This is a genomic window from Beijerinckia sp. L45, assembly GCF_009765775.1.
Taxonomy (GTDB): domain Bacteria; phylum Pseudomonadota; class Alphaproteobacteria; order Rhizobiales; family Beijerinckiaceae; genus RH-AL1.
On sequence record NZ_LMUU01000178.1, the window covers coordinates 1 to 49,832 of the forward strand.

A 49,832-nucleotide genomic window follows, 5' to 3' on the forward strand; every position below is an offset into this window, starting at 1 on the left:
TGGCACTGAGGTCGGCCGCGTAACCGCCCTTCGGCTTGTGGCCGATACCAGCGACGGTTTTGGGATCTTCCGGACTGAAGCCGGCGAGAACGTCGAGCGTCAGCGCGGCATCGCGCACGCAGCGGGCGATCGGACCGACGACGTCGCGGGTGCTGCCGGCGAGCGGCATCACACCGGCATTCGGCACCAACGCGAAGGTTGGTTTGATGCCGACCAGATCCTGTGCCGAGGCCGGGTTCTGAATCGAGCCGCCGGTCTCTTCGGCGAGGCCGAGCACGGCCATACTTCCGGCAACAGCCGTCGCGGTCCCGGCGCTGCTGCCGCCGGGAATGCGATCCGGCATCACCGCGTTGAGCCCGACACCGGCCCAGCTGTCGCTGGCGTGGCTGCCGGTGGCGCTCAGCACGGGGACGTTGGTTTTCCCGAGGATGATGCAGCCGGCGGCGCGCATACGCGCAACCACTGGCGAATCCGTCGCCGGGATGAGATCGGTGCCGCCGGCGCGGGCGCTCAGCAGGCGCCAGCCGCCGGTGCTGGGAAGCCCGGCCATGTCCATCGTATCCTTGACGACGACGGGCACGCCGGCGAGCGGCCCTAGAGCCTCGCCAGCGGCACGGCGCTTGTCGATCGCACGGGCGTCGGCCAGCGCATCTTCGTTCATCGTGATCACGGCGACGTAGCGCGAATTATAGAGCGCAATCCTGTCAAGATAGGCCTGCGTCAAGGCTTCGGATGTCAGCGCGCCGGCAGCAAACGCGGCCTGCACGTCTGCGACGGTCATTTCGACGGGATCGACGGCGGAAGATCTTGGGGCGGTGTCGGGGGTCACGGCAACTCCAATCCAGCGTGGGATAGCGCATAATAAAACGGTGCCGGCACGAGATCATCGCGCCGGCACCGATGGTTTACAACAGTTGGAAGACCGACCGCATCAAGAGAGAGAATTGCAACGCTCAGCCGTGAGCGGCAATACCGAGAAGGACGCCGACCGGAACAACGACAGTGCCGCCAAGGTAGAAGCCATCCTTCGGATGGATCGGCGTCACCGGATTGAAGAAGCTGTTCGGGTGGATGATGTACTGGGCGACCGGCTCGAAAGCGAGGCCATAGGGCAGCGCGACATGCGCGTTGAACTCGAAGATGTACTTGTCGCGAGCAATGCCTTGACCGGTCCCGCCTGCTGCCAGGTTGGCCGCACCGAGGTAGGCATCGTAGCTCTTATTCAGGCGTTCCCAGTTGAACTTGACGCCGAACTGCGTGCCCGGGTTGTTCTGGAACGGCGCCAAAAGCTTGGCGCCGATGTAGACATCGGACTCGATCGGGATCGTCGAGTCGATCGCCCCACCGCCGCTGCCGTAGATCGAGATTGCCGTCGGCGTCGCGTTCTTCACCGTGCCGCCGTCAGCGCGCCACACGACCTGCTCGGCCTGGGCCACGACGCCCGACGTGCCCTGCGCATTGCGCGTCGGACCGAAGGCCGAGGCTGCGTTGAAGTCGACGTGCGACTGCGTGTTGAAGAAGCCGGTCAGGCTGTAGGTCGCGGGATAGGCCGTCGTGTCGTACTTGGTCTTATAGCCGATCTCGGCCATGCCGATGACGCCGCTCGCCTGCGTCTCGTTGAAGTCGTAGCCGGTCTCCTGGTTGCGGCCTTGATTTTCCGCGAACGCACCGGCTTCGACGTAAACCGGGGAGTTGGTTTGATAGCTGATATTACCACCGAGCACGCCATATTGCGGCGAACTCCAGCCCGCATTCAGGACGAGAATGTCCTGGAAGCAGCTGTTGATCGAGTCGCAGTTCGGGATCGCGTAGAAGCGGTCGGGATGGGTGATGCCGGCCTCGATATCGAGCTTGCCGTCCATCAGCTTCTGCTCGATCGTGGCGCGCGACAGACGCGTGAAGGTCGGGTTGAACGGCGGCTGGTAGCCGACCTGGCTGTCACCGATCTGGCCGGCGAGGTTCAGATTGTGGACGTTGGCGAAAAAGGTGTTCTCATAATGCAGGTACGTGCCCTGCAGGCCCGCCGCCTTGCCGAGATCGATGTCGGTGCCGACGATGATGTAGGTGGAGTTCGAGCCGCGACCACGCTGCAGACCGGCGCTCGGGTTGCCCTGGAAGAAGTCCAGCGCCAGCACATGGAAGGTGAATCCGCGATCGGCGAGCGGCGCGAAGATTGACGACAGCGGGCCGCTGAAGCCTGGCGTTGCGGCGGGAGCGATGAAGTCGGGCGCAGGCGCGCGGGTCGGAAGATCGGCAGCGAAAGCGCCGGATGTTGCGCTGGCGAGGGCCAGAAGCGAGCCGCCGGCAAGGGCGAGAGCACCGGCACGAAAGCCGGACGACGAGCGGGCGGGAGCGAGATCCCGGCACATGGTATCAGACATGAAATACCCCCTGACAAACTCGGTAGCGCCGCTTTTGCGGTCAATGCACCTTTTCTCGCGAGCCCACCCCCCGTTGCGCGACCCCCACCTCGCAACGGAACCGGTGTGGATCCAGACCATCGGTCCGCATCCCCATACGCTCGAATCATGCGCGACTCAGAAACCATTCCTCAGCGCGCACAGGCAAGCTCTTGTTCTTATTCAGCTTCTCATCTGGCATCTTCATGCAGCCGCGTGGTTTTTAGCCCACACTTAGCTGCATGAACATGCGTTTTGCCTAATGGCTGATCATCCACGGCCGTGCGTTCGGGAATGACTTCACGGCCGATGGCGCCTGCGCTGCCGGTTTGCGGGTGTTGCAACATCCGCAACTCGGTCCGTGCGATCCGCTGGAGCGCCGGGGCGCATAAGCGGAGCGCTCGTTAATTGCGATGCTTTTTCGTTTGGTCGCGTCCATGTTCGCCAAGGCGGGCGCCGTGTTGAAAGCGCGCGGCGACGAGTCGCCGCACAGGTCGCACGGATTGGGCTCCGCATACTCCGCCATCGGCCGGAAGGCCGTGAATGGACCGCAGGCTGCGCATTCGTACTCGTAGACCGGCATGGGCAGGCCTCAGAGGTCGGGCGCGAGCGGCATGTCGATGCTGCCATCGAGATGCTTGATCGGGCCATCCGCGCCGGGGTTGATGTCGAATGCGAAGATTTCGGTCGGCAGCCAAAGCGTCGCCGACGCATTGGGGATGTCGACGACGCCGGAGATATGCCCCTGCACCGGCGCGGTCCCGAGGATCGAATAGGCCTGAGCCCCGGAGTATCCGAACTTCTTCAAATATTCGATGGCGTTAAGACAGGCCTGGCGATAGGCGACGCCAACATCGAGATAATGCTGACCGCCGGATTCGTCGACCGAGATCCCCTGGAAGATCAGGTGATCCTTGTAGTTCGGCGTCATCGGGCTCGGCTTGAAGATCGGGTTCTTCACGCCGTATTTGTTCATGCCGTCCTTGATCAGGCCGACCTTGAGATGCAGCCAGCCGGCCATCTCGATGGCGCCGCAGAAGGTGATCTCGCCGTCGCCCTGACTGAAGTGCAGATCGCCCATCGAGAGACCGGCGCCGGGGACGTAGACCGGGAAATAGACCTTGGATCCGCGCGACAGATCCTTGATGTCGGCATTACCGCCATGTTCGCGCGGCGGCACGGTGCGGGCGCCTTCGCCGGCAGCCTTATCGCGGGCTTCGCCCTTGAGACGGCCCATGTGCGCCGTCGGCGCGAAGGGCGCATTGGCAAGCGGCGGCACGCGGTCTGGGTTGGTCGCGATGAAATCGACTTCGCGCTTGTTCCAGGTGTCGAGCAGCTTGGGGTCGGGCAAGCAGCCGATCAGGCCGGGATGGATCAGGCCAGCGAAGCGCACGTCGGGGATATGGCGCGACTTCGTGAACATGCCCTCAAAATCCCAGATGGAGTTTTGGGCCTGGGGAAAGTGGTCAGTGAGAAAACCGCCGCCATTCTGCTTGGAGAAGAAGCCGTTGAAGCCCCACTGGCTCTCGACCTTGGCGCCGATGTCGAGGATCTCGACAACGAGAAGATCGCCCGGCTCAGCGCCCTTGACGTGGATCGGGCCCGACAGAAAGTGGACGATGGAGAGGTCGATGTCGCGGACGTCGGAGGCGTCATCGTTGTTCTTGATGAAGCCGCCGGTCCAATCATAGGTTTCGATGATGAAATCATCGCCGGGGCTAACCGTCGCCACCATCGGAATGTCCGGGTGCCAACGGTTGTGCACCATATCGTTGTCGAAAGCGGACTGCTTCAAGTCGACCTTGATCAGGGTCTCGGCCATGCTTCTCGTTCCCCTTGTGTGGTGGCCTGGCGTGATCCGCCCGGTCCGATGATTAGAGCGCGTTCCGGCGGATTTGGTAGCGTTTTCCGCATGGCAATCGCTCCGCCTTTTGTAAGAGAGCGGCGGTGACGGTCGGATGATGTCCGGCCGCGCGGTCCTCTAGACGGAGAGAAAGCGGGAGATCTTGGCGCCGTCGATTTCAGCACCGCTCTCTTCGTGTACGATCTCGCCGTTCTCGATGACGAGAACACGATCGGCGATATCGAGCGCGAAGCTCAGCACCTGCTCGGACACCAAAATCGACAGGCCTCGCTCGTCGCGAATGCGCTTCAGCGTGCGGGCCATCTCACGGATGATCGAAGGCTGGATGCCCTCGGTCGGCTCGTCGAGCAGAAGCACTTTGGGTTCACTGGCGAGCGCGCGCGCAATCGCCAGCTGCTGCTGCTGGCCGCCGGAGAGATTCCCGCCGCGGCGCTTGCGCATTTCCAGCAGCACCGGAAACAATTCGTAGATGCCGGTCAGGATGCTCGACTTGCTGCTTTTCGCCATGCCGGTTTCGATGTTCTCCTCCACCGTCATCGACGAGAAGATCATTCGACCCTGCGGCACGTAGGCGACGCCGCCAGCGACGCGCTGGTAGCTCTTCAGCTTGGTGATGTCGAGATCGTCAACCTTCATCGTACCGCGCAACGACGGCAACAGGCCGATCAGCGCCTTCATCAGTGTCGTCTTGCCCATGCCGTTGCGGCCCATGAGCGCAATGATCTCGTTTTTGGCGAGCGAGAGATTGAGGCCGTGAAGCACTTCGCTCTTGCCGTAGGCGACATGCAGGTCGTCGATGGTCAACATGGCGTTCGACATAGCAATCAGCCTCAGTGCCCGAGATAGACTTCAATGACCTTGGGGTCATTCTTGACGTGGTCCATGGTGCCTTCAGACAGGATCTTGCCCTGGTGCAGAACGGTGACCGTGCGCGCGATGTCCTCGACAAATTTCATGTCGTGCTCGATCACGATCACCGAACGGTCGCTGGTGATGCGATTCAGCAGTTCCGCCGTCTTCAGGCGTTCGCTGACGCTCATGCCGGCAACCGGCTCGTCGAGCATCAGGAGATCCGGATCCTGGATGAGCAGCATGCCGATCTCAAGCCACTGTTTTTGGCCGTGGCTGAGATATTCGCCGCGCTTGTTGAGCATGTCCTTGAGAAAAATGATCTCAGAGATTTCTTCGACGCGATCGATAACCGCCCGATCGCGAAGGAAGGTCAGCGCGCCGAACACGGTGCGCCCCTTGGGATAGGAGATCTCGAGGTTCTCGAACACGGTGAGATCGTCGTAGATCGACGGCGTCTGGAACTTGCGGCCGACGCCGGCCAGAACGATCTGGCTCTCGCTCATCTTGGTGAGTTCGCGATTGCGGAACTTGATCGAACCTTCGCTCGCTTTGGTCTTGCCGCAGATCAGGTCGAGCAGCGTCGTCTTGCCGGCCCCGTTGGGGCCGATGATGACGCGGATGTCCTTTTCGTCGACGTAAAGATTGAGGTCGCTGACCGCCTTGAACCCGTCGAAGGAGACGGTGAGGTTTTCGACCGCGAGGAGATAATCGGTGTTGCTGCCTTGCATGATATTCTACTCGGCCGGTTGCGACACGGAGGGATCGGCGCTCTTCGGACGCGGGGTCGACCCGAGCAGCCGCTTCACATAGGGGTCGAGCGTGCTGCGGTAGATGCCCGCCAAACCATTGGGGAAGAGCATCACGACGCCGATGAACAAGGCACCGAGACCGAACAGCCAGAGTTCCGGGAAGGATTCCGAGAACGACGTCTTGGCGAAGTTGACCAGAAGCGTGCCGTAGATCGCGCCGAACAGAGAGAAGCGACCCCCGACGGCAGCGTAGATCACCATTTCGATCGACGGCACGATGCCGACGAAGGTGGGCGACATGAAGCCGACCTGCAGGGTGAACATCGCGCCGCCGATCGCGGCGAACACCGCTGCCAGGCAGAAAATGAAGATCTTGAAATTGGCGACGGAGTAGCCGGAGAACCGCACGCGATCCTCTTTCTCGCGCATCGCCACCAGGATGCGGCCGAGCTTGGAGCAGGTGACGTATTGCGCCAACAGCAGGCAGGCGATGAGCAGGATCACACAGACGAAGTAGAGGATCGTATGGGCGTGATCGCTGCGGATGTCCCAGCCGTTCAGCGTGCGTAGATCGGTGATGCCGTTGACGCCGCCGGTATACCCCTGCTGACCGACGATGAGGATCGTCAGGATCGACGAGATCGCCTGGGTGATGATGGCGAAGTACACGCCGCCGACGCGACGCTTGAACATCGCGGCGCCGATGACGAAGGCGAGGATGGTCGGCAGGATGAGGATTGCGATGATCGTCAGCGGGAAGCTCTTGAACGGCACCCAGAAAGCGGGAAGCGCCGTGATCTGGTTCCAGTCCATGAAGTCCGGGATGCCGGGCGTCGACTGGATCTTGGTGTTCTCGATGCTTGAGGCTTCGAGCTTGAGATACATCGCCATGCAGTAGCCGCCGAGGCCGAAGAAGCAGCCCTGCCCCAGGCTCAGAATGCCGCCGTAGCCCCAGCACATGACGAGGCCGAGCGCCACGAAGGCGTAGGTCAGGTATTTGCCGACGAGGTTGAGCCGGAACGGATCAACCACAAGGGGAAGCACCACCAGAAGAAAGATGGCGAGGATCGCGAGGTTGAGCCAGCCGCTGCGCGTGAGGAAAGTGGTTCCGTTGGGCATGATGGAAGCTCCTCAGCGCCGTACTTTGAGAGTGAAGAGACCTTGCGGACGCAGCATCAGCAACCCGACGACCGCGAGGAGCGTGATGACCGCAGCCATCGAACCGGAGAGGAAGAATTCCAGCGTCGACTGCGTCTGCGAGATGGTGAAGGCCGAGGCGATGGTGCCGAGCAGGCTCTGCGCGCCGCCAAATACGACGATGAGGAAGGCATTGACGATGTAGAGCTGGCCGGAGGTTGGGCCGGTCGAGCCGATCATCGTGAACGCAGCGCCGGCAATGCCAGCAATGCCGCAGCCGATGCCGAACGTGTAGCGGTCGACCTTTTCCGTGTCGATGCCGACGGCGCCGGCAATGGCGCGGTTCTGCACGACGGCGCGGACGTTCTTGCCCCAGCGCGACTTGTACATCAGGAAACCGACGCCGATGGTGATGAGGATCGTCAAGGCCATGATGATCATGCCGTTGATCGGGATTTCGATGCTCTCCGTCGCATGCCAGGAGCCGAGCATCCACTGCGGCAGCTCGACGCCGACTTCACGGGCCCCGAAGATCGTGCGGTAGGCCTGCTGCAGGATGAGGCTGAGGCCCCAGGTCGCGAGAAGCGTGTCGAGCGGACGGTTGTAGAGGTGGCGGATCAAAACATATTCGACGATCAGGCCCATGATGCCGGAGGCTATGAAGGCCAATACGATCGCGACGAAGAAGTAGATGCTGAACAGCCCCGGCAAATGCGCCTGAAAGAACGTCGAGGTGAGATAGGTGACGTAGGCCCCCAGAATCATGAACTCGCCGTGGGCCATGTTGATAACGCCCATCTGTCCGAAGATGATCGCAAGACCAAGCGCCATGAGGACGAAGACGGAAAACAGGATCAGGCCCGCGAAGCCTTGCATCACAAAGATGGATCCGAGGTCGGTGAACGTATAGCCGCCTAACATCGCTGAACTCTTCGGTGTGATGTTGCGAAGGGATCGTGGTGGACCGGAAGACCCGATCCACCACGGAGACTTAAGGTTTACTGGTAGCCCTTGGGAAAGGGGTTCGGTTCGATCAGCTCGGAGGTGTAGACGATCTCGAACTGGCCATCGAGCTTGGCGCGGGCGACCCGCGACTTCGACCAAAGGTGATGGTTCGGATGGATCTTCACCTCGCCTTCCGGCGCGGCCATCGTGATGCCCGGCGAGGCCGCGGCGATCTTGTCGATGTCGAAGCTGCCGGCCTTTTCGCAAGCGGCCTTCCACAGGAACGGCGACTCGTAAGCGGCCTGCTGCGGATCACCGATGACGGCATCGGCGCCCCACATTTTCTTGTAAGCGGCGACGAAGGTCTTGTTCTCCGGCGTATCGATCGACTGGAAATACTTCATGCAGGTATAGGCGCCGGCGATGTTTTCCGCGCCGATGCCTTTGGTCTCGTCTTCGGTCACGGCAAGTGCGATGAGCAGCTGCTTCGAGAGGTCGATGCCCGCGGCCTTCATCTGCTTGTAGAGCGAAACGTTGGAACCGCCGACCACCGTCGAGAAGATCACGTCCGGCTTCTTCAGCTTGATCTTGTTGATGACCGACGCGAACTGCGTCGAGCCGAGCGGGAAGTAGTCTTCGCCGACGACACTGCCGCCGAGCGCGGTCTCGATATGCTTGCGGGCGATCTTGTTCGACGTGCGCGGCCAAATGTAGTCCGAGCCGATGAAGTAAAAGGTCTTGGCGTGCTTTTCCTTGCCGAGCCAGTTGAGCACGGCGAGCGTCTGCTGCGTGGCTTCCTGGCCGGTATAGATGACGTTCTTCGACTGTTCGAGGCCCTCGTAGAAGGTCGGGTAGTACAGCATGCCATTGTACTGCTCGAACACAGGCAACACGGCCTTGCGCGACGCGGAGGTGAAGCAGCCATAGACGCTGGCGCACTTGTCGACGACGAGAAGCTTCTTCGCCTTCTCGGCGAAGGTCGGCCAATCGCTGGCGCCGTCTTCCTGGATGATCTTGATCTGACGGCCGAGCACGCCGCCAGCGGCGTTGATCTGCTCGATCGCGAGCTTCTCGCCTTCGACGGCGCCGATCTCGGAGATCGCCATCGTACCGGTGATGGAATGCAGGATGCCGACGGTGACCGTCGTATCCGTCACGGCGAGACCCGTCGTGTTGACGGCACTGGTAGCCGCTGCCGCATACGCCCGGGGCGCCATCAAGCCGACGGCGGGAAGCGCGGCCATGCCCTTCAGGATCTGGCGGCGGCTTGAATTCAAATCGTTTTTGGAATCAGACACGTCTTTTTCTTCCGACAAGAGAGACATCTGGAATGGCGCGCATCGGCTATAAGGAACCGACGCAACAAGCTCGCCGCAGCGACAACTCGGCATCGCATTTTCCGTGCCTAGAAGAGTGGCGCGGCGACAACGCCGCCGCGCCTTTCGCGGACGGGCTTAACGCCCGTTCCTGCGACTACTGGTAGCCCTTGGGGAAGGGGTTCGGTTCGATCAGGTCCGGCGTTTCGTAGACGACATCATACTGGCCATCGAGACGGGCGCGACCGACGCGGGTCTTCGACCAGAGATGATGGTTCGGATGGATACGAACGTAGCCTTCCGGAGCGCCGGTGAACTCGACACCGGCGGACGCCGCCGCGATCTTGTCGACATCGAAGCTGCCGGCCTTTTCGGCGGTCAGCTTCCACAGCCACGGGCCGAGGTAGGCAGCCTGGGTGACGTCACCGATGACCGTCTTCTCGCCCCACATCTTCTTGAAGGCCGGCACGAACTTCTCGTTGTTCGGGTTCTTCAAGGACTGGAAGTACTTCATGCAGGCATAAGCGCCGGCGATGTTCTCGCCACCGATGCCTTCGATCTCGTCCTCGGTGACCGAGATGGTCATCAGGATCTGCTTGTTGAGATCGATACCCGCCGCCTTGAGCTGCTTGTAGAACGCGACGTTCGAGCCGCCGACGATCTCGATGTAGATCACGTCAGGCTTCTTCAGCTTGATCTTGTTGATGACCGAGTTGAACTGCGTGTGGCCGAGCGGGAAATAATCTTCGCCGACGACCGTCTGCTTCAGATGCTCTTCGATGTGCTTGCGCGCGATCTTGTTCGAGGTGCGCGGCCAGATGTAGTCGGAGCCGATGAGATAGTAGGTCTTGGCCTTCTTCTCCTTGTCGACCCAGTTCAGGCCGGCAATGATCTGCTGGGTCGCTTCCTGACCGGTGTAGATCACGTTCTTCGACTGCTCGAGACCTTCGTAGAAGGTTGGGTAGTAAAGCATGCCGTTGTACTGCTCGAACACCGGCAGCACGGCCTTGCGCGACGCCGAGGTCCAGCAGCCGAAGACGGCGGCGCACTTGTCGTTGACGAGAAGCTTCTTGGCCTTCTCGGCAAACGTCGGCCAATCGCTGGCGCCATCTTCCTGGATGATCTTGATCTGCCGGCCAAGAACACCGCCAGCGGCGTTGATCTGCGAGATGGCGAGCTTTTCGGCTTCGACCGAACCGGTTTCCGAGATGGCCATCGTGCCGGTCACGGAGTGCAGAATGCCGACGGTGACGGTGTCATCCGTCACGGCGAGGCCGGTCGTGTCGACGGCGCTGGTCGCTGCGGCTGCGAAGGCGCTCGGCGCCATCATGCCGGCGGCGGGAAGAGCGGCCATGCTCTTGAGAATCTGGCGGCGGAGAAGGTTCTTCGGACCGTCGTGTTCGTCGTTACTGGACATTAAAATCCCCCAGCTGAAGCACCCGTATGGCGTGCTTGGCGTCGCTGCCGGGGCACCATCGCAAGGAATGCGGCAGCGCAATATACGTAGGATTGCGTATAGAAAACGAGGGGTTAGAGCGCGCGCCTGTTATTTAGCGCCAGTGCTCAACATAGCAGCTTTGCCTGCCTTTGACGGGGCACGACCTCCGTTTGATACCCATCAAAACGAGAGATCGCCAAACGGTGCAACACCCCGTTCGCGCGACCCCAGGTTGCAAGCGCCGGCTGTGCAGAGGCTGCAATGCGTTACGGCGGCGTCAAACCTTCAAGGGGCGCTGCGGCCATCGAATGGCGGCTTATGCGTCCTTGGTGCCCTCTTCCGCAACGACTTTGCCGGCGTCGATCAGCCCCTTGAGCCGCGCGTGATAGCTCTCGGCGGGGCCTTCCATCGCGACGAGCAGGGTCGGCCCGTCGAAGCGCACCCGCCAATGCAGATTGCCGGCGCTGTAGCCGAGCTCCACTGCGGCTGCGGCATCGCGTGGCACGAAGCGCAGCCACTTAGGAGTCGTGACGCGCACGACCAGCGCATCGTCGGGTTCGAGCACGAGGACGGCGCCATCAAAGAGGGACTGATCGCGCGGCAGCGCAAGGGCGACATCGGCGCCACGCGTGGTCGTTGCGCGGAAGCGCCGGCGTTCGATCGCCGCGCTCTCGATCACCAGCGTATCAACGGCATCGCGGTGTTCGAGCCGATGCAGGGGCTCTGCGATTCCATCATCGTGACGGCCTCCAAGGACCCGGTCGATGAGGCGCATGTATGGAGGCCTTTCTCAATGCCGATGCCGGCCGGAGGACCCGGCCGGCAATCATACTCAACTATCGGACTTACACCGAGTTCGCCGCGCGGGATCAGCGCGCGGCGGTTTTGGCGGAGCGGGGCGCGGCTTTGGCGGCCTTTTTGGCGCGGGCGTCGTCGAGCTTCACTGGAGCCGCACCGGCGCCGACCAGCGGAATGCCGTCGATCGGGCACTCTTCCGTGCCGACGGTCTGGCGGGTGATGGCCTCGACCTTCAGGCGCATCGCCTCCGGATCGGCGATCCAGTCGCGGTAGAACTCGTAGGGGCAGTCGGCCATGCCGTGCTTTTCCTCCTTCGAGTTGATCATGCCGGTGTAGCCGCGATGCAGCAGCTTGAAGAGGTGGTTCTCCGACTGCTGGTGCTTGCGCGCGTCACGGATCAGGAACTTCGAGAGACCGGCATACTGAATGCCCATCTCCTCGGTGCCGCATTCGCCGAGCGTGCGCCCGTCGAAGCCGATCAGCGCGGAATGGCCGAAGTACGTGTAGACCCCGTCGAAGCCGGCGGCATTGGCCACGGCGACATAGGTGTTGTTGGCGAAGGCCATCGCTTTCGACATCAGGATCTGCTGCTCTTTGGCCGGATACATGTAGCCCTGGCAGCGGATGATCAGCTCGGCGCCGCGCATCGCGCAATCGCGCCAGATTTCGGGATAGTTGCCGTCGTCGCAGATGATCAGGCTGACCTTGAGACCCTTGGGCCCGTCGCTCACATAAGTCTTGTCACCGGGATACCAGCCCTCGATCGGGGTCCACGGCATGATCTTGCGGTATTTTTGGACGATCTCGCCCTGGTCGTTCATCAGGATCAGCGTGTTGTAGGGCGCCTTCTTGGGGTGTTCCTCATGGCGCTCGCCAGTCAGCGAGAACACGCCCCAGACTTTGGCCTGGCGGCAGGCGGCGGCGAAAATCTCGGTCTCGTCGCCAGGCACGATAGAGGCCGTCTCGTACATTTCCGTGGCGTCGTACATGATGCCGTGGGTCGAATATTCCGGGAAGATCACGAGGTCCATGCCCGGCAGGCCGGCCTTCATGCCGACGATCATGTCGCCGATCTTCTTGGCGTTGGCGAGAACCTCGGCTTTGGTGCAGCCGCGGCATCTTGTAATTGACGACGGCGACGCCAACGCTGTCGTTGCTGCTGGAAATGTCACCGTGCATCATTTGTGGGCGCTCCCATGCCTGGTTCGATTGAGCGGCTTACTGCTCGACCGCCTCTAGCAAGGAGGACACCAGGATCAAAAACAACACGCAAGCGTGACTCGTGGCTTCTTGTCATGCAACGCCGCCGGCCTACAGCTTGAGTGCCTCGCGCAGCACCCGCATCATATCGGCGTTGGCAGCCTCACGCGTCCCGGTCTTGCTGGCATACAGGCTAGCGGCTGCGACATGCTGCTCGACGATCAAGACCGCGACCTGTCGCAGGGCCGCGACGGCGGCTTTGATCTGTTGCAGTTCGTCTGCACAATAGCGATCCGCCTCGATCATCGCCTTCAACCCGCGCACCTGACCCTCGACGCGGTTGAGTCGGTGGATCAGCGGCTTCTTCTCCTCGTCGCTGCGATGCAGATAGATCTTGCCGTCTTCAATTTTGGACGTCTTCATTCGCCAGCCTTTTGCCTTGCGGTCCCATCTTCGTACAGAGTGATAAATCGCTTGGCGAGCGGTGAACCGCGGCACGACGGCTTCTCAGAGAGTCGGGCGCGCGGGAATTCGCTGGCCCAGGCCCCGTCTCGGCGAGCCGGCTACGATAGACCGGGGCCGAATTCGTGTTAGGTGGGATCGTGGAATCAGCCACTTAGAAGATGGGCGATGACCTTTTCCAAAACGTTTACCCAATTTGCCAGCTTCGTTGCCAAGACCACGGGCCGTCCCGTCACCTTCGTTCTAAGCGTGACCACGATCGCCGTGTGGGCGCTTTCGGGTCCGATCTTTCACTTTTCCGACACCTGGCAGTTGGTGATCAACACCGGGACGACGATCATCACCTTCCTCCAGGTCTTCCTGATCCAGAATACGCAAAACCGCGACGGCGCTGCGATACAGGCTAAACTCGACGAGCTCATCCGAGTCAGCGCCGCGCAGAACCAATACATCGGGATCGAACAATTGACGGAGGAAGAGATGGTCGCGCTCCGTTCTTGCGAAGGCGACGAAACCCGGGCCGGGCGTCTGGCCGCGGCGCTGGCCGCCGCCGACGAAGCCGAAACCCTCGCAAACAAGCGCGCCACGGAAGCGGCCGCCACAGCGAAAGGCCAGTATTCCTAACCGCGGTCCGACGCCGTCAGACCCGAGCGACGCCTGAACGCAAAAGGCCGGCAGAACGTCTGCCGGCCTTCTTGTGATTCTATTCAGTAGCGCTTAGCGATCCTGGTCGACGGCGGCTTCCCCGCGATCGTGCGCGACCGACCGGCCCTGACGCGGGGCGACACCGAAGGCGTTCAGCTGGTTCGCGGTCACATCGACCGGCGCCTCGAGCGCGCGGATGTCCGTGTTCGGCGGCGTGAAACCCTGCGCGTTGGCTACGCCGGCGCCGAGAGCAAGCAACGCAACGGCGGCAACGGCGACGATTTTCGAATTGGTTTGAAAGGTCTTCATGGCGGCATCCAATGTCTGTGTTTCTTCGATGGACGGAAGATGACCTTTTGCGCGCCCAGGCAACAGACAGAAAAATCGGTTTGTACCTTTCCGATATACGGAATGATCAACAGATTATGAACAAGCTACCTTCCGCCAAAAGGACGATTGCATATGCCAACGGCACCATTCTTGCTTGCCGGAGCGTGATGGAAGACACACGGCACGTGCCCGGTTCACTTTCCGCGTGGCCCGCATGACTGGCGAGGCCGATCCGCTCATCGTTACAGCAGCCTTCGACCACGCTACGGCGACAGAGTTTCAGACACTCCGCGACCGACATTTTCCGCCGCGGATCAATATTGTCCCTGCGCACCTCACCCTGTTCCATTCCTTGCCCGGCGCGGAGCTCGCGGCGGTGACCGCGCGGCTCGCCGCGATGGGCCATACGGAGGGGGAGATCGCCTACAGAGCCGACGGCCTGCGCTTCTCGGGACGTGGCGTCGCCCTATCGATCGCGGCACCGCGACTCGTCCTGCTCCGGAATACGCTGGCCTTCGACTGGCGGGCGTGGCTTACGAATCAGGACCAGCAGCCATTCCGGCCGCACGTCACCATTCAGAACAAGGTCGATCCCGTTGCCGCCCGCGCCCTCCATGCGCGGCTCGATGCGGCGCCACCGGAGATCCGCGGCAGGATCGTAGGCTTGGACCTCTGGCATTACCGCGGCGGACCGTGGGAACGGGTCGCTCGCCACGCCTTCGCAGAAGATGCTTGACGCTGCCACAGAACCTAACGGGACGGTAACACACGCGCCTCAGTCTGGTCTTTCATGCGACGACCAGAGGCATCATGCAGATGACCGCACGAGAACAGAAGGTACTTGACCAAACCATCGAGATTGTTCTCGATCGCGGATCGGCAATCATCGCGGAACGCCATGATATCCTCACGCGCATGATCGAAGATGATATTGCGGAGTCGGAGCGCGAGGCGCTGGCGCAACGCTTCCTTCATCTCGGCATCCAGTGGCATCTGCTGACGGCCACGGGCCAAACCAAGCATTAGGCGGACGCTATGATCCCCTTCACCGATGCGCTGCCGCCGCCTCCCCCGATGGACATCGTGATTCCCTACCACGTATTCCAAGGCTTTCTGGCGCTACAGATGCTGGCGATCCTCATGCTCCTCAGCGTCGCGCTCTATCACAACCACACCGGATTTAGGGGCGACCCGAAACGGAAACCGTAGCCCGCTTCGTCGCAGAACACGGACGAAGGATTTGGCAACGACGTGAGCCTTACGTCCCGCAAAAGGTCTGGAACACGCGCTGGTCGGCAGGCGGCGGCTCGGCAAAGGCCCTCAGTTTCGGTTGATCGTCGAAGGGTCGGGACAAGACCTGCATCAGGGCCTCGAACGGCGCGAAGTCCTGTCGCGTGACGGCGGCCTCGATGGCCGCCTCGACGCGGTGGTTGCGCGGGATGAAAAGCGGATTGACCCGGCGCATCGCCCCGGCGCGCCCAGCATCGTGCTGCGGCTCCTCGGTCAGACGCACGCGCCACGCCTCGGCCCAGCGGTCGAAAGCCTGCGGGTCGATGAACTGGTCGCGCGCCGGAGTGGCGTCGCCGTCAAGCGCATCGCTCAGATGGCGAAACGTCAGCGTGAAGTCCGCCGAATTGGCCGCCATGCAATCGAGAAGATTTTGCACCAGGGCAAGGTCGTTCGGCAACGCCGTCATCAGGCCGAGCTTCGACCGCATTCCCGCGAGAAAGGCCGTCTCGTAGTAATCGGGAAAAGCGCCCAGTGCGGCATTGGCTTGCGCGATGGACGTCTGTTGATCAGCGTCGAGGAGCGGCAGCAGGCTTTCGGCCAGCCTCACCAGGTTCCAATGCGTGATGCCCGGCTGATTCTGGTAGGCGTAGCGTCCCTGGCGGTCGATCGAACTGAACACGGTCGCGGGATCATAAGCGTCCATGAAGGCGCAGGGGCCGTAGTCGATGGTTTCGCCTGACACCGCCGAGTTGTCGGTGTTCATGACGCCGTGGATGAAGCCAACCAGCATCCAACGCGCCACGAGATCCGCCTGCCGCGCGATGACGCCGTCGATCAAAGCGCGATACGGGTTTGAAGCCCCCGCGGCGTCGGGATAATGCCGGGCGATCACGTGGTCCGCCAGCTGCCGCAACGCTTCGACATCGCCGCGCGCGGCCAGAAACTGGAACGTGCCGACGCGGATGTGGCTCGCCGCGACGCGGGTGAGGATGGCGCCAGGCAAGGCCGTCTCGCGCTGGACGCGATCGCCTGTGGTCACCGCCGCCAAGGCCCGCGTCGTCGGGATGCCGAGCGCGGCCATGGCTTCGCTGATGATATATTCCCGCAGCACCGGGCCGAGCGCGGCCCGTCCGTCGCCGCGGCGCGAGAAGACGGTGGGGCCGGAACCCTTCAGCTGGATGTCGCGGCGCGCACCGCTACGATCGACGACTTCGCCGAGCAGGATCGCGCGGCCGTCGCCAAGCTGGGGCGTGAAATTGCCGAACTGGTGCCCGGCATAGGCCGTCGCGATCGGTTCGGCGCCAACCGGCACGCTGTTCCCCGCCAGGACAGCAAGACCATCCGCCGTCGTCAAACTATCGGCATCGATCGCCAGCTCGTAAGCCAAGGCCCGGTTGACGGCGATAAGGTGTGGCGCCGACACCGGAGTCGGCAGCACGCGGTCATGGAAGGGGCCGCGGAGCCTGGCGTAGCTGTTGTCGAACGGAATGTGGATGGCCATGCGGGTTCTGCAACCTTGCCGAATTCGAGGCGCGCCGTAACCTCTCAGGTTCAAAAGGCGCTTGCATCTTTGACAGTCAACGTCGAAGGGATCGCCGAAGCAGGGAACCGCCCTGCCCGATCGAGACACCGGGACCCGGAAAGCATGACGTCAGAGTTAGATAAGGTCGACATTCTGGTTTTAAAGGCAATCGCGCCCGACGCCATGAAAGCTTTGGCTGACCGTTTCACGTTGCACCGCCTCGATCTGGCAGCGGATCGCGACGCCTTTCTGAACGAGGTCGGCCCGCGCATTCGCGGCATGGCGGCGGGCGGCCAGGTGCCGACGGACGGCGCCATGTTCGAAAAGCTGCCCAACCTGGAAGTCATCGCGAATTTTGGCGTCGGCTATGATGCCATCGACGCCGTCGAGGCCCGGCGTCGCGGCATCATCGTCACCAACACGCCCGACGTGCTGACCGACGAAGTCGCTGATCTGGCCGTGGGCCTGCTGCTCGCCACCATCCGGCAGATCCCGCAGACCGACCGTTATCTGCGGGCCGGGCATTGGCCGAACAAGGGGTCCTATCCACTCACCGCCACCTTGCGCGGCCGCACCATCGGCATTCTGGGGCTCGGCCGGATCGGCCGCGCCATCGCGACCCGCCTTGAAGGATTCGGGGTGGCGATCGCCTATCACGGGCGTCGGCCACAGCCCGACGTCGCCTACGCCTATCACCCGACCTTGCTCGCGATGGCGCAGGCCGTCGACGTGCTGATGGTGGTCGCGCCCGGCACTGCCGAGACGCGCAACGTCGTCGACGCGAAGGTGCTGGCCGCGCTTGGACCGGATGGTGTCGTCATCAACGTCGCCCGCGGCAGCCTGATCGACGAGGTCGCGCTCATCGAGGCGCTGGCGTCAGGCACAATCCACAGCGCCGGCCTCGATGTCTTCGCCGAGGAGCCGCATGTGCCCGAAGCCCTCGCCGCGCTCGACCATGTCGTGCTGCTGCCCCACGTCGGCTCCGCCTCGGTCCACACCCGGCGGGTGATGGGGGCACTGGTGGTGGAGAACCTGGAGTCGTGGTTTGCGGGAAACGGCCCGCTCACGCCGGTACCTGAAACGCCGTGGGTCGCAGGTCGGTAAACCTTTTTGGGGGGCGGCTGACCGAGCCTTCCGTGGCTTGGGTCATACTGAATCCACGCCCGCGAACCTCCCGCCGCCGCCTTACGACTGCTCAAGTCGCGAGGGCTGCCGTCACTGATCTCGATCGAGTCTCTACCGGTTTCCAATCAAACAGCGGCGCGCGCCGCGATCGGCCGACGGCGCAGGGCCGCCTGTGTCGTCGCCAGCGGGTCGTAGGCCGCCGCGACCGGTCCGACATCGACGCCTGGCGGCACGATCGTATCGATCCGGTCGAGAACGTCATCTTCCAATACGACCGACGCTCCGGCAAGCAGATCGTCGAGCTGTTCCATGGTTCGCGGTCCAAGGATCGCCGACGTCACCCCGGGGTGTGCGATCACGAAAGCCATTGCCATGTGGGTCAACGACAGGCCGGCCTCTGCGGCGACGGGAATGAGGCGCTCGATGGCGTCCAGATTGCGCGCGTCGGACATTTGATTGCGAAAGAATTTGACGCGCAGACTGTCCGGCAACGGTTGATCCTTGCGGTAGCGACCGATGAGCATCCCTTTCGCCAGCGGACTCCAGACCAGCGCTCCCATTCCATACGTCTGGCAGAGCGGCAGCACCTCGCGTTCGATGCTGCGGTTGAGGATCGAATAGGGCGGCTGCTCGGTGCGGAAGCGGGCGAGGCCGCGGCGCTCCGCCACCCATTGCGCTTCCACGATCTCGGAGGCTGGGAAGGTCGACGAGCCGATAGCGCGCACTTTTCCAGCGCGCATCAGATCGGTGAGCACCGACAGGGTCTCCTCGATATCGGTGTCCGGCGCGGGCCGGTGAATTTGGTAGAGGTCGATGTGATCGGTCTGGAGGCGGCGCAGCGATCCCTCGACCGCTTGCGTGATCCAGCGCCGCGAATTGCCCTGGCAATTCGGATCCTCCCCCATCGGACCGTGGACTTTGGTGGCCAGCACGATGGTATCGCGCCGCCCTTTGAGCGCCTTGCCGACGATCACCTCGGACTCGCCGTTGCTGTAGCGATCGGCGGTGTCGACGAAGTTGATGCCGGCATCCAACGCCTGGTGGATGATGCGGATACAATCGTCGTGGTCAGCGTTGGCGATGCTGCCGAACATCATCGCGCCGAGGCAATAGGGGCTGACCTTGATGCCGGTTTTCCCTAGCGGGCGATACTGCATGGTCATGTCCTTCCAGGCGTAAGTGTTGGATTGCGGCCCGACGATCCCGGTGCCCTCGCTTGATCGGGAGTCACCACGGAATTGGGCCGCTCGCGCTCGAGAAGGTCCCGGTCGGGCCGTTGCGACCAAGCATCGCAAGGCGCACCGGCTCGCGTGCGCCCTCCTCGACGGACTGCGTCCCGGCATAATTGTTGAGGTTCGTTTTGGTGAAGCCGGGACAGGCGGCGTTGACGGCAATGCCGGCCGATTCCAGCTCGATCGCCATGGCGAGCGTCATCGCATTGAGCGCCGTTTTGGATGCGGGATAGACCGGGCCAAAGATGGGGCGATAGGGGAAGGCCGGATCCGCGTTCCGCGTCAGCGAGCCGGCGCCACTCGACACGTTAACGATGCGGGCGTCCGGCGCTTCGAGCAGGAGCGGCAACATCGCTTGCGTCACCGCGAGGACGCCGAACACGTTGGTCTCCCAGACCGTGCGCACCTCGTCGAGCGATACGTTGCTCGGGCGCGTCGACTTCGAATAATTCTCAACCGACATGCCGGGCTTCATCCGCGTATTCGAAATGGCGGCATTGTTGACGAGGACGTCGAGGCGACCGAACTCGTTTCGGATATGCGCAGCCGCAGCGGCGATAGACGCCGCATCCGTCACGTCGAGTTGAAGCGCGTGCGCGTCCGGTCCGACGGCCTTGGCCGCAACTTCGCCGCGGTGAAAATCCCATGATCCCACCAGCACCGTGAAACCGAGCGCCGCGAGATCTTTTGCGATCTGCAGACCGATTCCCTGATTGGCACCTGTGATCAGGACGACTTGTTTGTCCGACATGGCAGATTTTCCCTCGCAGTGACGTGTAGCCAATGCCGATGCGCCGTATTAGGATGACGAAACGGAACAGCATTCCGGTTATATACGGAACATTGTTCCGTTTTGGCAAGCGGAGATTTTGAAATGAGCACCGAGGCGTCCAGCCAGGACGACGATGCCGGACGCACGGTGACAAAACCTCGGCCCGTGCGCGCTGACGCAAAGCGAAGCTTGGACGCGTTGCTTGAAGCGGCGCTGTCGGTGTTCACGACGTCTGGCGTCGATGCGCCGGTGCGGGAGATCGCGGCGAAGGCGGGTGTCGGCGTGGGTACCGTTTATCGCCATTTTCCGCAGCGTGCGGACCTCGTCGCCGCCGTCTTTCGCCGCGAAATCGACGCCTGTGCCGATGCCGCACCGGCGCTGGCAGTCGAGCACAAGCCGGGCGATGCGCTGGCATTGTGGATGCACCGCTACACAGCGTTTCTGGCGACCAAACGCGGTCTCGCGACGGCCCTACATTCCGGGGACCCCGCCTTCGACAGTTTGCCGACTTACTTCATGCAGCGGCTCGAACCGGCGCTCCGAACCCTGCTCGACGCTGCGGCCACCGCCGGCGAAGTCCGCACTGACATCGCGGCAGACGATCTCTTGGGGGCGGTCGCGAACTTGTGCCGACAAGCCTACGAAAAGGGGCCCGACCACGCGCGACGCATGGTGGATTTGCTTGTCGACGGACTGCGCTATGGCGCGAGTACACCGGCAAGCTAACCCGCGACCGTCGCCGCAACGCGCGGTTCGCCGCCTGCCCGGCTAGGCTCATGTGGTGAAACATCGCCATACTCTCGGCGATGGGATCGTTGCCGAGCGGCGCCATGGAACACCGGCGCACGAGGCGGATTGTCGTCCTGCTCAAGCGGGGACATGCCAGATGCCACAGAACTCGAAGATGCTGATCGGCGCCGTCATTGCGGCAGCCTTGGCGTTCGCCGTCTATTATGGCCTCATCAGCCCACAGACCGCCAATACCATACAGACCCAGACCAATCAGACCTTTGGGACAGCACCTGCATCTCAGGCACCGACACCGCAGACGCCAACGACCCAAACCCAAGGTCCGGTGGGACCGAGCCCGCAGAACTCTGCGCCCCCACCACGCAAGTAAGGAACGGGGCACCAAGTTTTAAGATAGTGTGCAGCCGTTGGCCGACGCCCAAGGCAAGCCGCTAAAGCACCGCCTCGATCAGCCCGAGCGCCTTGGCCTCCTCGGCCTCGATGTACCAGTTGCTCGGCGCGCGTTCGAGCACCTCGGCCATCGCCACCTTCGACCCGACGATGAGGCTCTCGAAGCCTTCGTTCTGGATGGCGATGGACGCTTCGATCTCGTGGAGCGTCGCCTTCACGGTGGCGATCAGCGTCGTCAGCGGGCCTTCGAGCGTGAGCTTCTTCGACAGCTTGCGCTCGTGGATCATCAGCCGCGTCCCGCGTGTGAGATAGCGGTTTTGCTTGATGAAGAAGCTCATGAAAGTCGTGCCGGCGGAATAGATCGCCGCCTTGCCCAAAAAGACGAAGCGCCGATCGCTCGAGTGCTCGCTGGCATAGCGGATATCCTCGCCCATCATCCGCGCGACCTCAGGGTCGCCCCCGAGTGTCGACAGCTCGATGACGACGAGAGGCCCTTCCGCGGCATCGAGTTGCCGGCGAAAGTCCTTGTACATCTCGTAGTCGACCGAGCCCGACAGGAGGATGGCGGGATTGTGAAAGTCGGCCGAGGTGAGCTTCTTGGTCATCGATCCTCTTTCGCTTGCGATGCTGGGCAGCGACAGACCTACAGCACGACCGATGCCACGGCGATGACAGGCTCACGCGGAAGCCAGTGCATCCAAGGCCTCGACCAGCAAGGGCCGCGCGGCAGGCAAGGGCTGGACGCAGGCGCGCTGCACTTGCCGTGCCGCCGAATCAGCAGGCTCGCCGTTGGCACAGCGATCGAGCAACTCGCCAAGCAGCAGGCCCCAGGCCAGCACGTCGCAACGAGCCAACGCGCCAGACTGGTGGGTCGGCATGAAGGAGGCCGCGCCGAAATCGCTGAGCACCGCATCGCCGTCGATCCCATTCCACAACGTGTTGTGGGCATAGAGATCGCCGTGCGACAGCCCACGAGCGTGCAGATGCGCCGCCGCCATGCCGACGCCGGCTGCAATGCGGAGGGCAACTTCGCGAGACAATCGCAACGTCGGGTCATAGACATCGCGGCTGCAGCTTTGCAGGCTGGGCGGTCCGGCCAGAATCCGCCAATGCGGCGGCAACAGCGGCATGAGCAGCGCTTCGGCCTGCCCGGGGTGACCGACGACCTGACCAAGACCGCCGATGAGGTTCGGGTGTTCGCCGGCGGCAAGGCACGCCGCCATCTCGCAGGCCGGCAGCCCGTCGCTGGTCATCGTGCCCTTGAACAGTTTTAACGCGACCAACGTCGCGGCTTCGCCACGCCGCCAAGTCGCTTCGTAGATGCGGCCGGACGCCCCTTCCCCGAGCAGCGCGCCGGGCTGCAGATCCGCCCAATCGACGGTGACGGCAGGATGCAAGTCCGTTTCGGCGTCAAGCGGATTGCCGGCCCAGGCCAGCCACGCCAGACGCGGCAGGTCGAAAAGCCAGGACGGCAGAGCCTCGAAGTGATTGGCGGAAAGCCGCAGCAACTCGAGGTTCGGCGCCCCTGCCAGGCTTGCGGGCAGCTGCCGGAGGCGATTGCCGGACAGCATCAGCTTCTGCAGGAGCGGCCGCGCGCCGATGTCCTGCGGCAGCGTCTCCAGCTGATTGTCGGTCAGGGTCAACCAGCGCAGCGACGGCGGCAACGACTCGGCCGGCACCGTCCGCAGGCCGCTACCGCGAAACCCGACCTGTGTCAGGGCTGCGCAGTCGCCTAACGCCGGCGGCAGACAGGTGAACCGATTGCCCGAGCAGAACAGCGCACGAAGATTTTTGAGCCGGCCGAAATCATGGGGCAGCACGGTCAGCGCATTGCCGCTCAGATCCAGAACCTCGAGCGTGTCGGCGAGACCGAAGATCTCTGACGGGACTTCCGCCAGGCCGCAGCCAGCGAGCCGCAGCTCTCGCGCGCCGCTCGCGTCCCCGCGTCGGAGTGCATCGATAGAGGCCAAGACAATCCTCGAATGGTTGGGATGGCGGATCGCGATGGACTCGAAGCCGCCGGTTCACCGGTATCTTGCGCGAGGCGCCCTGGAAAGAGGGCCCGCTTCATTGCGCGGCCCGCGATCGGATCATTCTTGCTGTTTGACGCGTTGTGCGGCGAAGGAACCGTGGGGACCCCTATGCTCATCAGGTTGATCGTCGCTGGCGTGCTGGCAGGCACGACCACGGCCTGGGCCGACGACGGCCCGGATGTAAAATTCTCGGCCAAGGAGCTGGAAAACGTCTACGCGATTTGCGCTGTCCATGGTGCCGGCAGCTACATGATGCCGTGCGTCACCGTGCAAATCGACAAGCTCAAGGCCGGGAAGGAAGCGCAGCTCAACAACAAGAGGATGGAGGCGGTGACCCGCCAGCAGATGACCGGCCATTCCGGGGCTGCGGACGACGCGGACGTGAAGTAAGACTCCGGTATCGACACGGGTCGGAGCGCCCGAAGTCGGTCACCGTTGGGCCTTAAATGACAATTCGACCGCCGCGCGCTGCTTAAAACCCGGAACTCGCGGCATCGAGCGTCTCGTTGGCTATCGTCCGCGCTCTCTCGAAGCTGTCCAGGAGCATCTCCTGGTCTCGTCGCCCTTCATATCGATCATCGTGCACGTCCAGCGCCCGGCTGAAACAGGCCAGGAAAGACTCAATATCGACCCACGACTTGTTCGCTGGCCGCACCACCCAGATGTAAAGATGCCTGTTGCCGACAAGAAAGGTCAGAAGAAACTCTGCGGCAGGGATTTTATAAACGTAGGGCGCATAGGGAATGACCGATTGCATGCCGGCATCGCTGCCGGCCCACTGATCGAATTCCAAGATTGGCACGTTCGCTCCCGCCTTCGCCGTGGCGTAGAGGCATCTATCGGTTTAACGCTAGGCTCAGCTTTGGACGATGTCACCGCAATTCGCGAAGAAGGAGCGGATTTCTTCGAGAAGTCGAAAGCGTCGGATCTATCGGGCAGGTGCCCTCGGCGGCCTTTCATGCTGTGACACATCGATGGCACCCTTGATGGCTTCGCCAATCCGGCGATGCGACGCTTGTCAGACGCTCCCGCTCGTGTCCTGTCTGACACCGGCCAGAGATTTCAGAAAAGGTGATCCCCTATGGACTGGCATGTCATCACCGTCGAAGCCTTCGGCGAGGGCGTTTCAGCCGCCCTGGAGACGAAAGCCGCCGCCCTCGAATTGGCGCGCACTCTGCAGGCGGATGGCATGACCGTCGTACGGCTGGAGGCGACCGACGGCGACGTCGTGTCGATGCAGGCGATCGAGCCCGACCCGCTGGAATCCGCACCGGCCGGACGGCGACGGAAGCGTCAGCCGCCCCAGCAGACGACGCCCGCTGGGCGATGGAATCGGTAAAAGACCGGTCGCTCTGAGGCGTCGGCTCGCGCCATGCCAGCTTTCTTTGGTGGACCAATCTCATTCGCATCCACGCAGTCTTGAGTCACCCGTCAGCCAAGGTGGAAGCGGTTCGCCCTTGACATCGACCCTTGTTCGAGTCGTTTGTGTACTAATGAATTAGCGCAGCTGTCGTCGAGGGATTATCGGCCTTGAGCATGCCGCATGAAACCAGCCAAGCCGCCTCGGACAAGATCCGCTGCGATGCCTGTCCGGTGAACTGCTACATCCGGCCGGGTGCGCGCGGCGCGTGCGATCGCTATGCCAATGCCGACGGCGTGCTGGTGCGGGTCGATCCCCATGTCGTGCTGGATCAGGCGATCGCCGATCGTGCCACGCTGGTCCCGTTCGATGCCGGCACGCTCGATTGGGACGGCACGATCCTGCGCGAGCCGCAGAGCTTCGTCACCGCCATCGGCGCCGGCACCACCTATCCCGACTACAAGCCCGCCCCCTTCATCGTGTCGTCCGAGATCGACGGGATCGACATGGTCACCGTGGTAACCGAGGGCATCTTTTCCTACTGCGGCGTCAAGGTGAAGATCGACACCGATCGGAACCTTGGCGCGGAGCGGGCGCTGGCGCGGGTCGACGGCGAGGCCGTCGGCCACGTCACGACCGGTGAATACGGCTCGCAGATGCTGTCACTCGGCGGCGTCCACCATCTGACCGGCGGATCGAAGAGGGAGGGCCGCGTCACCTGCGACGCTCTGCTGGCGCTGTGCAATGGCGCCGCGGTCGAGCTGACGATCGATGACGGCGCGACGGTTCTGGTTCAGGCCGGCCAGCCGCCACGGGTGAACGGCGCCATCGAGGAGCGCATGCGCGTCGGCTGCGGCTCGGCGACGATCGGCATGTTCGCGAAGCAGTGGGACGGCGTCGTCGACGAGGTGGTCGTCGTCGACGATCACATCACCGGGGTGCTGTCCGAACACCAGGCCGGCAAGCTGCTCGGCATCGCGGACACCGGCATCAAGCTGAAGGGTCGGCGCTCGACACCCGGTCGCTATTTCCAGGTGGCAACACCCGGGACCGGCTGGGGGGGCACGGATATCGTCGATCCCCTCGACGTTTTGGGAGCCTTCGACCCGCGCAAGGCGCGACCCGGCCTGACGATGCTGATGGTGTCGACGACGGGCGAACACGCCGGCTACTACGTTCTCGACGAGGCTTTGCGGCCGATCGAGCGGCAGATGCCCGATCGCATCGCCCGGTCGGTCGCCCTGATCAAAGAAAATTGCGAACCGGCTCTCTGCACCGTCCTCTTCATGGGCGGGGCCGGTGGATCGCTGCGCGCCGGCGTCACTGAAAACCCGGTGCGCCTGACGCGCTCCGTAAAGGACGCTTTGACGCGCGTGACCTGCGGCGGCGCGCCGACCTACATCTGGCCGGGTGGCGGCATCACTTTCATGGTCGATGTGTTGCGCGTCCCTGCCAACGGGTTCGGCTCCGTGCCGACGCCGGCTCTGGTGGCGCCGATCGAATTTACCCTGCGGCTGAGCGACTACGAAAAGCTCGGTGGCCATATGGATCAGGTGCGGCCTCTGTCGGCATTTCGCGGGCCGGCGGAGAACCGCCTGCGGCTTCCTCAGCACGCCGACAACCCCTGGCCCGTCGACCCACGACAGGGCTCGCCGTCATGAACCGCGCGCCGCATATCGAGATGTTGCCCGATGGAAAGCGCCTGCATCTGCAGGACGGCCCCATCGACCTCATCGTCCAGGCGTTTGGATCGCCGAACACTGTTGCCGAGGCGTACCGGATTGCTGCAAGACGTCTGTCCGGCCTGCTCGACGTCCTGTGCGAGGAACTTGTGGCGTTGCGGCAGCAGATCGATCCGCGCGCGGTGCCGAATGGCATCGTCGCGCGACGGATGCACGCGGCAACGTTGCCGTTCGCGGCGGAGATGTTCATCACGCCCATGGCGGCTGTTGCCGGGAGCGTCGCCGACGATATCCTCGCGGCAATCCAGGCCAAGGTCGATCTCGACCGGCTGTATGTCAACAACGGCGGCGACATCGCACTGTATTGCGGATTGGGGCAGCACTTTACCATCGGCATGATCGACCGGCCGGATCAGCCAAGTCTTTTTGGCCGCCTGACGCTGAAAGGCGAAGACGAGATCGGCGGCGTCGCCACCAGCGGCTGGCGCGGGCGCTCTTTTTCACGTGGCATCGCCGACAGCGTCACCGTTCTGGCGCAAGATGCCGCAAGCGCCGACGCCGCGGCGACCGTCATCGCCAACGCGGTTGATCTTCCCGGCCATCCTGCCGTGCATCGCGCGCCAGCGACATCGATCCAGAGCGACAGCGACCTCGGTAGCCGTCTCGTGACGCGCAGGGTCGATCGCCTCGATGATGGCGACCGGGCAACGGCTTTGCGATGTGGAATCGCCCAGGCCGAAAACCTCGTCGGCCGCGGCCTCATCATGGCCGCGGCGTTGCACCTGCAGGGCGAGACCCGCGTCGTCGCGCCCCGGACGCAGGACCGTTTTGCCTTGATACCGCCGCCAGCCCCTATCACGGAAGCTCGAGCCCATGCCTGAGGTCATTATCCGCAAGCGTCTCGTCACCATCGAGGAGATCTTCCACGAAGGGGGGCCGGTCGCCGCCACACCGTCGCGGCGCGGGGCGATCATCGTCGTCATCACGAACCCGTTTGCCGGCCGCTTCGTCGAAGACATCGCGCACTTCATGACGGACCTGGAGCCGCTTGGTCTTGCCATGGCAAAGGCGCTAGTGGCAGCGCTCGGCGGCGACCCGGCTGCCATCCAGGGCTACGGGAAAGGCGCCATCATCGGGCAGGCCGGCGAACTCGAACATGGCGCGCTGTGGCATGCGCCGGGCGGCTACGCGATGCGCGCGGTTTTGGGGGACGCCAAGGCGATCGTGCCCTCCACGAAAAAGGTCGGCGGCCCCGGCACGCGCCTCGACATTCCCGTCGCGCACGTCAACGCCTCCTATGTCCGCAGCCATTTCGACGCGATGGAAATCGGCGTTCCCGATGGCCCGCGCGCAGACGAAATCGCGTTTGTCCTGGTGATGACAACCGGACCGCGCATCCACGAACGCGCCGGCGGCCTCAAGGCGGCCGATATTAAGGGCGAGGACGGGCTGCGATGAGCGCGAAGATCCGCAAGATCGTCACCGTCGTCGAAGAGGTTCTGACCGAAATGGGGCGGCCGGTCGTGCCGCCGACACGCCGCGCAACAGCGATCGCAGTGATCGAAAACCCCTTCGCCGGCACTTATGTCGAGGACCTGACGCCGTTGATCGCCATTGGCGAAGAGCTTGGCGGCCTGCTGACCGACCGCGCCGTCGCAGCCCTTGGTCTGTCCGGCGCTGCGGCGCAAAGCTACGGCAAGGGCGCCATCGTCGGCGAGAACGGCGAGCTGGAACATGCCGCCGCGATCCTGCACCCGAAGATGGGCGCACCCGTCCGCAAGGCGCTCGGCAAAGGCGCTGCGCTGATCCCGTCGTCGAAAAAGCGCGGCGGCCCTGGCACGGTTCTTGATGTTCCGCTTGGGCATAAGGATGCCGCTTTCGTCCGCAGTCACTTCGACGGCATGGAAGTCCGCATCCACGATGCGCCGCGCGCCAACGAAATCCTCGTCGCCATTGTCGTCACCGACAGCGGGCGCCCTCTGCCACGGATCGGCGGACTGACCGTCGGCGAGATCAAGGGCGAAGACGGTTTGCGATAACACCTTTCTTGCACTCTCGGCACCTATTCTACAGCAACCCACGCAATGGAAACGAGCCTCCAATGAAACGGCAGATCGGCGAGATTTTTATTGGTGCGATTTTTCTTGGATGTGTCGCCGCGTCGCCCGCACGGGCCCTGGAGGGTGAGGTCAAGATTGGCGAGGTCAACTCCTACTCCGCGCTTCCCGCGTTTACCGAGCCGTATCGAAAAGGCTGGCAGCTCGCTGTCGAGGACGTGAACGCCCACGGCGGCATCAACGGCAAGACGCTCGTCGTGATCTCCAAGGACGACGCGGGCAAGCCAGCGGGCGCTGTCACGGCCGCCAACGAGCTCGTGTCGCGCGACGGCGTGGTGATGCTGGCCGGTGGTTTCTTCTCCAACATCGGGTTGGCGCTCGCTGACTTCGCCAAGCAGAAGCACGTTCTCTATCTCGCCGGCGAGCCGCTGACCGATGCGATGGTTTGGTCCTCGGGCAACAGGGACACGTTCCGCCTGCGCCCGTCGAATTATATGCAGGCCGCGATGCTCGCCGACGACGCCGCAAAGCTGCCAGCGAAACGTTGGGCGACCGTCGCGCCGAACTACGAGTATGGCCAGTCGGCGGTTGCCGTATTCAAGAAGCTGCTCTCCGCCAAACGCCCCGACATCGAATGGGTAACGTCGCAGTGGCCGCCGCAAGGCAAGATCGACGCGGGACCCGTCGTGCAGGCCATCGCCGCGGCCAAACCCGATGCGATCCTCAACGTCGAGTTCGGTCCCGACCTCGTCAAGCTCGTGCGCGAAGGCAACACGCGTGGGCTGTTCACCGACCGCGCGGTCGTGAGCTTTCTGACCGGCGAGCCGGAATACCTGGACGCGCTAAAGGACGAAGCGCCGGAAGGCTGGATCGTCACCGGCTATCCCTGGTACGGGATCCACACGCCTGAGCACGACGCCTTCCTCAAGGCCTATCAGGACAAATACCACGATCACCCGCGCCTCGGCTCGGTGGTCGGTTACACGCTGATCCATGCGGCGGCGGACATCCTGCGCAAGGCGCCGTCGACCGACACCGACGCGCTCATCGCTGCTGCAGAAGGCATCAGCTTCGATACGCCGTTCGGACCGGCGAGCTTTCGCGCGATCGATCATCAGTCGACGCTCGGCGCCTTCGTCGGAACGACGACGGTGAAGGATGGCGCAGGACAGATGACGAAGTTCGATTATCGCGACGGCGCCAAATACATGCCGTCGGACGACGAGGTGAAGACGCTGCGGATCCAGAAATGATCGCTCCCTTCGTGTCGGAGATCGACGGCGAAAGGCGGATCGTTTGAGCTTCTACGTCGCCCAATTCCTGACCGGCCTGGCGGAAGCGTCGTCGCTGTTCCTTGTGGCCTGCGGTCTATCGATCATTTTCGGCGTCACACGCATCGTCAATTTCGCGCATGGCGCCTTCTACATGCTGGGCGCCTACATCGCCTACACGCTGGCCGAACGCTTCTCCGGCGCCATCGGGTTCTGGGGCAGCCTGCTAACCGCAGCGATCATCGTCGCCATGCTCGGCGCCCTGGTCGAGACGGTGCTCCTACGCCGGATCTATCATGCGCCCGAACTTTTCCAGCTCCTGGCGACTTTCGGCCTGACGCTGATGGTCGAGGATCTGGCCGTCATCATCTGGGGGCCCGAAGACCTCGTCGGGCCGCGCGCGCCCGGCTTCAAGGGCGCGGTCATGATCCTCGGTCAGGCGGTGCCGAGTTACGATCTCCTGCTTATCGTCCTCGGTCCGCTGGTCTTCGGCCTGCTATGGATGCTGTTTCACAAGACGCGCTTCGGCGTGCTCGTGCGCGCCGCGACGCAGGATCGCGAGATGGTGGCGGCACTCGGCGTCAATCAGCGTTGGCTGTTCACCGGTGTGTTCGCCCTCGGCATTTTTCTCGCGGCGCTCGGCGGGGCGCTGCAGATTTCGCGCGACGCGGTCAACCACACGATGGACCTGCGCATCATCGTCGAGACCTTCGTCGTGGTGGTGATCGGCGGTCTCGGCAGCGTCGGCGGCGCGTTTCTCGCGGCGTTGATCGTGGCGGAGTTCAACGCCTTCGGCATCCTGATCTTTCCCGGCATCTCGATGATCCTGATGTTCATCATCATGGCGCTGGTGCTGATCGTTCGCCCCTACGGCCTGCTCGGCCGCCTCGAAGCACCGACGCGCGCGGTGATCGCCGCCGCAATAGTATGGGCGCCGCTTTCGTCGGCCGGCAGGATTGCAGTTGCGGCCATCGTGGTGGCCGTGGCGCTGATGCCTTTTGGCGTCGGCGATTATTGGCTCACGGTCGGCTCGGAGATCCTGATCTTCGTCCTGTTTGCCGCCAGTCTGCAGTTTCTGATGTCGACGGGCGGCCTTGTCAGCTTTGGCCATGCCGCGTTTTTCGGACTTGGCGCCTACGGTGCGGCACTTGCGGTCAAAGATTTGGGGCTCCCGCTGCTGCCGGCCCTGGCTTGCGGGACAACGCTCGGCTGTGCCGGCGCCGTCGTCATCGGCTGGTTCTGCGTGCGGCTCTCCGGCGTCTATTTCGCGATGCTGACCTTGGCCTTCGCCCAGATCGTCTATTCCGTGGCGTTCCAGTGGACCGACGTGACGGGTGGCGACAACGGCATGCTCGGCGTCTGGCCGGATGCCTGGGCGGCCAGCCCGCACACCTTCTTCTGGCTTGCGCTTGCCGTCGCCCTAGGCGGCGTGGTGCTGCTTCGCATGATCGTCTTCTCACCCTTCGGCTATCGGCTGCGTGCGGTTCGCGATTCCGCCTTGCGCGCCGAAGCCACAGGCATCAATCGCATGACGACGCAATGGGCGGCGCTCATCATCGCCGGGACTTTCGCGGGGCTCGCCGGCGCCTTGTTCGCGTTCCTCAAAGGCAGCGTGTTTCCCGATAGCCTCGGCGTCTCGACCTCCGTCGACGGCCTCGTCATGGTGCTGCTCGGCGGCATCGGCACGATCTCCGGAAGCGTTCTGGGCGCGGTGGTCTACAAAGCCTTGTCGATCTTCCTGGTGAGCCAGACGGATTATTCGAAACTCGTGCTCGGGGCGGTGATCGTCGGCCTCGTCGTCGTCTTTCCCGGTGGTCTCGGTGGCATTACCGCGCGGTTCAGCCGGCTGCGACCGGTGCTCGGCCCGGCGCCGCCGGCCCGACCGGAGAGCCTGGGATGAGCGCATCCCCAAATCTTCTTGCGGTCGAAGGCCTGCGCAAGTCCTACGGCGGCGTTCACGCCGTCCAAGGCGTGAGCTTCAGCCTCGAGGCGGGCGAGATCCTCGCCCTCATCGGCCCGAACGGCGCGGGCAAGTCGACCTGCTTCAACATGCTGAACGGTCAGATCAAGCCCGACGGCGGGACCATTCATCTCAAAGGCGAGGCTATCGCCGGCCTGCCGCCGCGGTTGATATGCCGCCGCGGCGTCGGGCGCACGTTCCAGATCACCGCGACCTTCGCATCAATGAGCGTACGGGAAAACGTCCAGACTGCGTTGTCGACCTTTGCCGGACAGGATCGTCGCCTGTTCGGGCTGGCGACGCGGCAGCATCGGCATGAAGCCGACGGTCTGCTGGATCACGTCGGACTTTTAGCCCAGGCCGATCGGCCGTGCGCTGAACTCGCCTACGGCGATCTGAAGCGCCTCGAACTGGCGGTCGCCCTGTCCGGCAAGCCGGCGCTTCTGTTGATGGACGAGCCGACCGCCGGTATGGCGCCGCGAGAGCGCATCGCCCTCATGCGCTTCACCGCCAGTATGGCGCGCGCGCAAGGCATCGGCGTGCTGTTCACCGAGCACGACATGGACATCGTGTTCGAACATGCCGACAGGGTGATGGTGTTGAACCGCGGCGAGGTCATCGCCGTCGGAACGCCGGAAACGGTCAGGCGTGATCCGCGCGTTCGCACGACCTATCTCGGCGAAGGCCTCGTTTACGCCAGACCCGTGGAGGGCGGCGCGCCATGACGCTGACCGTCTCCAATCTGCGCGGCTGGTATGGCGCGGCGCAGATCCTGTTCGGCATCGACCTCGGGGTCGCCGACGGCGAAGTCGTCGCGCTGCTCGGGCGCAACGGCGCCGGCAAGTCGACGACCTTCCGCGCCATCGCCGGCCTATTGGCACGCCGCGATGGGCAGGTGACGTTCGGCGGCACCGACGTTTCGCGCGAACCGGTCTATGCGATCGCACGGCGCGGGCTCGCCTACGTACCCGAAGATCGGCGCATCTTCGCGGACCTTACGGTCGAGGAAAATCTCGAGGTTGGCCGCCAGCCGCAACGCGCCGGTGTGCCGCATTGGACGCCCGAGCGGCTCTACGCGCTGTTCCCGAACCTTGGCACGATGCGCAAACGGCTTGGTGGCGCGATGAGCGGCGGCGAACAGCAGATGCTGACGATCGCGCGTTCGCTGATGGGCAATCCCAGCCTCGTCCTGTTGGACGAGCCGTCCGAAGGGCTGGCGCCAAAGATCGTCGAGGACATGGCGCATGCGATCCGCGCCCTCAAGGCGGAGGGCCTGAGCATCCTCGTCTCGGAGCAGAACCTGCATTTCGCCCGACTGATCTCGGATCGGGCGGTGATCATCGAGCGCGGCCAGGTCCGGTTTGCCGGGACGATTGCCGAGATCGACGCCAACGCGGAAATCTGCGAAGCCTTCCTCACGGTTTGATGAGATGCGGCACGACACGCATAGTGGATTGAGATGGACACGAACGGGCTGCGAAAGCCGGACGCGGCAAGAGCCTATCGGCTCGACGAGCAAGTCGGATTCGTCCTCCGCCAGGTTGCGCAACGGCATGCCTCGATCTTCGCGGCGGGTGTCGACGGCGAAATCACCGCGACGCAGTGGGCGGCCTTGGCAAAACTCGCCGAAATGGGTCCGCTCAGCCAGAACCTGCTGGGCCGCTTGACCGTCATGGATGCGGCGACGATCAAAGGCGTGATCGATCGGATGGTGCTGCGCGGACTGACCGAAACCCGGCCCGATCCGAGCGATGCGCGTCGCCATCTGGTGTCGCTGACCGCGGCGGGCGAGGACCTCGTCGCCCGGCTGATTCCGGCGGCACAGCGCATTACGGACGAGACGCTGGCGCCGTTGACGGGAGCCGAGCGAAAGCTTCTCGCCGCGTTGCTGCTCAAGCTGCGGTGAAGCGGCCTAAGCCGCGACGACTTCGGGAATGTTGACCGCGGGTGGCGTGTTGCGGCTGCGGCCGGTGCGAACGATCCCGTCGATCATCACCATGCCGACGCCGGGCAGATCGCCGAACTGCACGGCTTCGAGCAAGGTGGCCCCTGCGCCGTGCTGCGGCCGGTCGACGAAGACGAAATCCGCCGCGCGGCCTTGTTCGATGAGGCCGCAATCCAGCGTGCGCATGCGCGCGGTGTTACCGGTCCCGAAGCAGAAGGCGATCTCGGCCGGGACGTCGCCGAGCGACGACAGCATTGCGATCATCCGCAGAATGCCCAGCGGCTGCACCCCGGAGCCGGCCGGGCCATCCGTGCCGAGGATCACCCGCTCGAGTTGGCCCATCTCGCGGGCCGTGCGCAGCGTGTACAGCGCGGCGCGTTCGTTGCCGTTGTGGACGATTTCGAGACCGCGGCTGCAGCCTTCGCAGATGCAGCGGATTTCCCGATCGGGCAGCGCCGTATGGCCGCCGTTGATGTGGCCGACCACGTCGGTGTCGGCCTCAAGCACGACGGCAGCATCGATCAGACCCGAGCCCGGAATCGAAGGGCCGCCGGTATGGATCGTCGACTGGATGCCGTATTTTCGCGCCCAGGCCACCATCTGCCGCGCCGTCGTCCCGTCCTTGACGCCGCCAAGCCCGACCTCGCCGAGCAGCGTGATCCCCGCGGCGGCGAGGTCGCGAAAATCGTCCTCGACCATGCCCGGCTCGATCACCGGGGCGCCGGCGTGGATCTTCATGCCGCCCGGCCTGTAGGCCGTGAAACAGCGTTGCGCGGTGATCGCCATCGCCTTGAGCCCGATGATGTCGCGCGGGCGCCCCGGCGTATGCACTTCTCCGGCGGAAATCATCGTGGTGACGCCGCCATGCAGCGTCGAATCGATCCAGTTCAACTGGCTTTGCCGCGGCGTCCAGTCACCGGCGACGGGATGAACATGGCTGTCGATCAGGCCCGGCGCCAAGCCCGATCCATGGGCGTTGATCACGGTGCTTGCCTGGTCGATGTCCAGGTCTTTGAGGCGCCCAACCGCATCGATGCGGCCGCCCCGAACGACAATCGTATCGGCATCGAGGATCGGGTTGCCGATATCGCCACTGAGCAGCAGTCCGATATTTTTTATGACCAATTTGCCCGAGGACACCGTCGTGAGCGCGCCGTGGGCCATCGAGCTTGTCCTTTATCCGACATGAGTGAGCCGTTGTATGTGTACAAACATTCACGGCGAACGTCACCTGTCTTGAACGGCCATCAGGCTCGAGGCGCACCGGCGAGAGGCAGCACGCTCTGCCATCGGCTTCGCCGGTGCCGTTACGCTTCGGACGCTCAGGCGGCCGAGGCTTCCAAACCGATCCGGTCGAGCCCAGCCAAGGCTTCCTTCGAGAGATGGAGATCGCCAGCCGCGAGGTTTTCCCGAAGGTGCTCCACCGAGGACGTGCCGGGGATCAGCAGAATGTTTGGCGCACGCTGCAACAGCCACGCGAGCGCAACCTGCATCGGCGTCACGCCCAGGCTCGAGGCAACGCCGCTCAATGCCGTCGACTGGAGCGGGGTGAATCCGCCGAGCGGAAAAAACGGCACATAGGCAATCCCCGCCTCGGCCAGATCGTCGATCATCGCATCATCGTTGCGGTGAGCGAGGTTGTAGAGGTTCTGCACGCAGACGATCTCTGCAAGGGCCCGTCCCTCGGCGACCTGCTTCGGCGTCACGTTGCTCAGGCCGATGTGCCGGACGAGCCCCTGCCTCTGCAACTCCGCCAACACGGTGAGCGGGGCCGCGATCGATCCTTCAGCCGGACCCATGTCGAACATGATCCGCAGGTTGACGACGTCAAGCGCCTCGAGACCGAGGTTGCGAAGATTGTCGTGCACCGCGTCGGTCAGGTCCTTGGCCGAGAAGGCCGGGTTCCACGAACCGTCAGCGCCTCGCTTCGCACCGATCTTGGTGACGATGACGAGGTCATCGCTGTAGGGATGCAGCGCCTCGCGGATGACCTGGTTGGTGATGTGCGGACCGTAGAAATCGCTGGTGTCGATGTGGTTGACGCCGCTGGCCACGGCCTCGCGCAACACGGCTAGCGCACCATCGCGATCCTTCGGCGGGCCGAATACGTGGGGACCTACGAGTTGCATCGCGCCGTAGCCCAGACGCTTCACGGTATGACTGCCGAGTTTGTAAGTCGCGGCTTTGCTGAGGTCGATCATTGGCTGTGCTCCGGTGTGTCGACCTTCATGTAGCCAGGGCAGGCTGAGGCGATAAGCAAGCTTGATCAACATGGGCTGTTCAGCGCGCTGAACAGTGAGCTGCCAAGGACCCTCCAGTCATGGGCCGTAATCGCCTCCGGTGCCAGGTTCGACGCCCTGGACGATCGGCGTGCGTGCCGTGGCGCGTCCGTTTCAAGCATCAGCGTGATCGTGTTTTGCAAGGCACCGGCGAGCGACCGATCCGCATGCGACCCCGATGCCGCGCACACTTATCTTGACGACAATCGGTCTGGCCTCCGATTTGCTCATGTCATGGTCTGAGGGCCTTTCGGAGCGAGGTTGAACCGCGGCGGAAAGACAAAGACCCGCTAATCGACTGCCGAAGGGTCAATGTTGCCGCCGTCTTGGGCAACCTGCGCTGCTTGGGTGCAATCCTAGGATCTTGTGGTCCCTCGGGATCCGCCACCGTTACGGACTCGAATGGATCAACAGACGCAAAATTGGCACCGAAGCTGTCGCGGTGACCCGCATGGCTAAGAGCAGCGTCAAAAGCGTGTGCCCCTACTGCGGCGTCGGGTGCGGCATAGTGCTTCATGTCGACGATGGGCGCGTCGTCAAGGTCGCCGGGGATAAAAGTCATCCTTCGAACTTTGGACGCCTTTGCACGAAAGGCAGCACCTGCAATCAAGCGATCGCCCAGCCCGGACGCCTCGACAAGGCGCAAATGCGTCACCCTGCCAGCAAGGATCACGTATCGGTCCCGCTCGACCGCGCCATCGCGGAAACCGCCAGACGCCTGAACGCCATCAAAGAGGCCCACGGGCCGGACGCCATCGCCTTCTACGTCTCCGGCCAGATGTCGCTGGAGGCTCAGTATCTGTCCAACAAGCTCGCCAAGGGTTTCATCCAGACGCGGCACATGGAGTCGAATTCGCGGCTGTGCATGGCGAGCGCCGGCTTCGGCTACAAGATGTCGCTTGGCGCCGACGCGCCGCCGGGCTCCTACCAGGACCTCGACCACGCCGACCTGTTCTTCGTCATCGGCGCGAACATGGCGGATTGTCATCCGATCCTGTTCTTGCGGATGATGGATCGCGTCAAAGCCGGCGCCAAACTGATCGTCGTCGACCCGCGCCGGACCGCGACGGCGGACAAGGCCGATCTGTTTCTTCAGATCAGACCCGGGACCGACCTCGCTTTGATGAACGGGCTCCTGCACCTTCTCATCGAGAACGGCCGAACGGATTCGGCCTTCATCGCCGAGTTCACCGAGGGATGGGAGACCATTCCGCCCCTCGTGGCGGATTATCCGCCGGCCGTCGTCGCCGAAATAACGGGTCTTCCCGAGGCGGATCTGCGCAAGGCGGCAGAGCTGATCGGTAACGCTCCGGAATGGATGAGCCTGTGGACCATGGGCCTCAATCAGAGCACCCACGGCACCTGGAACACCAACACGCTCTGCAATCTGCATCTGGCGACGGGCAAGATCTGCCGTCTCGGGAGTGGTCCGTTCTCGCTGACCGGCCAGCCGAACGCGATGGGCGGTCGCGACGTCGGCTATATGGGCGCGGGTCTGCCCGGCCAGCGGTCGCTCTTCGACGCCGCCGATCGGACTTTCGTCGAGGGCCTCTGGGGACTGCCGCAAGGCAACCTGCGCGCTACCGTCGGCGACGGCGCCGTGTCCATGTTCAAGGCGCTGAAAGCCGGCACGGTGAAGGCCGTGTGGATCATCTGCACCAATCCCGTCGCCACGCTTCCCAACCGCCAGAACGTGATCGATGGTTTGAAGGCCGCCGATCTCGTGATCACGCAGGACGCGTTTCTCGATACCGAGACGAACATGTACGCCGACATCATGCTGCCCGGCGCGCTATGGGCGGAGGCCGAAGGCGTCATGGTGAACTCGGAACGCAACATGACGCTGATGCCAAAGGCGGTCGAACCGCCGGGCGATGCCGTCGCCGACTGGGAGATCATCGCGCGCGTCGCGCAAGCGATGGGGTACGGCGACGCATTTGCTTATTCGTCCGCAAGCGAGATCTTCGACGAGTTCAAGCGCGCGTGGAATCCGAAGACCGGCTGGGACATCCGTGGCGCCAGTCACCGGCGCCTCGCGGAGACGCCGCTGCAGTGGCCTATAGCCGCCGCGGATTCAGCCGATCGCAATCCCATCCGCTACACCAACGACGGCATCAGTCAGCCCGTACGAATCCGCGAGGACGGTAGCCGGCCCGCGCTGACCTTCCCGACCCCGTCTGGAAAGGCGGCTTTTCTCGCGCGGCCGCACATGGCGGCCGCCGAATTGCCCGACCCCACATTCCCGTTGGTCTTGAGCTCGGGCCGCCTGCAGCACCAATGGCATACGCTGACCAAGACCGGCAAAATCCCGACGTTGAACAAACTTAATCCCGCGCCCTTTCTGGAAATCCATCCGGCCGATGCACAGGACCGCGGGATTACGGCGAAGGATCGGATTGAGGTTCGCTCCCGGCGCGGACGTATCTTCCTGCCAGCCGTCGTGACGGATCGCGTGCGGCAAGGCACCTGCTTCGCGCCGTTCCACTGGAACGATGTCTACGGCGAGGATATCGCCGTCAACGCGCTCACCAACGACGCCGTCGACCCGCTGTCGTTTCAACCCGAATTCAAGCACTGCGCGATCGAGCTCGAGCGCACCGTAAACCACGAGGTTCGAGCTTCGGATCACCAATTGGAGGTCGCGACCACCGTGGCAGAGTTTTCATCATCACCGGCTGGCGCCGCGCAGCCCTCGCCGGCCGTGCTCGCCTTCTCCCGCCTCGTGGGTATCGAAACCGCCGTGCCTCCGACATTCGACAGTGACGAGCGCCTTTATCTCCAAGGCTTCCTTGCCGGACTCGCTGCCGAGCCGAAGCGCTCCGGCGCCGTTCCGACGGTGCCGACGACCTCGCCGTTCAACATCGAGAAAAGGCTCTATCTGGATGGGATGCTCGCCGGGCTCTTTTCGCGCGGCGCGACGGACGATCGTCACGACGATGCGTCACCAGGACCGCAAAAGAATGCCCCGATCGACGACCGAAAATCCGTCAAACGTGGCGTGACCGTCTTGTGGGCGTCCCAGACCGGCAATGCCGAAGCGTTCGCACAATCCGTCGCGACGCAGCTCGAACGCGAGACGGACAAAGTCCGGCTCTGCGCGATGGACCAGTACGATATCTCGCGCCTCCCCTCCGAGCATTTTTTGTTGGTCGTCACGAGCACCTTTGGCGACGGCGATCCACCGGACAATGGCGTCGAATTCTGGAAGACCTTGAACGGCGCCGTCGTCCCCGCCCTGACGAACCTGAATTACGCCGTCCTGGCGTTCGGCGACAGCAGCTACGACCAGTTCTGCGGATTTGGGCGCAAGCTCGATGCGCGCCTGGACACGCTCGGCGCGCGTCGCCTGATCGACCGCTTGGATTGCGAACCGGATCACGAGGATGAGAGGGCGGAGTGGCGGACGCGCGTCGGCGAAGCGCTCGCGACGGCCTTCGCCGAAGCGGGCCTCGACCGTAACACCGCACAATCCCTTGCCGCACCTGACGTCGCTCAAAGCCCGGGCACGGTCTTCAGCCGCAAAAATCCCTTTGCATCACGCCTGGTCGGCAACCGCATCCTCAACGCGCCCGGAAGCGCCAAGGAAATCCGGCATTTCGCGTTCGATCTCGGCAGCGGTGGTCCGGCCTACGAGCCCGGTGACGCTCTCGGCATCTGGCCGACGAATTGCCCGGATCACGTGGCGGAGATGATCGAGGCGATGAATTTCTCCGCTTCCGATGGTGTGACACTGGACGGTGTCGCCATGACGCTAACCGACGCCCTGACGACAAAGCTCGACATCGCGCGCGTGACGCCCGACCTTCTCAAATGGTGGGCCGCGCGGTCAAATGACGAAGCGCTTCGGGCTTTGCTGGCAGCGGATCGAAACACGCAAAACGAATGGCTTGCCGATCACCACGTCATCGATTTGATCAAGGCGTCGCCGATTTCCGTGTCCCCAAGCGAGCTGATCGGGACCCTGAAAAAGCTGCAGCCGCGCCTTTACTCGATTTCTTCAAGCCCGAGACGTCACGAAAACCAGGTGCATCTGACCGTCTCTGTCGTCCGCTACGATCTTGCCGGCCGGGCCCGAAAAGGTGTGTCATCCACCTACTTAGCCGATCGTGCGCAGGACGGCGCCGTACCCATCTTCATCCAGAAGTCCGCCAACTTTCGTCTTCCCAAGGATCCGAGCGTGCCGATCATCATGGTCGGCCCAGGCACCGGCGTCGCGCCGTTCATCGCCTTTCTTCAGGAGAGGGAAGCCATCGGCGCCAAGGGCCGGAACTGGCTGTTTTTCGGCGAGCAGACATCGGCTTCCGATTTCTACTATCGCGAGGAGCTCGAGGGATGGCAAAGCAGCGGTCATCTCGCCCGGCTGGACACTGCGTTCTCCCGGGACCAGCCGGAGAAGATCTACGTCCAGCACCGCATGCTGTCTGAAGGTGCTGCGTTGTGGAATTGGCTGCAGGATGGCGCCTACTTCTATGTCTGTGGCGACGCGAGCCGCATGGCTAGGGATGTCGATGCCACTTTGAAGCAGGTGATTGCGACGTTTGGTGATTTGGACGAGTCGGAGGCCGATCGCTACGTCGCCAGAATGGCCGCAGAAAAGCGCTATGTCCGCGACGTCTACTGAGGCCAACGGGTCCTGATGCGGATCAGGTGAAAGCCGCCAAGCGTGGTCTTAAAAATAACGTTCTGTCGGCTTGCCTTCGCGGGCTGGCTACTGAGGCCGTCGCCGCTTTGCCCCGACCAGCCTGCTGCGCCGACCAGGCTTCTTCGCGCGGATGTGCAATTGCGAAAATCGACGCAAGCGCTGGATCTTGATGCTCGCGCCCGCAGCGCCCATCCTCACTTTGTCCAAGCGAACGGAATGGTGACGCGTGACGCGTCGTGACGCAAAAATGGTGAGGCCAGCTCCGCGATTCAGATGTGGCGCCCGTGCAACAATGATGCGCATGGCCCTCCTTAGTCCAAGGGGCGGATCGCGTCGCGTTCCTTGTCGCAGACGCTGCACGACGCCATCATGGGGCGCGCGTCAGCGGGCTCAGGATCTCGACGAGCCAATCGACAAAGACGCGCACCCGCGGCGAAAGCTGGCGGCTGGTGGGATAAAGGATCGACAGCGGCGTCGACGTAGGCGGAAAGGCGGAAAGCACCTCGATCAGCGTGCCTGCCGCAAGGTCGCGGGCAACGCGATAGCGTGGCGACTGAAACAGCCCGAGACCAAGCCGTGCGGCGGTCGTATAGGCGTCGGCGCCGTTGACGAGAATGCGCGCCGGCAACACGATCTCGATCGTGGTTCCTCCCCGGGTAAATTCCAGCGGCAAGACTTGGCCGGTGCGCGACGAGACGAAGCCGACCATAGAATGCCCGGCGAGATCGTCGGGGGTGGCGGGCACGCCGTTTTCGGCAAGATACGACGGACTCGCGCAGGTGATCTCGTCCATTGCGCCGAGTTGGCGAACGATCATGTCACTGTCGACGAGCGCGCCACCACGCACCACGCAGTCGAATCCCTCGCGCACCAGATCCACGAAGCGTTCGCCCTCGCTGAGATGCACCGTAAGCCCGGGATGCCGGGCGAGAAATTTGGGAAGAGCAGGCAGCACAGTCGTGCGTGCGAGATTACCCGCCACGTCGACCCTGAGCCGGCCGGCCACCGCCCCTCCGGCGCCGCGATCCGCATCCTCGACATCGGCGAGAATGGCAAGACAGCGCGCGTAGTAAATTTCGCCCTCGACCGTCGGCGTGACGTTTCGGGTCGACCGCTGGAGCAGCCGTGTGCCGAGTCGCCGTTCCAGCGCCTGGATCGCGGCGGTCGCGACGGGACGGGAGACCTTCATGTCCGACGCGCCGGCCGTAAAACTGCGGCGATCGACGATGCGGGTGAAAAGCTCGAGCGTTGTCAGACGGTCCATCCGATTATTTTTTCACGCAAAACAATGATGATCGCAATGCTCGTCTAATCAAACTCTCGTCGTCGAGCTATTTTGCTCTGGTCATCAACGGAGTATTTCCATGACTGAACAATCTCGCATCGCTTTGATCACCGGCGGCAGCCGGGGCCTGGGGCGCGCCACCGTCCTGGCGCTTGCCGCCCGTGGCGTGGATTCGATCTTCACCTACAATTCAAACCACGGCGAGGCAGCGAAAGTCATTGCCGCGGCCGAGGGGCTCGGCGCTCGTGCTACCGCGTTAAAGCTCGATACAGGCGACACCGCTGTTTTCCCCGCCTTCGCGGGCGAAGTGGCAAACGCGCTTGGCCGATGGGGCGTCGAGCGCTTCGACTTTCTCGTCAACAACGCGGGCACCTCGCATCACGCCCCCATCACCCAGGTGACGGAAGAGGATTTCGACGCGCTCTACCGCGTGCACGTCAAGGGCGTGTTCTTCCTCACCCAGACGCTGCTGCCGCTGATGGCGGACGGCGGCCGGATCGTGAACATGTCTTCGGGATTGACCCGCTTCAGCTATCCCGGCAGCGCCGCCTATGCCGCGATGAAGGGCGCGGTCGAGGTGCTCACCCGATACATGGCCAGGGAACTCGGCGACCGCCGGATCACCGCCAACACCGTCGCCCCCGGCGCCATCGCAACCGATTTCAGTGGCGGCATGGTTCGCGACAATCCGGAGGTGAACAAGCTGATCGCGTCGATGACCCCGCTCGGCCGCGTGGGGCAGCCCGATGACGTCGGTCCGATGATCGCGTCCCTGCTGTCCGACGACCACCGCTGGGTCAACGCGCAGCGGGTCGAGATCTCGGGCGGCGTCGCGGGGTAGGTTCGCTTCAGCAGCAGCTGGCTGCCCCGGCAGCAGGGCGCCAGCCCGCTCCCGCCAGAGCTGGGAGCGGGCGGCGCGGGTTGGCCTCTGTGCGGCTGCGACAACGTTTCTTTTGGTTCGACGACTGCGAGACCATCCGTAGCGGCAGACGCCATCGGTCATTGGCGTCTTGATACGGGCAGAAGATACGGCGCCAGATGACTGGAACACTCTTCCGGATCCGACTTCTATGAATGGCGGTGACCCATCGAGATGAAGTGTCTTCAAAACCAGGATCGAGCGATACATAAGATCTTTTGCGTGGCAGCTCTTTGGAATGGACGGAAGGGCAAGAATACAAAAGGATAGGATGCTCGAAGTGACGTCGTGTCACAAAAATTTCGAGGATTAGTCGTGGCATCTTCCCCAGTTTCGAAATCGCGTCGGGGCATGTTGCTTCTTTTAGCGACCGCGGCGGCTTTGGGATTTACGACGGGCGGTGCGGTGCAGGCGGATCCTCTAAAGGAAATCCGTATCGATTACGCGACCTACAATCCGGTGAGCCTCGTTCTCAAAGAGCAAGGTTTGCTGGAAAAAGAGTTTGCCAAGAGTAGCGTCACCATCCGTTGGGTTCAGAGTCTCGGATCCAACAAGGCGCTCGAGTTTCTCAATGCGTCGTCGATCGATTTCGGATCGACGGCCGGCTCGGCCTCTCTCGTAGCGCGGATCAACGGCAACCCGATCAAAGCGGTTTACGTCTATTCCAGTCCGGAATGGACCGCGCTCGTCACGCGGCCTGACAGCGGCATCAAGACCGTCGCCGATCTCAAAGGCAAACGCGTCGCCGTCACCCGCGGCACCGATCCCCACGTATTCCTCGTCCGCGCCTTGGCCAAGGCGGGCCTGAGCGAAAAGGATGTTAAGCTCGTACTGCTCCAGCACGGCGATGGCCGCGCGGCGCTCGATCGCGGCGACGTCGACGCCTGGGCCGGCCTCGATCCGATCATGGCGACAGCCGAGATCGAGCACGGCGACGTGCTGTTCTACCGCGACCGGGCCGCCAACACGCCGGGCATTCTCAATGTCCGCGAAGCCTTCGCGAAAGAGCAGCCCGATGCCGTCCGAAAGGTTCTCACGGCCTATGAGACGGCGCGGGTGTGGTCGCTGGCCCATCCCGACGATTTGAAAGCCATCCTCGCCACCGTGACGAAGCTGCCGCCGCCGGTCATCGCGCGACAGATCGATCAGCGCACCGATTTGACCCAAAGCAAGATCGGCGAAGCGCAGCGGCAATCCATCCTCGCCGCCGGTCTGGCTTTGAAAGACGCCGGTGTTCTACCACCCACGACCGACGTCAAGGCCGCCCTCGACGGGCTCATCGATGCGTCGTTCCAGGCGGCTTCGGCGAAGTAGCCGATGGTCTTGATCGACAGTGTTGCGGGCGACCCATCGCAAGCGAAAGTCCGGCCACCAAGGCGGTTAAGCCGCCGCGGCTTTGGTCTCGGCCTATTATTGCCCCTAGGCATCCTCATCCTCTGGGAGGTCGCGGTTCGCGCCAGTTTGATCGAGGGGCGGCTCATGCCGCCGCCGAGCCGGATCGCCACGGTCTTCGTCGCGCTCGCCCGAAGTGGGGATCTCCTGGCGCATGTCGCGGCAACGCTAGGGCGGGTCGGCATCGGCTTTGCGATTGGCGCGATGACCGGTACGGCGTTCGGCGCGCTGAGCGGCGGAAGCGCTGCGATCAAACGTCTGATCGATCCCACGATCCAGGCGTTGCGCGCGATCCCGTCGATCGCCTGGGTGCCCCTGTTCATCCTGTGGTTCGGCATTTTCGAGGGGTCCAAGATCACGCTGATCGCGGTCGGGGTGTTCTTTCCCGTCTATCTCGGCGTCATGGCCGCGATCGGCTCCGTCGATCGCAAGCTCGTCGAGGTCGGGCGCATCTTTCGCCTGTCGAAGCTGCAGATGGTTCGCCGCATTCTGCTGCCCGCCGTGCTTCCGGCCTGGGTCGTCGCGCTGCGGACCGGGCTCGGGCTCGGCTTCATGTTCGTCGTCGCCGCGGAATTGATGGGCGCGTCGGAGGGCCTCGGCTACCTGCTCGTGGATGGCCAGCAGCTCGGCAAACCGGATCAGATCCTCGTCGCGTTGATTACCTTCGCAATCATCGGCCAGGCCTGCGACTCTCTCCTCCTGGCCGTGACGCGCCCTCTGCTGGTTTGGCAGGACACGGATCGCAGGGGCTCGTGACATGCTGACCGTCGACGCCCTGTCAAAGACATACCCGGACGGGACCCTCGCGCTGTCCCGCGTGTCCATTGCGCTGCGGACCGGCGAGATCGGGATCGTGCTTGGCGCCTCCGGCTGCGGCAAGACGAGCTTGCTGCGTATCGTCGCCGGTCTCGAAACGCCATCGACCGGACAAGTGACCCTCGATGGTCAAGCCATCGTCGCGCCCCACGAGGCGGTCGGGCTGGTGTTCCAGGAACCGCGGTTGCTGCCGTGGCGGAAGATCGAGGACAACATCGGTTTCGGCCTATCCGGCGTCTCAGGCCGCGAGCGTTGGCGGCGCGTCGGCGAGGCGCTGGAGCATGTCGGCCTGTTGGATCAGGCGCGGCGCTGGCCGCGCGACCTCAGCGGCGGCCAGCAGCAGCGCATCGCGCTCGCACGGGCGCTCGTGATGCGCCCAAAGGTGCTGCTGCTCGACGAGCCGTTTTCGGCGCTGGATGCGATGACACGGGAAGGTCTGCAGGATCACCTGCTGGCGTTGTGGGCGCTGTACCGGCCGACGATCCTCATGGTGACCCACGATGTCGAGGAAGCCGTTGTGCTGGCCGACCGCGTCATCGTCATGCAGCCCAAACCCGGCCGCGTCTTCGACGACGTCGTGCCACCGGACGCCAGACCGCGCCTACGGTCGAGCGCGGCGTTCGACGCCACGAAGCGACGGCTGCGCGCGAGCCTCGATCGATCCCTCGGACGTTCGGACGAAGCCAATGCGCGAGACCGCGCGGATCGTGCGGCAGCAATCCAACACCAAGGACAGATGTGGTCATGAACGCTTTGCCGATGATTCGACCGAGCCGACGCGAGCGCGCGGCATGACGATCCTTCTCGCCGATGCGACGCCCGGCCCCGCGGCGCCAGGGGCTGCGGCCCATTTCGATCGGGAACGCCGGCAGGCGCGCCGCGCGGTTCTCGCAGCGACCATCGGCACGACGATCGAATGGTATGATTTCTACCTTTACGGACTGGTGGCTGCCCTCGTTTTCGGCAAGCTGTACTTTCCGGCCTTCGATCCCTTTGCGGCGACGCTGTTATCCTTCTCGACGTTCTTTCTTGGTTTCATCGCCCGGCCGCTCGGCGCCGTCGTTTTTGGGCATTTCGGCGACCGCATCGGGCGCAAGCGCACGCTGGTCGCGACGCTGTTGCTGATGGGCGTCAGTACCGTCCTGATCGGCCTCGTGCCAACCTACGACTCGATCGGGATCCGGGGCGCGGTCGCCCTGACGGCGCTGCGATTGCTCCAAGGCTTTGGCGTCGGCGGCGAATGGGGCGGCGCCGTCGCGACCTCGACGGAATGGTCACGCTTCGCGGGGCGCCGCGGACTCGCCGGCAGCTGGCCGCAGTTCGGCTCGCCGCTCGGCATGCTGCTGGCCGTCGGCGTGCTGACCATCGTCTCGCGCTTTGGATCGCCGGAGTGGTTCGAGCGCGTGGGATGGCGCATTCCGTTTCTTCTCAGCGCCGTGCTCATCGGTGTCGGCATCGCGATCCGCATCGGCTTGACGGAAACGCCGGTCTTCTCCGATCTGCAGGCACGGCACAAACTTTCTGTAGCCCCCGCCCTCGAGGCCATCCGTCACCATGGCCGCGCCATCGTGCTGACCTGCCTGATCCGCTCGGGTCAGACGGCACCCTTCTTCCTGTTCAGCACTTTTCTGCTGTCCTACGGCACGAGCCAACTTCACCTGAGCCGGCCGTTCCTGTTCAACGCCGTATTGGCGGCCTCGGCGGTGTCGCTGGTGACCACGCCGCTCTTCGGCTATCTGTCCGATCGCCTCGGCCGCCGGCGCTTCTACATCGCTGGGGCTGCAGCCATGCTGGCCTTTGCATTTCCATACTACTGGCTGCTGAACACGGCCAGCAGCGGCCTCGTCGTGGTTGCCGTCATCCTCTCCTTCGTGGTGCATGACATGCAGTACGGGCCCCAGGCCGCGTTCATCGCGGAGGCCTTTCCGCCGAACGTTCGCTACACCGGCTCGTCGCTCGGCTACCAGCTGGCCTCCGTCACCTCGGCCGGCCCGGCGCCGCTGGTCGCGACATGGCTGCTGCACCAGTTCGGCACGTCGTTCGCGATCAGCTGCTACATCGCCATCGCGGCAGCGATCAGTTTGGTCGCGGCGTTGTTGATGCGCGATCGCGCCGGCGAGGCGTATGGCGTCGAGGCTGAGAGCAACCGTGACACCGACCCTGTCGCGCCGGTGGATCACGTGACGGTACTGGCATCGTGACAGCGTCATCAACCCAGACGAAAGCATAGCCAGCAATGTCATCCTGGGTCGCGCGCAGCGCGAGCCCGGGATCCATGAAACCGTAGATGCAGATAGGCTGCAAGATGGTGTTTGTTTCTTCGAACCGGTGTGCATGAATCCCGGGTTTGCACCTCCGGTGCGCCCCGGGATGACACTGTAGGAACGACGACGACGCCGAATGCCGGCTTCTTTAAGGTTTCATCCCTAGGCCGTCACCGTCTCCGCATCTTGCTCTTGTTTGATGCCAATCTTATCGCGCCGCACCGCAGGATGCGGCACCTTGAGGCGCGGACCATCTTGGAAAAGCTTGTGGCGCAATGACCCTTCGCGATAGGCACGCTTGTAACGCCCACGCCTCTGCAGTTCCGGCACGAGATAATCGACGATATCCGCGAAGCTTCCGGGCATGATCGTGAACGCCAGATTGAACCCGTCGACATCGGTCTCGTCGACCCAGGCTTCCAACGCATCCGCCACCTGCGACGGCGTTCCGACGATCAGCGGCCCGATGCCGCCCAAGGCGACATGCTGAGCGACCTCGCGGACGGTCCAGGTGCGTCCGGGATCGGCGCGGGTGATGTTGTCCATCGCGGTGCGCCCCGCATCGTTCTCGACGTGCCGCACCTCGTCGTCGAGATCGAACTGCGAAAAATCAACGCCGGTCCAGCCCGACATCAGCACCAGGCCGCCTTCGGGGCTGGCCAGCGCCCGCTGCGCGACGAGTTTCGTCTGCGCCTCGGCCTCCGTCACGCCGATGATCACCGTCATCATCGAGAAGATCTTGATGGCTTCGCGCCCGCGCCCGTAGGGCAACGCGGCCGCCCGGATCGCGGCGACGCGCGGTGCGATGACCTTCGCCGACGGCCCGGACACAAAGACGCATTCCGCATGGCGCGCGGCGAAATCGCGACCTTTGGACGAAGACCCGGCTTGAAACAGGACCGGCGTGCGCTGCGGTGACGGCTCCGCAAGGTGGATGGCATCGACGTCATAATGCGCGCCTCGATGGGTGACGCGATGCACGAGGGCCGGATCGGCATAGACGCCGCGCGCCTTGTCGGCGGCGACGGCATCGTCATCCCAACTCTCCTGCCAGAGTTTGTAGACGACTGCCAGAAATTCGTCCGCGACATCGTAACGGTCGTCGTGACCGCGCTGCCGACTCTCACCCATGCCGCGCGCCGCGCTGTCGAGATAGCCCGTCACGATGTTCCAGCCGATCCGGCCCTTGGTGAGGTGATCGAGGGTGGAAAGCCTGCGGGCGAAGACGTAGGGCGGCTCGTAGGAGAGGTTGGCCGTCACACCGAAGCCGAGGTGGTCGGTCACCAGCGCCATGGCCGAGACGAGCATCATCGGATCGTTGACCGGCACCTGCACGCCGCCGCGCAACGCGGCATCCGGAGTCCCACCATACACATCATAGGCGCCGAGCACGTCGGCGAGAAACAGCGCGTCGAACTTGCCGCGTTCCAGCAGGCGGGCGAGATCGGCCCAATAGGCCAACGACGTGTAGTCGGTCGTGCGATCGTCGGGGTGGCGCCACAGGCCTGGCGACTGATGCCCGACGCAGTTCATCGCGAAGGCGTTGAAGAGGATTTCCCGCGCCATGAGCTAGAGCGTTCCCGTCGATGGCGGCGGCCTGTCGTTGAGCCAGTAGTCACCGACGAAATGATATTTCCAGCGCACCGGATCGTGCAGCGTGTGGGTGCGGGCATTGCGCCAGAAAATGTCGAGGTTCAAGTGCTCGAGGACCGCGCGCGTGCCGGTCAGCTCGAACAGTTTCGAACCCAGCAGCAGCGCCACGTCGTTCGCCACGATCTTGGCTTCGGCGACGGCGATCGAAGCGGCGATGACGGTGTCGTCGCTCGGCTCGCGCCCGGCCCGCTCCACCGCTTCGCCGGCGCGCTCCAGCATCGCATCGGCCGCGGTCATCCGCACCTTGAGGTCGCCCACGCTGGCGATCATATGCGGATCGTCGGTGACCTTGTCGATGCCGCTGGCGCCATATGGCCGCGCATGCTTGCGCAGATGGTCGAGCCCGATGGTGAAGGCGCCCCGCGCGATGCCGACGTCGATGGCGGCATGGATGAGCTGAGCGAAGGAGCCCATCCGCGTGCGGTTCTCGAACGCCGTCTCGTGGTCGAACACGCGATCGGCGGGGACCAGAATGCCGTCAAAAATGGTGGTGCCGCTACCGGTCGTCTTCTGCCCGAAGCCGGACCAGTCGTCGACAAGCGTCAGGCCGGGCGTCGCGTCGCGCGGGAGAAAGCAGATGTGGCGGCGGCGCGGGTCTTGGGTCACCGCAACGCAGGCGACCCAATGCGCGAACAACGCGCCCGTGCAGTAGAACTTGCGGCCGTCGAGGCGCCACTGGTCGCCGTCGCGTCGGACATAGGTCTTGTAGTCCGCGGCATGCTTGCCGCCGATTTCGCTCAGCGCGTTGCCGAGGCGGTCACCCTCCAAAACCCGCTGGAAGAAGAAGCGCTTCATCGCCTCGGGCGCGCCGAGGCGCAGCGCCTCCACCATGTAGAAATGGCTCTGCGGGATCTGGCCGAGGCTGCCATCCGCCGCGGATATGATGGCGATGACTTCGGCCAGCGTCACGGCCGAGACACCGGCACCACCATAGTCCCTGGGCACGGTCATCGCGAGGAGGCCGCTGCCGGAATAGAGCTCGATCTCCGCCCACGGCAGGCGCCGTTCGCGGTCTCGTTCGGACGCGCCTTTCGCGAAGGTGGCTGCGAGCTCGTGGGCCGCGGCAAGCGCCTCGGCGTCGTCGCGCAGACGTCGCGCCGCCTGCTGGCGGACCGGTA

Annotated in this window: 48 protein-coding genes and 1 pseudogene; 24 read left to right on the forward strand and 25 right to left on the reverse strand. The window is 63.6% G+C overall.

Annotated features, from left to right (window positions below; translation table 11 throughout):
• The 9 genes from GSQ79_RS19550 to urtA (GSQ79_RS19590) all read right to left on the reverse strand — a co-directional run.
• The coding region (locus GSQ79_RS19550; protein WP_174243249.1) for an amidase at positions 1-781 on the reverse strand (781 nt) is incomplete at its 3' end.
• A gap of 172 nt (positions 782-953) precedes the next feature.
• Positions 954-2,381, reverse strand: a complete 1,428-nt coding sequence (locus GSQ79_RS19555) for a carbohydrate porin (protein WP_158810342.1) — start codon at positions 2,379-2,381, stop codon at positions 954-956.
• A 277-nt stretch (positions 2,382-2,658) separates the two neighbouring features.
• Positions 2,659-2,982, reverse strand: a complete 324-nt coding sequence (locus GSQ79_RS19560) for an FmdB family zinc ribbon protein (protein ID WP_158810343.1) — start codon at positions 2,980-2,982, stop codon at positions 2,659-2,661.
• A 9-nt stretch (positions 2,983-2,991) separates the two neighbouring features.
• The gene (gene fmdA, locus GSQ79_RS19565; protein ID WP_158810344.1) at positions 2,992-4,221 is read right to left on the reverse strand and encodes a formamidase; all 1,230 of its coding nucleotides are present in this window, start codon (positions 4,219-4,221) and stop codon (positions 2,992-2,994) included.
• A 159-nt stretch (positions 4,222-4,380) separates the two neighbouring features.
• A complete protein-coding gene (gene urtE / locus GSQ79_RS19570; protein WP_158810386.1) occupies positions 4,381-5,070 on the reverse strand; it encodes an urea ABC transporter ATP-binding subunit UrtE in 690 nt (229 codons plus the stop codon).
• A 23-nt stretch (positions 5,071-5,093) separates the two neighbouring features.
• Positions 5,094-5,843, reverse strand: coding sequence for an urea ABC transporter ATP-binding protein UrtD (urtD, locus tag GSQ79_RS19575; RefSeq protein ID WP_158810345.1), 750 nt, complete (start codon positions 5,841-5,843; stop codon positions 5,094-5,096).
• A gap of 6 nt (positions 5,844-5,849) precedes the next feature.
• The gene (gene urtC, locus GSQ79_RS19580; protein ID WP_158810346.1) at positions 5,850-6,983 is read right to left on the reverse strand and encodes an urea ABC transporter permease subunit UrtC; all 1,134 of its coding nucleotides are present in this window, start codon (positions 6,981-6,983) and stop codon (positions 5,850-5,852) included.
• A gap of 12 nt (positions 6,984-6,995) precedes the next feature.
• Positions 6,996-7,922: an urea ABC transporter permease subunit UrtB gene (gene urtB, locus GSQ79_RS19585; protein ID WP_158810347.1), complete on the reverse strand. Its 927-nt coding sequence runs from the start codon at positions 7,920-7,922 to the stop codon at positions 6,996-6,998.
• Between the two features lie 77 nt (positions 7,923-7,999).
• On the reverse strand, positions 8,000-9,190 hold the full coding sequence (gene urtA, locus GSQ79_RS19590) for an urea ABC transporter substrate-binding protein (protein WP_246725454.1): 1,191 nt from the start codon (positions 9,188-9,190) through the stop codon (positions 8,000-8,002).
• 86 nt (positions 9,191-9,276) lie between these two features.
• On the opposite strand from urtA (GSQ79_RS19590), the gene GSQ79_RS29090 reads away from it, so the two are divergent.
• A complete protein-coding gene (locus tag GSQ79_RS29090; protein ID WP_210253145.1) occupies positions 9,277-9,429 on the forward strand; it encodes a hypothetical protein in 153 nt (50 codons plus the stop codon).
• Here GSQ79_RS29090 and urtA (GSQ79_RS19595) read toward each other — a convergent pair.
• The 4 genes and pseudogenes from urtA (GSQ79_RS19595) to GSQ79_RS19610 all read right to left on the reverse strand — a co-directional run bounded on the left by urtA (GSQ79_RS19595) (position 9,420) and on the right by GSQ79_RS19610 (position 13,196).
• Entirely contained in the window at positions 9,420-10,679 is a 1,260-nt protein-coding gene (gene urtA / locus GSQ79_RS19595) for an urea ABC transporter substrate-binding protein (RefSeq protein WP_158810349.1), read from the reverse strand. The two genes, GSQ79_RS29090 and urtA (GSQ79_RS19595), sit on opposite strands and share 10 nt — an antisense overlap.
• Positions 10,680-11,016: 337 nt before the next feature.
• Entirely contained in the window at positions 11,017-11,475 is a 459-nt protein-coding gene (gene ureE / locus GSQ79_RS19600; protein WP_158810350.1) for an urease accessory protein UreE, read from the reverse strand.
• Positions 11,476-11,668: 193 nt separating this feature from the next.
• Positions 11,669-12,680 (reverse strand): annotated as a pseudogene (locus tag GSQ79_RS19605) (aliphatic amidase); the annotation flags it as partial.
• Between the two features lie 129 nt (positions 12,681-12,809).
• On the reverse strand, positions 12,810-13,196 hold the full coding sequence (locus GSQ79_RS19610; protein ID WP_246725448.1) for a metal-sensitive transcriptional regulator: 387 nt from the start codon (positions 13,194-13,196) through the stop codon (positions 12,810-12,812).
• Positions 13,197-13,328: 132 nt separating this feature from the next.
• On the opposite strand from GSQ79_RS19610, the gene GSQ79_RS19615 reads away from it, so the two are divergent.
• Positions 13,329-13,784: a low affinity iron permease family protein gene (locus GSQ79_RS19615; RefSeq protein WP_158810351.1), complete on the forward strand. Its 456-nt coding sequence runs from the start codon at positions 13,329-13,331 to the stop codon at positions 13,782-13,784.
• 93 nt (positions 13,785-13,877) lie between these two features.
• Here GSQ79_RS19615 and GSQ79_RS19620 read toward each other — a convergent pair whose 3' ends face one another.
• Positions 13,878-14,114 carry a hypothetical protein gene (locus GSQ79_RS19620; RefSeq protein WP_158810352.1) on the reverse strand — a complete coding sequence of 79 codons (237 nt, stop codon included), beginning with the start codon at positions 14,112-14,114 and terminating at the stop codon, positions 13,878-13,880.
• A 235-nt stretch (positions 14,115-14,349) separates the two neighbouring features.
• Here GSQ79_RS19620 and GSQ79_RS19625 point away from each other — a divergent pair, with 235 nt between their 5' ends.
• The 3 genes from GSQ79_RS19625 to GSQ79_RS19635 all read left to right on the forward strand — a co-directional run bounded on the left by GSQ79_RS19625 (position 14,350) and on the right by GSQ79_RS19635 (position 15,344).
• Positions 14,350-14,871 (forward strand): 2'-5' RNA ligase family protein, encoded by a 522-nt coding sequence (locus GSQ79_RS19625; protein WP_210253146.1) that lies wholly within the window; start codon positions 14,350-14,352, stop codon positions 14,869-14,871.
• A gap of 74 nt (positions 14,872-14,945) precedes the next feature.
• Complete coding sequence (locus GSQ79_RS19630; RefSeq protein ID WP_158810354.1) at positions 14,946-15,161, forward strand: hypothetical protein; 216 nt, start codon at positions 14,946-14,948, stop codon at positions 15,159-15,161.
• A gap of 9 nt (positions 15,162-15,170) precedes the next feature.
• Positions 15,171-15,344, forward strand: a complete 174-nt coding sequence (locus tag GSQ79_RS19635) for a hypothetical protein (protein WP_158810355.1) — start codon at positions 15,171-15,173, stop codon at positions 15,342-15,344.
• Between the two features lie 49 nt (positions 15,345-15,393).
• Here GSQ79_RS19635 and GSQ79_RS19640 read toward each other — a convergent pair whose 3' ends face one another.
• The gene (locus tag GSQ79_RS19640; protein ID WP_158810356.1) at positions 15,394-16,866 is read right to left on the reverse strand and encodes a YdiU family protein; all 1,473 of its coding nucleotides are present in this window, start codon (positions 16,864-16,866) and stop codon (positions 15,394-15,396) included.
• Between the two features lie 144 nt (positions 16,867-17,010).
• On the opposite strand from GSQ79_RS19640, the gene GSQ79_RS19645 reads away from it, so the two are divergent.
• Positions 17,011-17,991 (forward strand): 2-hydroxyacid dehydrogenase, encoded by a 981-nt coding sequence (locus GSQ79_RS19645; protein ID WP_158810388.1) that lies wholly within the window; start codon positions 17,011-17,013, stop codon positions 17,989-17,991.
• Between the two features lie 146 nt (positions 17,992-18,137).
• Here the strand turns inward: GSQ79_RS19645 and GSQ79_RS19650 are convergent, their stop codons facing one another.
• A complete protein-coding gene (locus tag GSQ79_RS19650) occupies positions 18,138-19,169 on the reverse strand; it encodes an aldo/keto reductase (protein ID WP_158810357.1) in 1,032 nt (343 codons plus the stop codon).
• A gap of 70 nt (positions 19,170-19,239) precedes the next feature.
• Entirely contained in the window at positions 19,240-19,995 is a 756-nt protein-coding gene (locus GSQ79_RS19655; protein ID WP_158810358.1) for an SDR family NAD(P)-dependent oxidoreductase, read from the reverse strand.
• Positions 19,996-20,118: 123 nt separating this feature from the next.
• Here GSQ79_RS19655 and GSQ79_RS19660 point away from each other — a divergent pair, with 123 nt between their 5' ends.
• Entirely contained in the window at positions 20,119-20,742 is a 624-nt protein-coding gene (locus GSQ79_RS19660; protein ID WP_158810359.1) for a TetR/AcrR family transcriptional regulator, read from the forward strand.
• 455 nt (positions 20,743-21,197) lie between these two features.
• On the opposite strand, the gene GSQ79_RS19665 is transcribed toward GSQ79_RS19660, so the two are convergent.
• Both GSQ79_RS19665 and GSQ79_RS19670 read right to left on the reverse strand, forming a co-directional pair.
• A complete protein-coding gene (locus tag GSQ79_RS19665; RefSeq protein ID WP_158810360.1) occupies positions 21,198-21,761 on the reverse strand; it encodes a peptidase S14 in 564 nt (187 codons plus the stop codon).
• Positions 21,762-21,833: 72 nt separating this feature from the next.
• Positions 21,834-23,126 (reverse strand): leucine-rich repeat-containing protein kinase family protein, encoded by a 1,293-nt coding sequence (locus GSQ79_RS19670; RefSeq protein ID WP_246725449.1) that lies wholly within the window; start codon positions 23,124-23,126, stop codon positions 21,834-21,836.
• Between the two features lie 126 nt (positions 23,127-23,252).
• Here GSQ79_RS19670 and GSQ79_RS19675 point away from each other — a divergent pair, with 126 nt between their 5' ends.
• On the forward strand, positions 23,253-23,579 hold the full coding sequence (locus GSQ79_RS19675; RefSeq protein WP_158810361.1) for a hypothetical protein: 327 nt from the start codon (positions 23,253-23,255) through the stop codon (positions 23,577-23,579).
• Between the two features lie 82 nt (positions 23,580-23,661).
• On the opposite strand, the gene GSQ79_RS19680 is transcribed toward GSQ79_RS19675, so the two are convergent.
• Positions 23,662-23,982, reverse strand: a complete 321-nt coding sequence (locus GSQ79_RS19680) for a hypothetical protein (RefSeq protein WP_158810362.1) — start codon at positions 23,980-23,982, stop codon at positions 23,662-23,664.
• A 288-nt stretch (positions 23,983-24,270) separates the two neighbouring features.
• Between GSQ79_RS19680 and GSQ79_RS19685 the strand changes: the two genes are divergently transcribed.
• The 10 genes from GSQ79_RS19685 (at position 24,271) to GSQ79_RS19730 (ending at position 33,425) form a co-directional block, all read left to right on the forward strand.
• Positions 24,271-24,528 carry a hypothetical protein gene (locus GSQ79_RS19685; RefSeq protein WP_158810363.1) on the forward strand — a complete coding sequence of 86 codons (258 nt, stop codon included), beginning with the start codon at positions 24,271-24,273 and terminating at the stop codon, positions 24,526-24,528.
• Positions 24,529-24,725: 197 nt separating this feature from the next.
• Positions 24,726-26,210, forward strand: coding sequence for a 6-hydroxynicotinate reductase (locus tag GSQ79_RS19690; protein ID WP_158810390.1), 1,485 nt, complete (start codon positions 24,726-24,728; stop codon positions 26,208-26,210).
• Complete coding sequence (locus tag GSQ79_RS19695; protein ID WP_158810364.1) at positions 26,207-27,112, forward strand: UPF0280 family protein; 906 nt, start codon at positions 26,207-26,209, stop codon at positions 27,110-27,112. Before GSQ79_RS19690 ends, GSQ79_RS19695 begins: the two co-directional genes overlap by 4 nt.
• Positions 27,105-27,689: an amino acid synthesis family protein gene (locus GSQ79_RS19700; protein WP_158810365.1), complete on the forward strand. Its 585-nt coding sequence runs from the start codon at positions 27,105-27,107 to the stop codon at positions 27,687-27,689. The genes GSQ79_RS19695 and GSQ79_RS19700 overlap by 8 nt, the downstream gene beginning before the upstream one ends.
• On the forward strand, positions 27,686-28,270 hold the full coding sequence (locus GSQ79_RS19705) for an amino acid synthesis family protein (protein WP_158810366.1): 585 nt from the start codon (positions 27,686-27,688) through the stop codon (positions 28,268-28,270). Before GSQ79_RS19700 ends, GSQ79_RS19705 begins: the two co-directional genes overlap by 4 nt.
• Before the next feature lie 62 nt (positions 28,271-28,332).
• On the forward strand, positions 28,333-29,541 hold the full coding sequence (locus GSQ79_RS19710; RefSeq protein ID WP_158810367.1) for an ABC transporter substrate-binding protein: 1,209 nt from the start codon (positions 28,333-28,335) through the stop codon (positions 29,539-29,541).
• Positions 29,542-29,584: 43 nt separating this feature from the next.
• On the forward strand, positions 29,585-31,459 hold the full coding sequence (locus GSQ79_RS19715) for an ABC transporter permease (protein WP_158810368.1): 1,875 nt from the start codon (positions 29,585-29,587) through the stop codon (positions 31,457-31,459).
• Positions 31,456-32,244 (forward strand): ABC transporter ATP-binding protein, encoded by a 789-nt coding sequence (locus GSQ79_RS19720; protein ID WP_158810369.1) that lies wholly within the window; start codon positions 31,456-31,458, stop codon positions 32,242-32,244. The genes GSQ79_RS19715 and GSQ79_RS19720 overlap by 4 nt, the downstream gene beginning before the upstream one ends.
• Complete coding sequence (locus GSQ79_RS19725) at positions 32,241-32,945, forward strand: ABC transporter ATP-binding protein (protein WP_158810370.1); 705 nt, start codon at positions 32,241-32,243, stop codon at positions 32,943-32,945. The genes GSQ79_RS19720 and GSQ79_RS19725 overlap by 4 nt, the downstream gene beginning before the upstream one ends.
• A 33-nt stretch (positions 32,946-32,978) precedes the next feature.
• Positions 32,979-33,425 (forward strand): MarR family winged helix-turn-helix transcriptional regulator, encoded by a 447-nt coding sequence (locus tag GSQ79_RS19730; protein WP_158810371.1) that lies wholly within the window; start codon positions 32,979-32,981, stop codon positions 33,423-33,425.
• A 6-nt stretch (positions 33,426-33,431) separates the two neighbouring features.
• Here GSQ79_RS19730 and GSQ79_RS19735 read toward each other — a convergent pair whose 3' ends face one another.
• Together GSQ79_RS19735 and GSQ79_RS19740 are read right to left on the reverse strand one after the other, a co-directional pair.
• Entirely contained in the window at positions 33,432-34,628 is a 1,197-nt protein-coding gene (locus GSQ79_RS19735; protein WP_158810372.1) for an amidohydrolase family protein, read from the reverse strand.
• A 158-nt stretch (positions 34,629-34,786) separates the two neighbouring features.
• Positions 34,787-35,665 (reverse strand): aldo/keto reductase family oxidoreductase, encoded by an 879-nt coding sequence (locus GSQ79_RS19740; RefSeq protein WP_158810373.1) that lies wholly within the window; start codon positions 35,663-35,665, stop codon positions 34,787-34,789.
• Positions 35,666-36,194: 529 nt separating this feature from the next.
• Here GSQ79_RS19740 and GSQ79_RS19745 point away from each other — a divergent pair.
• On the forward strand, positions 36,195-40,364 hold the full coding sequence (locus tag GSQ79_RS19745; RefSeq protein ID WP_158810374.1) for a sulfite reductase subunit alpha: 4,170 nt from the start codon (positions 36,195-36,197) through the stop codon (positions 40,362-40,364).
• Between the two features lie 388 nt (positions 40,365-40,752).
• On the opposite strand, the gene GSQ79_RS19750 is transcribed toward GSQ79_RS19745, so the two are convergent.
• Positions 40,753-41,649 (reverse strand): LysR family transcriptional regulator, encoded by an 897-nt coding sequence (locus tag GSQ79_RS19750; RefSeq protein ID WP_158810375.1) that lies wholly within the window; start codon positions 41,647-41,649, stop codon positions 40,753-40,755.
• A gap of 100 nt (positions 41,650-41,749) precedes the next feature.
• Here GSQ79_RS19750 and GSQ79_RS19755 point away from each other — a divergent pair, with 100 nt between their 5' ends.
• The 5 genes from GSQ79_RS19755 to GSQ79_RS19775 all read left to right on the forward strand — a co-directional run bounded on the left by GSQ79_RS19755 (position 41,750) and on the right by GSQ79_RS19775 (position 46,998).
• Entirely contained in the window at positions 41,750-42,511 is a 762-nt protein-coding gene (locus tag GSQ79_RS19755) for an SDR family NAD(P)-dependent oxidoreductase (RefSeq protein WP_158810376.1), read from the forward strand.
• A 429-nt stretch (positions 42,512-42,940) separates the two neighbouring features.
• Positions 42,941-43,903, forward strand: a complete 963-nt coding sequence (locus GSQ79_RS19760) for an aliphatic sulfonate ABC transporter substrate-binding protein (RefSeq protein ID WP_158810377.1) — start codon at positions 42,941-42,943, stop codon at positions 43,901-43,903.
• Positions 43,904-43,906: 3 nt separating this feature from the next.
• Positions 43,907-44,737 carry an ABC transporter permease gene (locus tag GSQ79_RS19765; RefSeq protein WP_158810378.1) on the forward strand — a complete coding sequence of 277 codons (831 nt, stop codon included), beginning with the start codon at positions 43,907-43,909 and terminating at the stop codon, positions 44,735-44,737.
• 1 nt (position 44,738) lies between these two features.
• Positions 44,739-45,545 carry an ABC transporter ATP-binding protein gene (locus tag GSQ79_RS19770; RefSeq protein WP_158810379.1) on the forward strand — a complete coding sequence of 269 codons (807 nt, stop codon included), beginning with the start codon at positions 44,739-44,741 and terminating at the stop codon, positions 45,543-45,545.
• Positions 45,484-46,998 carry an MFS transporter gene (locus GSQ79_RS19775; RefSeq protein ID WP_246725450.1) on the forward strand — a complete coding sequence of 505 codons (1,515 nt, stop codon included), beginning with the start codon at positions 45,484-45,486 and terminating at the stop codon, positions 46,996-46,998. Before GSQ79_RS19770 ends, GSQ79_RS19775 begins: the two co-directional genes overlap by 62 nt.
• A 225-nt stretch (positions 46,999-47,223) precedes the next feature.
• Here the strand turns inward: GSQ79_RS19775 and GSQ79_RS19780 are convergent, their stop codons facing one another.
• The gene (locus tag GSQ79_RS19780; protein ID WP_158810381.1) at positions 47,224-48,627 is read right to left on the reverse strand and encodes an LLM class flavin-dependent oxidoreductase; all 1,404 of its coding nucleotides are present in this window, start codon (positions 48,625-48,627) and stop codon (positions 47,224-47,226) included.
• A 3-nt stretch (positions 48,628-48,630) separates the two neighbouring features.
• On the reverse strand, positions 48,631-49,803 hold the full coding sequence (locus tag GSQ79_RS19785) for an SfnB family sulfur acquisition oxidoreductase (protein ID WP_246725455.1): 1,173 nt from the start codon (positions 49,801-49,803) through the stop codon (positions 48,631-48,633).
• Positions 49,804-49,832 lie beyond the last annotated feature (29 nt).

Coding starts and splice junctions, on each gene's coding strand:
- GSQ79_RS19555 (WP_158810342.1), bottom strand. CDS start 2,381: ATGTCTGATACCATGTGCCGGGATCTCGCTCCCGCCCGCTCGTCGTCC.
- GSQ79_RS19780 (WP_158810381.1), bottom strand. CDS start 48,627: ATGGCGCGGGAAATCCTCTTCAACGCCTTCGCGATGAACTGCGTCGGG.
- urtB (WP_158810347.1), bottom strand. CDS start 7,922: ATGTTAGGCGGCTATACGTTCACCGACCTCGGATCCATCTTTGTGATG.
- GSQ79_RS19695 (WP_158810364.1), top strand. CDS start 26,207: ATGAACCGCGCGCCGCATATCGAGATGTTGCCCGATGGAAAGCGCCTG.
- GSQ79_RS19645 (WP_158810388.1), top strand. CDS start 17,011: ATGACGTCAGAGTTAGATAAGGTCGACATTCTGGTTTTAAAGGCAATC.
- urtD (WP_158810345.1), bottom strand. CDS start 5,843: ATGCAAGGCAGCAACACCGATTATCTCCTCGCGGTCGAAAACCTCACC.
- fmdA (WP_158810344.1), bottom strand. CDS start 4,221: ATGGCCGAGACCCTGATCAAGGTCGACTTGAAGCAGTCCGCTTTCGAC.
- GSQ79_RS19745 (WP_158810374.1), top strand. CDS start 36,195: ATGGCTAAGAGCAGCGTCAAAAGCGTGTGCCCCTACTGCGGCGTCGGG.
- GSQ79_RS19685 (WP_158810363.1), top strand. CDS start 24,271: ATGGACTGGCATGTCATCACCGTCGAAGCCTTCGGCGAGGGCGTTTCA.
- urtE (WP_158810386.1), bottom strand. CDS start 5,070: ATGTTGACCATCGACGACCTGCATGTCGCCTACGGCAAGAGCGAAGTG.
- GSQ79_RS19700 (WP_158810365.1), top strand. CDS start 27,105: ATGCCTGAGGTCATTATCCGCAAGCGTCTCGTCACCATCGAGGAGATC.
- GSQ79_RS19615 (WP_158810351.1), top strand. CDS start 13,329: ATGACCTTTTCCAAAACGTTTACCCAATTTGCCAGCTTCGTTGCCAAG.
- GSQ79_RS19725 (WP_158810370.1), top strand. CDS start 32,241: ATGACGCTGACCGTCTCCAATCTGCGCGGCTGGTATGGCGCGGCGCAG.
- GSQ79_RS19730 (WP_158810371.1), top strand. CDS start 32,979: ATGGACACGAACGGGCTGCGAAAGCCGGACGCGGCAAGAGCCTATCGG.
- GSQ79_RS19655 (WP_158810358.1), bottom strand. CDS start 19,995: ATGTCGGACAAACAAGTCGTCCTGATCACAGGTGCCAATCAGGGAATC.
- GSQ79_RS19690 (WP_158810390.1), top strand. CDS start 24,726: ATGCCGCATGAAACCAGCCAAGCCGCCTCGGACAAGATCCGCTGCGAT.
- GSQ79_RS19630 (WP_158810354.1), top strand. CDS start 14,946: ATGCAGATGACCGCACGAGAACAGAAGGTACTTGACCAAACCATCGAG.
- GSQ79_RS19775 (WP_246725450.1), top strand. CDS start 45,484: ATGCGCGAGACCGCGCGGATCGTGCGGCAGCAATCCAACACCAAGGAC.
- urtA (WP_158810349.1), bottom strand. CDS start 10,679: ATGTCCAGTAACGACGAACACGACGGTCCGAAGAACCTTCTCCGCCGC.
- GSQ79_RS19735 (WP_158810372.1), bottom strand. CDS start 34,628: ATGGCCCACGGCGCGCTCACGACGGTGTCCTCGGGCAAATTGGTCATA.
- GSQ79_RS19650 (WP_158810357.1), bottom strand. CDS start 19,169: ATGCAGTATCGCCCGCTAGGGAAAACCGGCATCAAGGTCAGCCCCTAT.
- GSQ79_RS19625 (WP_210253146.1), top strand. CDS start 14,350: ATGACTGGCGAGGCCGATCCGCTCATCGTTACAGCAGCCTTCGACCAC.
- GSQ79_RS19705 (WP_158810366.1), top strand. CDS start 27,686: ATGAGCGCGAAGATCCGCAAGATCGTCACCGTCGTCGAAGAGGTTCTG.
- urtC (WP_158810346.1), bottom strand. CDS start 6,983: ATGCCCAACGGAACCACTTTCCTCACGCGCAGCGGCTGGCTCAACCTC.
- GSQ79_RS19640 (WP_158810356.1), bottom strand. CDS start 16,866: ATGGCCATCCACATTCCGTTCGACAACAGCTACGCCAGGCTCCGCGGC.
- GSQ79_RS19770 (WP_158810379.1), top strand. CDS start 44,739: ATGCTGACCGTCGACGCCCTGTCAAAGACATACCCGGACGGGACCCTC.
- ureE (WP_158810350.1), bottom strand. CDS start 11,475: ATGCGCCTCATCGACCGGGTCCTTGGAGGCCGTCACGATGATGGAATC.
- GSQ79_RS19635 (WP_158810355.1), top strand. CDS start 15,171: ATGATCCCCTTCACCGATGCGCTGCCGCCGCCTCCCCCGATGGACATC.
- GSQ79_RS19560 (WP_158810343.1), bottom strand. CDS start 2,982: ATGCCGGTCTACGAGTACGAATGCGCAGCCTGCGGTCCATTCACGGCC.
- GSQ79_RS19760 (WP_158810377.1), top strand. CDS start 42,941: ATGTTGCTTCTTTTAGCGACCGCGGCGGCTTTGGGATTTACGACGGGC.
- urtA (WP_246725454.1), bottom strand. CDS start 9,190: ATGGCCGCGCTTCCCGCCGTCGGCTTGATGGCGCCCCGGGCGTATGCG.
- GSQ79_RS19710 (WP_158810367.1), top strand. CDS start 28,333: ATGAAACGGCAGATCGGCGAGATTTTTATTGGTGCGATTTTTCTTGGA.
- GSQ79_RS19740 (WP_158810373.1), bottom strand. CDS start 35,665: ATGATCGACCTCAGCAAAGCCGCGACTTACAAACTCGGCAGTCATACC.
- GSQ79_RS19665 (WP_158810360.1), bottom strand. CDS start 21,761: ATGACCAAGAAGCTCACCTCGGCCGACTTTCACAATCCCGCCATCCTC.
- GSQ79_RS19750 (WP_158810375.1), bottom strand. CDS start 41,649: ATGGACCGTCTGACAACGCTCGAGCTTTTCACCCGCATCGTCGATCGC.
- GSQ79_RS29090 (WP_210253145.1), top strand. CDS start 9,277: ATGGCGCGCATCGGCTATAAGGAACCGACGCAACAAGCTCGCCGCAGC.
- GSQ79_RS19755 (WP_158810376.1), top strand. CDS start 41,750: ATGACTGAACAATCTCGCATCGCTTTGATCACCGGCGGCAGCCGGGGC.
- GSQ79_RS19620 (WP_158810352.1), bottom strand. CDS start 14,114: ATGAAGACCTTTCAAACCAATTCGAAAATCGTCGCCGTTGCCGCCGTT.
- GSQ79_RS19660 (WP_158810359.1), top strand. CDS start 20,119: ATGAGCACCGAGGCGTCCAGCCAGGACGACGATGCCGGACGCACGGTG.
- GSQ79_RS19720 (WP_158810369.1), top strand. CDS start 31,456: ATGAGCGCATCCCCAAATCTTCTTGCGGTCGAAGGCCTGCGCAAGTCC.
- GSQ79_RS19765 (WP_158810378.1), top strand. CDS start 43,907: ATGGTCTTGATCGACAGTGTTGCGGGCGACCCATCGCAAGCGAAAGTC.